This window comes from Paenibacillus sp. FSL K6-1096, from assembly GCF_037977055.1.
Lineage (GTDB): Bacteria > Bacillota > Bacilli > Paenibacillales > Paenibacillaceae > Paenibacillus_AQ.
Map to the genome: position 1 here is coordinate 2,018,500 of NZ_CP150274.1, position 57,671 is coordinate 2,076,170.

Genomic DNA, 57,671 nt, shown 5'->3' on the forward strand with positions numbered 1-57,671 from the left:
TGTTCAATCTCCTGGCCAGCCACGATACCCCGAGAGTGCTGACCCGGCTCGGCGGGGATAAGCAGCGGCTGAAGCTGGCGCTCACCTTCCTGTTCACCTTCACCGGCACGCCGTGCATCTTCTATGGGGATGAGATCGGGCTTACCGGTGAGGACGACCCGGATTGCCGCAAGTGTATGATCTGGGAGGAGGACCGCCAGGACCGTGAGCTGCTGCGCTTTTATCAGAGCCTCATTGCCTTGCGCAAGGAGCATGAGGTGCTGCGCACCGGCCGGTTCCGCTTCCTGCAGCGTTATCCGGGCAGCCTCGGCTTCGTCTACGAACGCTGGGACGAGCGCACCCGCTTCACGATCTGGATGAACAATTCTGACAAACCGCTGGCGCTTACGCAATCCTTGGATGAGGGCACTTGGCTGGATGCCTTCAGCGGCGGGCCTGTGGAGCAGGACGGGGAGCAGGTCCGCATCACGCTGGGGCCGCTGGAGTCCCGGATACTGTATTGCAGACAAGCGGGCAGCAAAGCCTGAGAACTCTATAGTACAAACACGAACAAGCCCCGGGAAGGGGCTTGTTTGGTTATAGCCGTTTGTTACACTGAACCCGGCGGCCGGAGATGGTATTCTTTTATAAGAAAAAATCGTTCTTCACACACCATACAATGTCAGGAGAATCTCTCATGCAGATCAGAACCGCAACGGAAGCGGATTATGCTTACCTCGCAAGCCGTGACCATCATGTCCTGAATTCACTTCTTCTCTCCAAAATAAACCAGCAGGAGATTTACATTCTGAGCGAGAACGGCCTGGAGATCGGCTGGCTGCGGTTCGGGTATTTCTGGGACCAGATCCCCTTCATGAATCTGCTGTGGCTGGGTGAGCCTTACCGCAGAGCCGGCTTCGGCAGGCAGGCCGTGCAGCATTGGGAGCAGGCGATGCAGGCGATGGGCCACAAGCAAGTCATGACCTCCTCAATGGCCAATGAAGATGCCCAGCATTTTTACCGGAAACTAGGCTACCGCGACTCGGGCTGCCTGCTGCCGGACAATGAGCCGCTGGAGATTTTGTTCACCAAAGTGCTGTAGCTGTTATTGATCCTTCCCCTGCTGACTCCGCAGCAAGTCCCGGAGCTCTGCCGTATACCGGGTCAGCCGCAGGCTGATCTCTGTGCGCATCACATCCCGGGTGAGTCCGAAGCGTTCCTGGTAGCCCCGGCAAAAGATTTTGTAATATACCAGGAACTCCTCCTGCTCATCGGCCACCACCCGGATATTGCGCTGCTTCAGCTCCTTCTGCAGCCGGTGGGTATCATCCATAATGCGCTGCTGAATCGCCTGGCCGGCAATTATAGAGGCCCGCTGGAGAATGCTGCCGGACAGTTCGATTTCCCGCAGGCTTTTGCTGACCATGGTGTCCAGGTAAGGGAGCAGGATGAGGTCACGCACCATCGTCCGTTCCTCGACCGTAATCATTCTTCGCACCTCTCCCCCCTGCTTCTGTTCATACTGCTGAACATGCTCTGTCATGAGCATCTTGGATTTCCAGCGTTCGTTCCCCTCCAGCTTGCTCATTTGTAATGTCCCCCGATCTGCTCGGCCCGCTCCAGGGCAACCCCCGATTCCAGCAGCGAAGAGGCGCGGATCAGGGCCTGGCTGCCATACCGGGTCTTGATCTGATCGATGGCCCGTTCCCTGCCCAGGGTACGGATACGGTCATCGAACAGGGTCAGCTGCATCACGCGGTCATCCGTCAATTCGGAGATGGTGACCGCCAGACGGCTTAGCGGCATCCCGGTCCAGTGGTCCACGAATAAGCGGTACGCCGCTGCCGCCACCTCATGGGTCAGCGCGGACGGCTCCGGCAGTGTCGTCTGCCGGCTGTACGAATTGGAGGTGTTGCCGTCCGTCTCGACTACCGCAACAGACACCACCGAGCCCATGTACCGGTATTTGCGCGCCCGCTGGCAGACCTCGATCACCAGCTCCAGCAGCACCACCTCAATCTCCTCCAGCCGGGTATACAGGTTCCAGCGCAGCGCCTTCCCGTGGCCCACGGACTTCATCTGGTGGCGTATGCCGGTAACGACCGGACTGGGATCAATCCCCCGGGCCGTCTGCCAATAATATTCCGCCTGAATATCGCTCTGCTTGCCCATGGTCATGCGCATCCGCTGCTTGAACTCCCCCAGCTCCATCCGGGCAATATCCCCGATCGTTGTAATTCCCATACGGTAGAAGTTCCGGGTCATGCGCCCGGCCACCATGAACATCTCGTGCACCGGACGCGGCCACAGCTCCGTATCCAGATTCCCGTAATCCAGCCGGAATGTTCCGCCCGGCTGCTTCTTGGCGAAGTTGTTGGCCATTTTGGCGAGGATTTTGGACGGGCCGATGCCCACCCGGGTCCAGACCCCCGTGGATAACAGGACATGCTGCTGGATGGAGTGGATCATCTCCTGCAGGTCTCCTCCGAATGCACGCAGGGAGCCAGTCACATCCAGGAACTGCTCGTCGATGCTGAACGCCTCCACCAGATCGGTATATACCTGGTAGATCTCGGAGATCAGGAGGGAGACCTTAATATAGGTCCCCATGCGCGGCCGGATCACCACAAGCTCCGGACATTTCGTCAGGGCTTCGCCCACACGCGAGGCGGTGGTGACCCCGCGGGATTTGGCCAGCGGGCAGGCCGCCAGCACAATCCCGTTCATCCGCGTGGGGTCGCCGACCGCCACAGGCTGACCCGCATATTCGGGATGGGCCGCCTTCTCGACACTGGCATAGAAGGACTGGCAGTCGGAGAGCAGAATCATCCGCTCTCTAGGCATACCGTTGCCCCCGTACCGGGCGCCAAGACAGGATATTGGCGGTCAGGAACACACGGGGCTGGCCGCTGCTCAGACAGGTGGCCCGAATCCGGCCGTCCCGCATCCCGCGCACCTCAATTTTCCGCTGCGTAATCCGGCCCGCCTTGTCGAGATATATGATTTCTATAGTTTGGCCGATGCTCATCTTCATGATTGATCGCCTCCGGGTAAAGTGAGAACATTTGTTTGTATTATATCCAAACAGATGTTCCCTAATCAATCATGAGTATATTCCTTGAATCCCATAATTATGTATCTGTGCTGCTGAAGGTGATATAATGCCCCCAGAGCAAAGTGTTTCGCTAGATGCAATCCGGCAAACAGTACTATCTCTAAAAGACCCTGAACCAATAGTAACTTCATTTTATACAATGGAATACTGTAAAAAAGGCTTTGAAATAGGATCTATTGTATTCCGTACAATGGAATGCTGAAAAAAGTCCCTTTTTCACCCAAAACCCAATATTCCACTGTATGAAATACAATAGAAGCTCATTTTTCGGTCAGCTACGCGTGTTCTATTGCAGGAAATACAATCAGCTACTATGTACTGGAGACGCAAACCTAAAAATCAAGCCAACACTAATCACGAAGAACAGAGAAGCTAAATGGAATGATCTAGTACAGCATTAGATTTAAAAGAGTGAAGTTAGGGCTCCCCTCTGCTGAAGGACTCGGTGTAACGGACGGATCGACCCATATTATGGAAGTAATTCACCTTTAACAAGTAAAGAACCCCATGGAGGAAGGAATGGCTTCGGTTCGTAGCGGACGCTCAGAGATAAATGTAGTCTATACAACTAAAACTAGGGAGCTGGAAGACTTTCCTCTTCTAACTGTAATTCGTACAACTAAATCTGCCCCAATGGGCGAAAATTCAGGTATAGAGGCATTTTAGTTGTACCCAATACAGCTAAACAAAGATTCGGCGGCACGACCGGCGATATATTTGTATAGATTGCAATTAAGCCTACCCCTTGCACTATAACCAGGGCGCAGTAAACCCTCAGCAAGCGATGGGTTAAAGTAATTCTCACACGTTTAGATCTGATGCTCTACTAGAGTATAAAAAATCCCGCCGGCCAATTCAGGCTGACGGGATTATTCGCTTTTTACCCAGTCGAAACGCCTGAGAAGGTCACAGGTCCGGTAACGCTGGCAGTATTGAGCAGAATATTGGTGCTGTTATTGGCTGCGCCCAAAGAATAGGCATGATAACCTTGCGGAACATTTAAATCCAGATACGAGATGCTAATCGGCTGTATTGCGAGTACGGAGAGTCCGCTTGCTCCTGCATTAAAAATCGGCTGGCCGTCCCGGTATAATGTAAATACTACATTCGGAACGCCCAGAGTAGTCTGAAAACCGATGGTTGCATTCAGCAATACAGCCCCATTGGTCACGGCTGCTATTCCAAACTCGGCTAACAGCAAATTTTGACCCGGCGCAAGGATTGGAATGGACAAGGTCTGAGTCCCTGTAGAGGCGGTACTCCGTCCTACATCGATAACAAGTGCCATGATCTAGCCACCTCCCTTCCTCTAATCTATTAATAGAGTATGTATGGAAAACAATTCCAGGTTGGATGAATGTCAAGGACGATTAACACATTGTTGCGGGGACAATAGGGGAGCTGAACACAATGAACCTGCCTTGCTCGGGCCAACGGGGATAGCTTATACTTCCTATGTTGTCTCTACGATGGACACTAAACTAACCGGTAAAGAGAGGTCAACCATTATGCTTCAAGGCAAAACGAGGACTGCCGTCTGGATCGGCTTAGGGCTGTACACTGTCCTCACCCTGTTTTTCCTGTTTGCCGGCTTCAACCGCTCAGCGGCTCTGCCGGAGACGGGCTTACGTTACCGCTTGGCTTTTGACGGGATTCCGTTGATATTTCCGGGCTATGGTTATTCGGAGCTTTGGGTCTTCAACCTGGGCAACTATCTGGCCTTCGTACCGTTCGGCCTCGTGATTCCGCTGCTGGTCCGCTGCCGCTTCCTGCCGTTCCTCTTGGTCTTCTTAGCGGCCATTACCGGGGTGGAGCTGATTCAGATGGTGACCCGTTTGGGTGCGTTCGATATTAACGATATCGTTATTAATACGCTCGGTGCGGCTGTCGGCTACGGCGCCCAGCGGCTGATCCGCCGCGACCGGACAACCCGAAGAGGTATACTCAAGCTTTTGTCCTCCGGAGCAGTCTTGACGCTACTCGTCTACTCCGCCGTGAGCGGTATCAATTATTATCTGGACCATGGACGCGGGGAGATCAGAGCGCTGGATCAGCTCCCTACCAAGCGTGGTGAAATACAGTGGGAACAAAGGCTTAACAGCTTCACTATGGCCCAAGAACAGATCGAACCGGCTATCAATCTGTATAGCCCTGATCATCCGGGACTCCATGAATTCTCCCTGCGTCTGGACGGACAGTATAAGGAGTTAGCCGGGAATTTCGGCGTCCCTGACAATGCTATACCTGCTAAGGGCAGCGGCACCAGCAGCGTCATCATCAGCGCCGACGGAGAAGAGCTGTACTCCCTGGATGCGAATATCGCACCGGGCGAGAATCAGCCGCTGTCTTTTCAGGTTTCGGTTGAAGGCAAACAAGAGCTGATTATTACCGTCAAAACCGATGCTGCCGACCCGCGAACCCATGCGGTCTTGTGGGACCTTACGCTCACAGAAGCCAATGCCGGACAAAAGCTGGCGGCGCGGCTTCACCGGTTGCTGGGCGGAGGATAAAATAACCGGGCCGCTCAGCCGAATAGCTCCTGCAGATACTGATCCAGAATACGAAGCGGCTCTTGCAGCGCCTGGTTAGGGAACTTATGCGTGACCTTATAGCCTATTCTTGGGGGCACGGATTCCGCCAGCTTTTGAAGTACAAAATCCCCCATCCCCACCATATGTGCGCCAATCGAAGCAGGAACGATCGTCCATTGCCTGGCATCCGTCAAAAAAGTTGTGATGAGCCCCGCAGTGTCCAGATGAACACGGGACGGGCACAGGGGGTCCCACCACTGGTCATGGCGGAATTGAAACTCCCGGTTCCAATTGATGAAGACTTCATGCTCTGCCGCCAGTTCCGCCATGTCCACCGGATCTTCAGCCTGCCGCCCCGGGACGGCCACACGCAGCACCACCATTTCTTCCGCAAAAAACGGGGTAACCGTGACACTCGGCGACACGATCTCCCGCACCACAAACGCCACATCCATCTCGCGCCGCTCAATACTGTCAAAAGCCTCCTGCGTATGCTGCGTACGAATCTGCAGCCGGATGGACGGGGTATGCTGATGAAGCATTCGATATACCGGAGGCAGAACAAAATGACTGATGCTCTCGGCAGCGCTAATCGCCAGACTTAACTGCGAACCGCTGGCCCGCAAAATTTGGGTTTCCCTCCACAGGGCATCCCACCGCTCCGCAATGCTGAAGAAGTCCTCCCCTTTGGGGGTCAGACGGATTTGGGCGGCCCCTTTTCTCCGCTCCACCAGCAGACCGCCCATTTCCTTCTCTAAGGTCTTTAACCGGTAGCTAACCGTAGCCTGTGACAAATGCAACAGCTCGGCCGCTTTGCTAATACTCCCGGTCTGGACGATCGCCAGGAACGCTTCAATCCCAGGGAAATACATACAATCCCTCCTCAAAATATAGAAGAAGTTAATATAATTCACTAAATATTTGCGTTTTACAACATTATTCTTCATGTCTAAAATTATCATTAAAAATGACAAAGGGCCAGCCGATCCGGTTTGCTTCCAAGTGAAAGGTGGTTTAGCCATGAAAATTCTCATCGTCGGCCATTTCAGCGAGAGCGCGCATTCGAAGATTACAGGGCATTTTCCGCAAGACTGGAACGTTGTAGTGGTCCCGCCCGGAGAGGAAATGCTGCAGCATATTGCCGATTGCGAAGTCCTCATCCCTGAACATATTAAAGTCGACCAACGCCTGCTGGCTAACGCCAAGCAATTACAATTAGTCCAGACGGGTGCAGGATATGATAATGTCGATGTTGCTGCCTGTACAGAGCTTGGGATTTGGGTAGCCAACGCGGCAGGTGTTAATGCACAGGCGGTGGCCGAGCACGTAATGGCCCTGATCTTATCTTATTATAAGAACATCCCGTTCCTGGACCGCTTCATGAAGAACAAGCTGGATGAGCATCAACTGGAGTATACAGGAGGTGAGCTACAGGGCAAGACGATCGGGATTATCGGTCTGGGCGCGATCGGGAACAAGGTGGCTGCATTTTGCCGCGCTTTTGATATGAAGGTGTTGGCGCATGCCAGAAGGACTGTCGTACAAGCTGACGGTTTGGTGCAAATGACGGATCTCGATACGCTTCTAAGCACATCCGACATAGTCACTGTACACGTTCCCTTAAATGAGCAAACCAAACAACTGATCAACAAGGCGGCATTTGAGAAAATGAAGGATAGTGCCCTGTTCATCAACACAGCCCGCGGCGGGATTGTGAACCAGACGGACTTAATTGAGGCGTTACAAAACGGAGAACTGGCAGGCGCCTGCCTGGATGTGTATGAATCCGAGCCGCTTCCTCTGGACAGTGAGCTGCGCAATCTGGGTAATGTGATCCTCACTCCCCATACCGCAGGCATGCCGGATGCCCGGAAATTTCATCGTAAAAGGTATGATTTCTTCATCGCTAATATCAAACGTGTCGCAAACGGCGAAGCGCCTGAGAGCAAGCTGAATCAGTTATAGACGAAAGACCCTTCAAGGCCGGATGGCTTGAGGGGTCTTTTGATGCGTTTTTCGACTAAATTTTTGATGTAAGGAAAAGGCCAATAGTCATATCCAAGGCAACTGCGACTTTCATCACTGTTTCGATGGATGGAACTGAAGAAGATGTCTCTAATCGTGCTACCTGAGCTTGAGTTATCCCGGCTCGTTCAGCAACCTGAGCTTGTGTGAGACCCAAAGACTTACGTCTGCTGGTGATCTGCACTACCAGTTTCGCCATCTCACTGATCACTTTTTTTTCATACTCAGACTTATAGTCCAGTTCTTTTTTGAAGTTACTCCACGTTTTGAATTCTTTATTATTTTTCATGCTATCACCTCCACTGTGATTGGGTAAGAGCAATTCCAAAGTTGGGTTTATCTCATTTTATACCGAGTTACAGCTACAAGGGAAAACATACATCTACAAAGCATTTTACGGATAATTTACGGGTAACAAAACACAGCAAAAGAGCCGTCCGGGTTTACTCCTGTGGCGGCTCTTTCACATGCTCCATTATATCTCCCACACCTACTCCAAAGTAATCACACAACTTGTCCAGCGTATCAGTATCCACACGTTTTGTTGTGCTGTGGTAAATTCCCGAGATAGTGTTGATAGCTAAGCCAGCTTCTCTGGCCGCCTCTCGAATGCCTATATGTTGTGCATCCATTATTTCTTTTAAGCGAAATTTTATCATTAACATCCCTCCTAAATGAAGCATACTTCAAACTTAAAAATGTATCAACTAACTAAAACGAATGTATTGACTAATTGATACACGAATGATATCTTTGTATCAGGAAGTTGATACAAAGATATCCAGAGAGGAGGTGAACAAGCCTATGAACGATTGGTGGCAAGTTCTCCAATGCATTGGTCAACTTAGCAACAGCGGTCACGCTAAACGAAGGCCACAAAGGAGACAAAAAAAGGTAGAAGAGACAAAAGAAAAAGGAACCAAACGCAGCCAGCACAGCAAACGTAAATAGGTTCCCGGAGGGTAAGGGTTAGGGCCCCTGCTCTCCATCCCATCATATCACAAACCTTTTGGATGATACAATTAGCCGACGGGCACACGCAGGAGGGTAGTTATGCGTAAAACAGTTGAGAGAAGGGTAGTTCTCAGTAGCATTCGAGATGAGGCCGGACGAGTGATGAGAAGCTTTTTAAACGGAGAAATTCTTCGCAATTCTCTTGCGGGGGCAATAGATTCTCTATTCATGCTGGAAATTCAATTTTCAGATATCATAAAGGAAAAACATGAGTTGGGTGAAATCAATTATGTCATTAAAACTCAGATGGAGAATAAAGAAAACATTTATTTAACGTTGGAGTATGTAAGAGCAATTTTAAAAAAAACAAAGGTGTTCGGTGAAATGCCTTAACTGGGTGATTAAACTCTAGACAAAAGACCCTTCAAAGCCGGAAGGCTTGAAGGGTCTTTCAATTTTTCAGATATAGAACATATAATTGTCCGCGTGGCTCTCTTCCTTGAAGTCGATCAGGTCGGATAAGGTGGTGGAGTCCAGCACGTCGGCGATGCTGTCGCGGATGCGCAGCCAGAGGTCGCGCTTGGCCGGGTCGTCTTCTTCGGTGAAGTCTACGGGCGAGATCGGGCCTTCCAGGACGCGGATAATATCTCCGGCGGTAATGGTGCTGGTCTCACGGGACAGGATATAGCCGCCGTAGGCTCCGCGGATGCTCTTCACCAGGCCGGCGTTGCGCAGCGGGGCGATGAGCTGCTCCAGATAATGCTCGGAGAGTCCGTTTTTCTCGGCGATGCTCTTAAGTGATGTAGGCCCCTCGCCGAATTTGCGGGCAAGCTCCATCATGATGGTTAATCCGTAACGTCCTTTGGTTGATATTTTCAAAGGGACACCTCTTTCGGTTTAGTTGCTGATTCTCTGCGACTGGACATGAGATATGTCATATCTACGTATTCCGATGTCTGCTCTCAGCTTATGTTATCATATCTGCGGACACATATGAAACAGCAAAGCGCAAGAATTCACGATTTTGTTCACCAGTGGTGGACAAATTGTCAAATTGGGCCGGTTTTTTGCCGTATCTTAAGGCCGCTGTGTCCTCGTTTGGGGTAGACAGGTATGTTATAATACACAATGAGCCGGGTGTTCAGTGGAAGCCCGGTATTCTGTGCATAGAGAATGGTGATCACGATGACAAAAGCTAACCAGGATATCCGTGTCGTCGTCGGTATGTCGGGCGGGGTGGATTCCTCTGTTACCGCGCTGCTGCTGAAGCAGCAGGGATACGACGTCATCGGCATCTTCATGAAAAATTGGGATGATACCGATGAATTCGGCGTATGTACGGCGGAGACCGATGCCGAGGATGTGCGCCGCGTCTGCGAGCAGATCGATATTCCTTACTATACCGTCAATTTTGAGAAGGAATACTTTGATAAAGTCTTTTCCTATTTCCTTGAAGAATATAAGGCCGGCCGGACCCCGAACCCGGATGTAATGTGCAACCGCGAGATCAAGTTCGGCGAATTCCTGAACAAGGCGCTTCAGCTTGGAGCAGATTACGTCGCTACCGGACATTACGCCCGGGTGGTGGAGGAAGACGGCATGTTCAAGCTGCTGCGCGGCGTGGATAACAATAAGGATCAGACGTATTTCCTTAATGCGCTGAACCAGTACCAGCTGTCCAAGGCCATGTTCCCGATCGGGCATCTGCCGAAGCCGGAGGTACGGCGCATTGCCGAGGAAGCCGGACTATACACTGCGAAGAAAAAAGACAGCACCGGTGTCTGCTTCATCGGGGAGCGCAATTTCCGTGAATTCCTCAGCCAGTACCTGCCTGCACAGTCAGGCAATATGGTCGATATCGCCACTGGCGAGGTCAAAGGCCGGCATGACGGCCTGATGTACTACACACTGGGCCAGCGCCAGGGGCTGGGCATCGGCGGTTCCGGCACAGGCGAGCCGTGGTTCGTGGCGGAGAAGGATCTGGAGAGCAATACCTTGTACGTTGTGCAAGGAGAGAAGCATGTCAGCCTCTACTCCACCAGCCTCATCGCCTCCGGGGTGAACTGGATTGATCCGGACACTTTAGGCGATACGCCGCTGAAGTGTACCGCCAAGTTCCGCTACCGCCAGCCGGATCAGGGCGTTACCCTGACGAAGCAGCCGGATGGTACAGTGCATGTAGCCTTTGACGTTCAGCAAAAGGCGATTACGCCGGGACAAGCCGTCGTATTCTATCTCGGCGACACCTGCCTTGGCGGCGGAACGATTGAGACGGCAGACAAGGTCGTGCCGCTGGCGCAGGCCTGACTGGTGAACAGTGGCGTGGTGCTCAGTCTAATGTGATCGGTTTTTCGCATACATTGGGCCCACGTGCCTACGCCCGGCCCATTGTATTCGCTTTTTCACATACATGCTTCCTCGTACATTCAGAAAAGAACCTTCAACACCACAGCGCGTGGAGTTGAAGGTTCTTCGTCATTGACGGGTCAGGTTACGCAGTCACGCCGGGGCTGATGCACTGGACGGCAGCCTTATTGCGGCTGAACGCCCCAGACCATAGTGCCATCCAGGTAGAGGGTGACACGGTTCCAGTCGGTGAAGGCTGTTTTAGTTGGATCGTAGGAGTAATCATCCACCTCATTGTAGCTGCTCCAATCCGTCTTGTTGACGCGCAGCTGGATCTCGCCGGTGTTCGCACCCGGTGCGAGGCTGCCCGCGCCGGCGCTGAAGGAGATCTCCAGGTAATGGTCTGCGCCCGTCACCGCCGGATTCAGCTTCACGAAGCTGCCCAGCACGTTGCTGCCGCCAAGCGTGGCGTAATCGACATTGAACTGCTGAGGCTTCTCGCCGTCAATCGTGTAGTAGTACCGGACCTTAACCTTGCTGAGATCCACCGCCGTAGTCCCGTTATTCACAATCCGCAGCTGCGGACGGAATTGCGGATCGGTGGCGTTCGTATCATTGGTACGGTATTGAACCACCAGGTTGGCGGCAACAGGTGTAGCTGTCGGTGCCACCGTTGGTGTAGGGGTAGCTGTCGGCGTCGGGGTAGCCGTTGGCGTTGCTGTCGGTGTTACCGTCGCTGTTGGTGTAGCCGTTGCTGTCGGCGTAACAGTCGGCGTTGGTGTAGCCGTTGGTGTCGGTGTTGCCGTTGGTGTCGCGGTCGGTGTAGCTGTTGCTGTCGGTGTCGGTGTCGGACCGCTGCCGCTGTTGATTAACCGGTCATATTCGGCATAGGCAGTAGCCATGTCCACCTGTGACCAGAAGCGGTGATAAGTGAACTCAGGTGCACCGTTGTCCCAGATCTTAGTTGCTGTGTTGTAGGAGGTATTATATTTGTCTTCCAGGTAACTCCACTTGGGATCGTTCTTGATGTCCGGGAGAATATCGGTGTAGCTGGCATAGACGCCGTTGCCTCCCTTGGCCGGATCAGACGGTACAGTCGAGTTGCCCGGGATGGTATTGCCCTGGCCGAAGGTACCGCTCCAGCCTGCCGGGAAATAGACCTCTTTGGTGAAGAAGCGGAAATAATCCGCACGCTTCTCCACGGTGGTGATTCCCAGGCCGTCATTATAGCCCCAGGCGGTGTCCAGCAGGGACTTGGCCAGCTGTGAAGCTGTGTTGCCAAGCGTAGTGTAGCTGCCGTGCTCCGCTTTAGTGCCTGCTGCGAAAAAGGTAAGTGCTTTAACATAGCTGCCCAGCACCCCGGCATCCTGCCCCGGATCTTTGGTGACTGCCTTCAGGCCACTGTTGCCGTTGAAGGAGCTGAACCCGCTCCAGGTATTCGGCTGGCCGGACCATTCCACATTGCCCGGAAGCCAGAACTCGCCGGGTGCGGATACAGTGGCAACCTGGGCATTGGTTCCGCCCAGAATCCGGTTGCCCTGCTGATCCAAGTAATAGCCGGCCGCATCCGATACCGGACGGCTGTCAGCAAAAACATAATCCTTAGACCAGTCAATCCAGTTCTCAATGACCCGTTTGGCCATTTTGAAGTTATCTGAGGTGGTATCCCCGCTGGAAGCCAGGATGTAGTACAGCTCAGCCATCCGCTCCATACTCCAGGACTGCATCCCGAACCAGTTGTTGGATGGCGGGTCATGGTACACAGGGGCCTCTTCGTAGGCCATGCCGTAGAAGGTGCTTTTGCCGGCTGGGTAAGCGCTGTATGAGCCGCCGTAGCTGTTGGTCGCACCGCCCGCAATCGCGCCTTCAGCGGATTGGAGCCAGTTGTAGAATTCAAGCTGGCGGGTCAGCGAGGTGGCCCAGTCCGTTCCGGCTGTGGCCGAAGCCGGGATCAAGCCGCCTGCTGCGGTAGACAGCGCATAAGCTGCCACCACGTTCTGGTATCCCTGGTGCGCATGGCTGGCGCCGATTCTCCAGGCCCAGTCTCCGCCGCTGCCCAGACCGCCGCCCCAGGCCGTATACCAAGCCAGCAGGTATTGGCTGGAATCCTTGCCGGTTCCCGGCTGCGGCGAGCCATTAGCAGCACTGCCGATCTTCTGGAAGTACTTGTCGTACATGCCGTAACGCAGGAAGTCGCCCATTTTCTTGGCTTTGTTCAGGTAGACCGGATTGTTGTAGCCCAGGTCCTTGGCCCAATACATCGCCTGCACAGCGCGTGCATCGGCGTCTGTAGCATTCGTGTAGCGCCATTGGGCTGATGGCGCGCTATTTTCCTTGGTGAACAGGCTCATGAAGCCTTCATTCGGCTTGCCGAATGTCTTGTCATCCTGTGAAGGATGGGACACGGCCTCCCAGACCGATTCCTGCACGCCGCGCTGGAAGGTATTCACATAACTCGCGATATGCGTGGGATTCAGCAGATTGCCGAAGCCGTACCAGTTGTCCACGTCCACCAGCCAGTGCATCAGATAGGTCTGGTTGTTGCCGTAGGTGGCCTTCAGCTCCGCATCCAGCGGGTCCTTGCCCGGAGTGTACTTGCCGTTCAGCTCACTTGGATACTGATCCGGCTGCGGATGCTCTGCAGCGTAGGTGGCCGGGCTGTTCGGGTTGTAGCTGCTCATGGTCGGCTGCTCCTGTACACCGTCGCCTTCGTTAATCGGAATAATGTATTTCTCCATATTGTCCCAGGCCGATTCGAGCTTGCTCCAGTCCCCGGTATTATAGCCGTACAGCACTTCAAGCCACATCCAGTAGCTGTACGCTTCGGAGGTCGTCATATGCCCATAGTTGGGGGCCTCGCTCAGCAGAGTCTCCACCGCATGGTACGGGATGCCCTCTGACGAGAAATAGCCGCTGGCCGGGTCCTTTAATTGATCATATAATTGCAGGAATCTGGTCTTCTCCACCGACGCCGCCTTGGCTGTTCCCGGATGGAAATTGATAATCCCGCTGGTGAGAGACAGGGTGAGAACGGCAGTCAGCGCGATGGAAAGCGGTTTCTTGAATGAACTCAGCTTCATCATTTCGGCATTCTTCCTCTCTGGAATGGTTTTAGGGTTCGAGGCCCCAGACTAGCGTTCCTCCGCGGTACAGGGTGACTTTGTCCCAATCCGCGAAGCTTGCTTGAGTTCCTCCGTAGGAATAGTCGTTGCTCTCATTGTAAGCTGTCCAATCTGTCTTGTTGAAGCGCACCTGAATCTCTCCGCTGTCCGCTCCCGGAGCCAAACTTCCTGCCCCTGCGGCAAAAGAAATCTCCAAATACGAATCAGCCAGCGCCGCAGGCGTACTCAGCTTCCCGAAGGTTCCGCTCACGTTGCCGCTGCCGACCTGGGCGTAGTCACAATGGAATTCCTGCGGCTTGTCCCCATCCAAGGTGTAATAATAGCGCAGCTTCAGACCGCTGAGCGGAATGGTCTCGGTTCCCGTATTCACAATCCGGAACTGGCTGCGGATCTGGGAATCCCCGGGATTCGTGTCATTGGTGCGGTACTGCACACGCAGAGCGCCGGCAGGCACCGTAATCTCGCGCGGCTTCGCGGTCACCTGGACAGACGCTGTACTCTCGCCTACACTGTTCGATGCGGTCACCACATAGTAATAGTCCACTCCGTTGGTCAGCCCGCTGTCATTGTAGACCGCCCCGGTTACCGTAGCAATCGCAGTGTACGGTCCGCCGCTGACCAGCGATCGCTTGACCGTATAACTGGAAGCGCCGCTGACCGGCGTCCAGCTCAGGGCTACGCTGGCATTGCCAGGCACAGCCTGGAGGCCGGACGGACGGGCCGGAACCTGCGGCTGGCCGGGGTTGCCGCCGCCGGAAGGCTGCTCCCCGTACACTTTGACCCCTGCATCGAATACAGGAATATACGGGTTCTTCGTGGCGGAAGAGGCATTGGCGGCTACTCCCTGGAAGGAGAAGTCATTGCTGTTGTCCCAGAAGGTCGTATTCAGCGGTCCGGCAATGCGGAACTGGACCTCCTTGCGGTAAGCGGATTGTCCGCCCGGATAGATCGGGGTGCCGGAGAAATCAATTTTGGTGTAGTAGATATGATTCGCTGCATCGTGAGGCAGCAGCTGCGAGACGGTTGCCCCCTGGTTATAGCCTCCAGCAGTAACTGTAATATCTTCGGGTCCATACCCTGCGGCAACGGCTTCACTGATGTCCAGATAGTAGTTGAACGACAGCTGGCTGCTGGAGCGGGCCGGCCAGCCCGAGCGGTTGTTCAGAATCGCGCGGATCTCCACAAAATTGCTGCCGCTGGCATTCACCGAAGTCTCGGTGAACATCTCATCCTCGCGCGTTTCAGGTGCAGGGAAGTTCGCGAGCGGCTGCTGGCCCTGCCCGTGGAGCATCATCATCCGCGCCAGGGAGCCGGTGAAGGCTGAATTGTAATCGGTTGCAACTTCGTTGGAGACATAGTCACTGATCGAGTCGGTATAGGCATCCGTCTGGGATGGCCCGCCGACCAGAGCGCCGTACAGCACATGGCGGTGGTTCGCAGGAGTGGTCTGGCTGTCGGCCCAGGAGCCGTGTGAGGTCCGGTGATGGGGATGCTTGGGCGCATTCTCACCGAAGCCGATGACGTAGCTGCTATTGCGCGGATTATCGCCGAGCATATAGTTGATCTGCCGCTCAGCGAAGGTCTGGGCGGTATTCTTTTTCACAGGATCAGTCACCCAGTCTGCATAGACAAAAGCCAGGAAGGCATGGTTCGCCGCATACCGCAGCGCACCCCATTGATCCAGATGGGCCAATCCGCCCGGCGTATACGTCACCCGGTCAGAGGTTCCATTAACCCCGGTCGTCCAGAACTGCATGTTCCGTTCCGTAGACTCAATGAACTTGGGGTCATTCGTGATCCGGGACAGCAGCAGCTGCGCACCGTAGTGCTTATCATCCCAGGATTGGGTCCATTGATAGCCCCAGTCCCCGGCCTGATTCGTGCCCCACAGATCGCTGGCGGCGACAGCCTTGTCGAGATAGCTCTGCTCGCCGGTTGCCAGATACAGCCATACCCCGCCCCAGCTTAGTTCATCGGCATAGCTGCTCCACGAGTTGTAATACTGCTTGGCATCGGTAATAACATCGGAGTAAGCTCCCCGGTACGTATCGGCGAAATTGTATAATTGCTTGGCGTGGACCAGAAGCTTGTCCGCATATACGGGATCTGAATCCTTGAAAATAATCGAAGCCGAGGCCAGAGCAGCGGCAGTCTCCGCAGCGAGATCAGAGCCCGGATGCGCCGCATCGATCTTATAGGCCGGGCGCGCCATCGGCATGACCTCCGCAGGTCCCCACCAGTTATGATCGGCTGTTCCGTTGCCCACCTGGCCCCACAGCTCATTCGGCGCAGTATGCGCTTTCACAAAATAGTCAGTGGCCCAGCGGATATTATCCAGAATCTCATCCAGCTGCCCGGATTGCACATAACCGTCCTTGTACTCATAGACCGACCAGGCCAGCATCGTAGCGGTATAGGCCATCGGAAATCCGAATTTCACGTGATCTCCCGCATCATACCACCCTCCGGTCAGATCATGGCCGACATCCGCGCCGTCCTGCAGCCCCGAGTCGCCTCTCCATTCCACGCGGTTGTTCTCCGGCAGCTCGCCGGAACGCTGGGTCTCATAGAAATAGATGGATTTCTGCAGCGCTTCTGCATAGTTGAATCCTGCCGATGCAGCTTCGCTGACCGAGGGGCGGACCGCCGTCCCCGAAACAATCGTACAGGCTAACATTAGACTTAGCGTTGCGATAAAGCCGGTCTTCCGTTTGCTTTGTTTCATCCTTTCTCATCTCCCTTCGATTTCTTGTCCGTCCATCCAGCCCTGCTGGATACACGAACAAATACCTCCCCGGTGTCCTTCACAGACCTTCAGCCGCAATCTCCCATCTACCGCCTCCTTATTACAAATTAAGGAAAACAAATCCCTATCTACACATATACCACATACAGGAATTTAATTCTATATATTTACAATTATTTTTGTGAAAAATATACGTATTCCAGCAAAAACATCCGATATCCAGCATATTTATCATCTGCGGGCTGTTCCTGTTCGTCGAATCGGCTCTAAAAGAACAAAATTAACCTAAGCGGGTAAACCACGCTGGAGCTTAGACACACTCAAAGAAAACCTCATGTTACTCCATTCTCCCGCAAATTCGCATACATCCGATCCGCGCAGGCTCATTCGGCGTAATGTGATCGGTTTTTCGACTACATTCCGCCCGCTCGCCCCCATCCGCCGCAATGTAATCGGTTTTTCGATTACATTCGGCCGGCTCGCCCCCATCCGCCGCAATGTAATCGGTTTTTCGATTACAATCCTTCCGCTCGCCCTCATACGCCCCAATGTGGTCGGTTTTTCGATTACATTCGGCCGGCTCGCCCCCATCCGCCGCAATGTAATCGGTTTTTCGATTACAATCCTTCCGCTCGCCCTCATCCGCCCCAATGTGATCGGTTTTTCGATTACATTCCGCTCACACGCCTACTAGTCCGCAATACTTGCCCGCACAAAAAGACCACCGTATCAAAAACATACGGTGGTAAGAGTTACTGCCCGCGCCGCAGCTGCTGGTTGTGGCGAATCTTCGCCTCATTGCCCTGCTCGGTGGCCTGATAGAACACCCTCCTGGAAATCGTCTTCGGCAGATAATCCTGCTTCACATAATGGCCGGGAAAGTTGTGCGGGTACTGGTAGCCCTCGTGGCCGAGCTGGGCGGCCCCTTTGTAATGCGTATCCCGCAGATGCAGCGGCACCTCGGCCGACTTCAGCTCCTCCAGGGTGCCCATGACGTTCGCGATCGCCTTCACCACCCCGTCCGACTTCGGACTCTCCACGGCGAAGAGAATCGCCTGGGCAATATTCAGCTTCGCCTCCGGCCAGCCGTTATTGCGGTAGGCCTCCAGCGCGCTGACTGCCTGGACCATCGCCTGGGGATTCGCCAGGCCGATATCCTCGCTGCTGGCGGCGATCAGGCGGCGGATGAAGGTCATCGGGTCCATCCCGAGCTTCTCCACCGCATAGAGGAACCAGAACAGGGCCGCATCGCTGGACCCGCGGATGCTCTTGTGAAAAGCGGACAGCACATCATACTGCGTAGACTCGTCCGCCTTCACAATCGGGCGGCGGATCGACTCCTCCGCCACCTCCAGCGTAATATGCACGCTGCCGTCCTTCTCCGGGGCAGTCGTCATCGCCGCCAGCTCCAGCGCGTTCAGGGCGCGGCGGATATCGCCGTTCGCCATCGCGGCGATATGCTCCAGCGCGTCCTCATCCGCCTTCAGGTCCATGAATCCGAGGCCCCGCTGCTCATCGGCCAGCGCCCGCTTCATGGCCAGCAGGCTGTGCCCGCTGCTCAGAGGCTCCAGCTGGAACAGGGTCGAGCGGCTCATTAAGGCCCCGTTCACATAGTGGAACGGGTTCTCCGTGGTCGCGCCGATGAAAATAATCGTCCCCTGCTCCACCGCCGGCAGCAGCGCATCCTGGCGGGAGCTGTTGAAGCGGTGCACCTCGTCCAGAAACAGAATCGTCTTCGAGCCATACAGCGCCTTGTTGCTCTGGGCGCGTTCAATGACCTCACGCACATCCTTCACCGAGGCCTCCACCGCATTCAGCCGTACAAATTCACCTTGAGTGTGGTGCGATATGATATGGGCCAGGGTGGTTTTGCCGCAGCCCGGAGGCCCGTACAGCAGGATCGAGGACACCTGGTCCGCCTCAATCGCTCTGCGCAGCAGCTTGCCCTTGCCTATAATATGCTCCTGCCCGATATATTCGTCGAGATTGCCGGGCCGCATCCGGTCGGCAAGCAGCCGGCCGTTCCCGTTGTCTTCTCCCAGCGAGAATAGATCCATCCCTACACTTCCTTGCTGTCATCTGAAATTTCGATAGAATAACTACACTTCTTCTATCATACCATATCTGCACCTTACCTTAAAAAGAGCATGACCTCGCCGCCACCGGCGGGAGCCATGCTCTTTGTTCTATAAATTAGAACTCATATGTTTACTAGAACTCATATCTTGGCAAAATCCCAGACTAGCTGTTCACGGCCAGCCGCATCTTGGAGATGATCTTGCGGATGCTTTCTTCCGACAGATGATATTTCTTCTGCAGCTCGTTCACCGAGCAGCCGCTGCGGTGCTTGCAGAAAATCTCTTCATTGCGGGCGGCAATCTCCTGCCGGGAGCCGCTGTTCTCGCCCCACCTTACCCGCTCTTCCGCTCTCTTCGGGATGTAGAGCAGCTCACCCTGTATGTAGCCCTGCAGCTCTTCGAGCAGCCCCGGGGGGAGCACATCCCTTCCATTGACGTAACTCACGTTTCGTTTCCTCCTTCAACAGGTGTGTTCCGATAGGTCCGATCACTGCATGATTCTTGTTAATCATTGCACCTGCCTCCTTCCTTCTCCTCATATTTGGTAAAAACCCTAAATTCATTATATTAAACCCTGCGGGCAGCGTCTACATTCATCGTTAATCTGCGGTCGGTCAGTAGTTGGTCAGTGTCATTCTATATATTGAAGTCAGCGCAATTACACCGCCGCTGCTTATACATAAGGAGGCCTTGCGGCCTCCCGTTAATCAGGTCTCCGTCTTAGACGGAAACCACCTCGTATTCTGAAAACATGTCGTCATCAGCCTCCTTCCAGAAGTAATCTTGCCCGGCCGGACACTTATTATTAAGCCACAGGCCGCCCGGGGTTACAAGTTCAAGAATAATTATAATCGTTCTCCACCTGAAAAATAACGCAGGGCTTACGTTTATGCGCAAGGAATTTGAGCGTATTTCATACCAAAAAATTTTGACGAAAAACTTATTATTCAGTCGATTAATGTCGAAATATATATTAAATTATCTAGTTACTTTGAGATATGGAAATATTTTTAACGGGTATCCATTCAGAATTTCAGGAGGAACTTCCATGACAACACCGAAAAAAACTGCCAAGCGCCTATTCCGGATTACGAAGCTCCGCACCGAACTGATGCTCCTGATCATCACAGCAATTGTGCTGCCTTCTCTGGCGCTGGTCGGCATCTCCACCCAGACCTCGGAATCGGCCTTGCGCTCCAAAATGGAAGATACCACCCGTTCCAGCATTCACCTTCTGGATAAAACACTCTCGCAGCTGGTCCTCCTGGAGAGCGCAGGCGTGAATGAGCTGGCCTATCAGATGAGCAGCGCTGACCTTTCGGCCAATCCGGCCGGACTGCGGAAGCTGATCGACAAGTTCAAGGAGGAGCATCCTGAAGTGGATATCGTGGCGCTGGGCAACGAGGAGGGCAAATATATGTTTGCGCCGGACTCCAACCCGGATAACTACGATCCGCGCGTACGCGACTGGTACATAGATGCGCTCAAAACGCCGGAGAAGACCTCGGTGATCGATCCGATTTTCTCCAAAGTCACGAACAGCTATATCCTGCCGGTGTCCAAGGCGTTCCCGGACGGTAAAGGGGCAATTACAATCAGCATCAGCATGAACGAGCTTATGGAGCTGGCCAAGAATGTGACCCTGGGTGACAGCGGTTATGTGTTCATTCTGGACGGCAACAACAAGGTGGTCTATCATCCATCCATAGAGATTGGGGCGGAAGCGGGCAGCGCAATGACAGCTGGAACCGACTCAGGCCCGGCAGGCAAAATCTCCTACAGGGATGCTTCCGCCGATACGCAAATGGACGGCTTCTACATCACCAATGAGCTGACCGGCTTCACCCTGGCGGGGGTGCTGCCGGAGAATGAATATACCAGAGCCGTCTACCCGATTGTGTACAAGTCCGCCATTGTCCTGGTAGCAGCGCTGCTGGCTGCGGCAATCATCACCTTCCTGATTATCCGCCGGATTACCGGGCCGGTTGAACGCCTGAACCGTTCCGCCAAGCGGGTCAGCGAAGGCTATCTGGATGAATCAGTCCAGACGGACCGCCGGGATGAGATCGGCGAGCTGGCCGGCAATTATAATCTTATGGTCGCTTCCCTGCGGACCATGGTGCAGGAGGTGGCCGAGACCTCCGGCCAGCTCGCCGCTGCCAGCGAACAGCTGACCGCCAGCACAGCCGAGAACAGCAAGGCGGTCGAGTATGTCACAGAGCTGGTGGAAGACTCCACCCGGGGTGTGGAGACCCAGGCCTACGCCTCTGCTGAGGTGGCGACCACGATGGAGGAGATGTCCACCGGCATCCAGAAGATTGCCTCCGCTTCCGAGGCGATTGTGAATGCAGCCCTGCTGACGGAGAAGGATGTCTCCGCAGGCAGCGCCAGCATGCAGGAGGTCGGGACGCAGATGAAGACGATCCGCGAGTCGGTGCAGCAGTCCGGCGCCCTGATCGCCAAGCTGAACGGATTAAGCGCCAGCGTCGCCGAGACCAGCACGGCGATTGCCGCCATAGCCAAGCAGACCAATCTCCTGTCGCTGAATGCCGGCATTGAAGCGGCCCGCGCCGGAGAACACGGCAAAGGCTTTGCGGTGGTAGCCGGCGAGGTGCGCAAGCTGTCCGAGGCCACGAACCTCAGCGCCGGACAGATCCAGGAGACCATCACCGAGATGGTCGGCCTGATTGCCAGCGCCTACGAGGTCATGAAGGATCAGGTGGCCCATGATGTGGAGCAGGGCATGGCGCTCACGCTGGAAGCAAGCGAAGCCTTCCGGCAGATTGAACAGTCCACCCGCCAGGTGGGCGAGCAGATCCATGAGGTCTCCGCGATCACGGAGCAGATGTCCGCCAGCAGCTCCGAAGTGACCGCATCGGTACAGGAGATGGCTAATATCGCCCGGGCGGCGCTGGATTCCTTCCAGAGCGTTACGGCAGCTACAGAAGAGCAGCTGGCTTCCATGGAGGAGATCACCTCCTCCGCTTCAGCGCTCTCCGGCATGGCTGCGGAGATGCAGGGGCAGGTGGAACGGTTCCAGTTCGATACGAAGGACAAGGCCTGATTCACTGATATACGAAAAATACAAAGAAACCTCCCGCTGGAGCTGGCTATCCCGTCTGCCAGTCCAAAAGGAGGTTTCTTTATGTGTGTATCAGGAGGCAGTCTCGTCGCCGGTCAGCTGTATATAAGGCGGAAGTGCGCCGTCATGCAGCAGCCACAGCTCATGCAGCGCACGCGTACAGCCGACATACATCAGCTTGGCATCCCAGGCTGCCGCCCCGTAATGGGTGCTGTCCGCGTCTGCCAGGATGACGGCATCGAACTCCAGCCCCTTGGACAGGTAGACCGGCAGCACCGACAAGCCGCCGCGGTATTCCGTCATGCTGCCGTCGATCAGATGAAGGTCATCGAACTGACTGCTAAGCTCAGCGTATAACTCTGAAGCTTCCCGCAGACTCCGGGTCAGCACGGCCACCGTGCGGTATTCGCGCCCGGACAGCTGGGCCAGCGCCTCGCGGATGGCGCGGAAGCGCTTGTCCTCCGCTCCCGCTGCTGCTTCCGGCTGCGCCTCGTCATAAGCGATCAGCCGCACCGGATTACCGCTGCGGAACACCGGCACAGCCAGCAGCTCACTGCCTACACCGGCAGAGAGAATGCCGTTGGCGAATTCAATGATCTCCATCGTTGAACGGTAGCTGCGGGTAAGCGCATGGTATGCAGTGTGCTCCGCGTCGAACAGTGTCTGCATCTCAGACCACTCATGTACGCCTTTATAAGCATGAATCCCCTGGGACAGGTCGCCCAGAATCGTGAAGGAATGTCCCTTCACGTACAGATCGAGTACAGCAATCTGGAACGGCGAGAAATCCTGCGCTTCATCGATAACGATGTGGTCGAAGCGTTCCGTGCCTTCACTGCCGTTCAGCAGATAATGAATATAGAGCAGCGGAGGAAGATCCTCCTCGCGCAGAATCCCCTTCTTCAGCTCCTTCACGGTCTCCTTCAGCACCGCTGGCGGGATCTCCTCCGGGGCCTCTGCCGGCCAGTCCTCCGGCACTTTCGCCGCCCGGAAGATCTGCTTGTAGATATTCAGCGGCTCGTATTTCGGCCACTTGGCGCCGTAGGCCTTCTCGCGCGCTGCGCCTTTCTTCTTGCGGTCCTTGAGTGCCGCAGCCGAAGGGCTTTTCTTCAGCTCCATCTCGATCCAGCGGTGAATCCGGGCCATTACCCGTTCCTTGCGCTTAGCCGGCGGATAAGGCGCGTATTCCTCGTTGTGCCAGCGCAGAATTACCGAGTGCTTCAGCACCGCCCCTTCCCAAGGACTGAAGTCCCCCTCAGGAACAGCGCTTGTCTCCAGCCGCTTCACGCTGGCTTCAATGACGCCCATCAGCGCGGTGGAGCCCTTGAAGCGTCCGGGGGTCTCCTCCGTGAGGACCGGCATCGCTCCGGCTGCCTCGAACCAGCGGCTCATGACCTCCGAGGCATCCTGCTCCGGCAGGGTGACATCAAGCACTCCGGCCGCCCAGTCCGGGAAGGTGCTCTGGGCGATGTTGCCGACCCCCAGCTCCGGCAGCACGTCAGAGATATAATCCAGGAACATGCGGTTCGGGGCGAAAATAATCATTTTCTCCGCCGAGACCTGTTCCTTGTACTGATACAACAAGAAGGCCAGCCGATGCAGCGCTACGGTAGTCTTGCCGCTGCCGGCCACGCCCTGGATAATCAGCGCCGTATTCTTCGCCGCCCGGATAATCTTGTCCTGCTCCTCCTGAATCGTCGAGACGATGTCCCGCAGCCGGTTATCCTTGTTCTCCCCCAGCCGGTAGACCAGGAATTCATCCGATACCGCCGGGGCATCGCTGTCCCGGTTATACGTATCCGCCACCCGCTCCAGAATCTGCTTGCGGATCACCACGTTGCGCTTCAGATAGACGAGTCCTTCAATCAGCCCCTCCGGTGCTTCATAAGAGGCCGGGTCCGTTCCTCCGGTAAACGAATAGAACAGGCTCGCCACCGGGGCCCGCCAGTCAATCACTAGCGGCCGGTCGCTTACCTGCTCGCGGTCTACGCCGATTTTGCCGATATACAGCGCCTTGCGCTCGTCCTCGTCACTGCCCTGGAAATCCAGCCGTCCGAAATACGGCTCCTGTCTCAGCTTGGCCAGATCCTTGCGCCGCTGCTCCCGCGAATCCTCCAGGACCTGCTCCGTGTAGTCGTGCCCCGTGTACACCGGTGTGTTGCGCAACCGCTCCAGAGTAGCGTCAATCTCCGTCAGGGTCGCGTTAAGCCTGTCTTCTTCCTCTTGATAGGCACTTTGAAAGTTGTCCTCCAATTTCAGTTACCTCCTAAAAGTTATGCGGGCATTCCCTTCCTGAATCACTACGAGCATAACTCGCTTCGGAAGCATGCACCTAAGTTGTGTGAGCAGTCCATCATATCACAACAGAACAGGGAACGCTATACTTTTCCTTCCAGCGGTCAGCCCATCAGCGCATGGAGCACGAAGTTGGCAACGAACAGGCCGGCGATGCCGTACAGTGCCAGAGGAACCTCCTTCCCCTTGCCTGTAGCCAGCTTCACTACGGGGTAGGTGATGAAGCCGAAGGCCATCCCGTCCACAATGCTGTAGGTGAAGGGAATCATGACCATAATGAGAAACGCCGGGAACAGCTCGGTCATATCTGCAAAATCCATCTCCCGCACACTCTGCACCATCAGCCCGCCGATAACGATCAGGATGGGCGCGATGGCACTGTCGGGCACATAAGCCAGCAGCGGGATGAACAGGAAGGTTGCGCCGAAGAGCAGGCCGGAGACCAGCGAAGTGAAGCCGGAGCGCCCGCCTGCAGCAATCCCGGCAGTGGATTCCGCCGCGGCTACCACCGGGCTGCTGCCGAACAGGCCTGCCGCAATGTTGGCGAGGGAGAGCGCCCGCAGACTGCTTTTGAAGCGTTCGGGACGTCCGGCCATCAGCGTCTGCGAAGAGATCAGGCCGATGTTCTCGAAGACCACAATCAGCAGCAGCAGGAACACGGCAATCCAGAAGACAAGGCTGATCCATCCGCTCCAGTCCATGCCGGCGAACACCCCGCCATACCCGCTGAACAGATGCCCGGAGCCGGTACTCTGCGGGGGATGAGCCGCTCCCAGCAGATAAGCCAGGGCTGTGCCCGCAATCATACTGATCAGCAGGCCGCCGCGCGTGCCACGGATGAACAGCACCAGTGCCAGCAGCAGCGTAACCACCGAGGTGATGACGGCCGGATCGCTGAAATGCCCGATGGCGACGAAGGTGGTGGCATGGGCAATGACAATCCCGCTCTTTTGCAGGCCGATGAATGTCAGGAACAGCCCGATGCCCACCGTAATCGCATGCTGCAGGTTATGCGGAATCGCATCGCTAAGAATGCGGTAGAGCGAGGTGAAGGCCACGACGGCAAAGAGTACTCCGGTTACCACCACCACGGCCAGCGCTTCCCGCCAGTCGAGCTTCATGGAATGCACCAGGGTATAAGTGAAAAAAGCATTGATCCCCATGCCGGGGACCACGATAATCGGTGTTTTGCCGCCAAACGCCATCAGCAGGCAGCCTGTTACCGCTGTCAGAAGGGTGGCAACCATTCCGGCGCGCAGCGGCATCCCCGCATCCTGCAGAATCGCCGCATTGACCATTACAATATATACTGAAGCAAAATAAGCCAGGATACCGGCCGACACTTCCCGTTTCCAGTTGTCGCCGGGCTCCATCCCCAGGCTATTCCGCCAAAACTTCGCTTTCATGTCTTAACCTCCGCTATTGAACGTAAACTTAAAGTTCATCTTGTATAATGTCCAATTCAAGCCGTAATAAAAGGGCATACAGCCGGAAGCCGGCTACACACCCTTTTATCTTCAATCCTGATTAGACTTTATTCAAATGTAATGCCGCCGGAAGCCAGCAGCTCACGTACCGTTACACTGACCATAATCAGCCCGACCACAGGCGGTACAAAAGAGTTGCTGGCCGGAGGCTGCTTCGCCTTGCGCCGGTCGGGCGCATTCGCCGGAACAATCTGCTCCGTGACATCCTCCCGCGGCTTCACCGGAGTCTCGGTAGAGAATACCACCTTAACTCCTTTCTTAATGCCTTCCTTGCGCAGCTTCGTGCGGATCACCCGGGCAATCGGGTCCACAGTCGTCTTGGAGATGTCAGCCACCTGGAAGCGGGTCGGGTCCATTTTGTTGGCCGCCCCCATGCTGGAGATCATCGGGATCTTCCGGGCCAGACATTCCTTAATCAGATGAATCTTATAGATAATTGTATCCGAAGCGTCAATGACATAGTCCAGCTTGTACTTGAACAGCTCCTCATAGGTCTCTTCGGTGTAGAACATATTAAGCGCAATAGCTTCGCACTCGGGATTAATCAGCTTGATGCGCTCGACCATCAGATCGGTTTTGTTCTGGCCGATGGTCGTTGTCAGCGCATGGAGCTGCCGGTTGATGTTGGTAATGTCCACGGAATCCTTGTCAATCAGGATAATCCGGCCGATGCCGGTCCGGGCCAGTGCCTCCACCGCCATAGCGCCGACGCCGCCGATCCCCAGCACCGCAACCGTGCTGTTCTTCAGGACCGCCAGGCCTTCGGGCCCAATCGCCAGCTCTGTACGCGAGAACTGATTCAGCATGAGGTCAGCCTCCTATGATTTATTTCTTGTCTTTCTCCGGCTTCGGCGCCAGCTTGATGTGAAGCTGCTCCAGCTGTCCGGCATCTACCGGAGACGGCGCATCCATCAGCAGGTCTGTAGCGCTTGCCGTCTTAGGGAAGGCAATGGTCTCGCGCAGATTGGTACGACCGGCCAGCAGCATAATCAGACGGTCGAAGCCGAACGCGATGCCGCCGTGTGGCGGCGTGCCGTATTCAAAGGCATCCATCAGATAGCCGAACTTCTCATAAGCCAATTCCTGCGTGAAGCCGAGCGCATTGAACATTTTCTCCTGAACGTCACGCTTGTAGATACGCTGGGAGCCGCCGCCTACCTCGTAGCCGTTCAGCACCAGGTCATACGCCTGCGCGCGGATTGCGCCCGGATCAGTATCGAACAGATGCAGGTCTTCATCCATCGGGCGTGTGAACGGGTGATGCTCCGCCACATAACGCTTCTGGTCTTCATCGTACCCGAGCAGCGGGAACTCAGTCACCCAGGCGAATTTGAATACACTGTCGTCGATCAGACCGAGCTGACGGCCGATCTTCAGGCGCAGTGCGCCAAGCACATCCGCAACTACCTTCTTCGTGTCAGCGGAGAACAACAGCAGGTCGCCTTCTTCAGCGCCGGTACGCTCTCTCACGGCTGCGATCTCCTCTTCGGAGAAGAACTTCACGATCGGCCCCTTGAATTCGCCGTCTTTGACCTGAATCCAGGCCAGTCCCTTCGCGCCGTAACGGGCCGCATACGGTCCGAGATCGTCAATCTCCTTACGGGTCCAAGTGCCGCAGCCCTTGGCGTTGAGGCATTTCACCTCTCCGCCCTTCTCAATCACGGAAGCGAATACCTTCACGCCGCTCCCGGCAACGATATCGTTCATCTCTACCAGCTCCAGACCAAAGCGCAGGTCCGGCTTGTCCGAGCCGTATTTGCCCATCGCTTCAGCATAGGTCAGCCGCTGGAACGGTGCGGATACCTCTACCCCAACCGTCTCCTTCAGCAGGCGCTGCATCAGCTTCTCCATCATCGCCAGCAGCTCATCCTGCGGCATGAACGAGGTCTCGATGTCGAACTGGGTGAATTCCGGCTGGCGGTCAGCGCGCAGGTCCTCGTCGCGGAAGCAGCGGGCCATCTGGTAATAACGCTCGATGCCGCCGACCATCAGCAGCTGCTTGTAGATCTGCGGCGACTGCGGCAGCGCGAAGAATTCGCCTTCATGCACACGGCTCGGCACGAGATAGTCACGGGCGCCTTCCGGCGAGCTTTTGGTCAGAATAGGAGTCTCTACATCAATGAAGCCCTCGCCATCCAGGAAGTCACGGAAAATCTTCGCCGCCTTGGAACGGAGCAGCAGCGTCTTGTGCATCTCCGGACGGCGCAGATCGAGGTAGCGGTACTTCATACGCAGGGATTCGTCCACCTCTACCCCGTCTTCGATGAAGAATGGCGGTGTCTTGGCCGCATTCAGTACTTCGATATCCGTAATCTGCACTTCAATCTCACCGGTCGGCAGGTTGCGGTTAACGGTCTCCTCATCGCGCTTCACCACCGTACCGCTCACGGCCAGCACGTATTCACTGCGCACCTTATCGGCAATCTGCAGCGCTTCGCCGGAATAGTCCGGGTTGAAGACAATCTGTACAATCCCTGTCCGGTCGCGCAGGTCAATGAACAGCACGCCTCCAAGGTCACGGCGGGTCTGTACCCAGCCGTTCAGTGTTACTTTCTCGCCGATGCTCGCTGTCGTTAATTGTCCGCAGTTATGACTTCTGGTCATCTTTTATCCTACCCCTTCATGATTAAAATTACCTATACTCGCTTAATTCTGAATCAGTGCCTGCGCCAGCTCTTCCAGCTTCACGGTCCGCTGCTCGCCGGTCTCCATCGACTTCAGCGCGATCACGCCGCCATTGAGCTCGTCCTCGCCGAGAATCGCTGTATACCGGGCTGCCATGCGGTCCGCCGACTTCATCTGCGCCTTCATCTTCCGTCCGAGGTAATCGCGCTCGGCAGAGAATCCAAGGCTGCGCAGGTGGAACAGCTGCTTCGTAATCTCCAGATCGGCAGCCTCGCCCAGTGCGATGAAGTAGACGTCCAGCGGCTTCGCCGCTTCCAGCTCCACGCCCTGATTCTCCAGAATCAGCAGAATCCGCTCCAGGCCAATCCCGAAGCCGATCCCCGGCTGATCCGGTCCGCCGATCTCTTCCACAAGACCGTTATACCGGCCGCCGCCGCCCACCGTATCGATGGAGCCGATGCCTGCTGCTTTATACTCAAACGCTGTATGCGTGTAATAATCTAGGCCGCGTACCAGACGGGGATTCACGCTGTACTCTACCCCCATCACATCGAGATGCCCCTTCACCTTGGCAAAATGCTCGGTGCACTCCTCATCCAGACTGTCCAGAATGGACGGTGCCCCGCCGAACTTGTCCTGATCGACCTTGCAGTCCAGCACGCGCAGCGGGTTGCGCTCCATCCGCCGCTGGCAGTCACTGCACAGGCTCTCTCTCATCGGTCTCAGGAAATTCAGCAGCTTCTCGCGGTAGGCTGCCCGGCTCGGCGCGTTGCCGACGGAATTCAGCTCCACCCGTACATCCTTCAGCCCCAGATCAATATAGAACTGATACCCCAGCGAGATGACTTCCGCATCAATAGCCGGGTCTACAGCACCAAACGCCTCAATCCCGAACTGGTGGAACTGGCGGTATCGGCCCGCCTGCGGACGCTCATAACGGAACATCGGCCCGATATAATACAGCTTGCTGACATCCGGCTCCCCGTAGAGCTTGTTCTGGACATAGGCGCGCACAACGCCGGCAGTCCCTTCAGGACGCAGCGCCAGATCGCGGTCGCCCTTGTCCTTGAAGGTGTACATCTCTCCTTCTACAATGTCCGTCGTTTCGCCTACTCCGCGCTCGAACAGCCCGGTATGCTCGAACATCGGTGTGCGGATCTCCCGGTAATTGAAGCGGCGGCAGAGCTCTCTCGCCTTGGCCTCTACGACCTGCCACTTCTCCACTGCACCCGGAAGCACATCCTGCGTACCGGTAGGTTTCTCGAATCTTTCTTTAGCCACAGCCTATCCCTCCTGAAAATAACCCCTTAGCACAGCAAAAAATCCCCCGCGCCTGTTCAACTTGCAAACAGGGACGAGGGATTATACTAACCGATAATTCACCCGTGGTACCACCCACATTCCGGACTTCAGCAGCTGCTGCTTCAGATCCGCTCTAAGCGGTTAACGCCCGCCTACGCGCAACCGGCTACTGACTGTAGGCCAACAATCAGCCTGCTTTCGCCGTGCGTTCTCGGGGAGGTCATTCATCCGTTCATCAACAGAATCCTTACAGCCATGCGGATCAGCGTCTGTTCCGTCCTAAACTGGACAGCTACGCGATCTGCGGGATTCCTCTCTGGGGTTGTGGGCTACGGATTACTTGGTCCCGTCATCAAATACAATATAACTTACCGTATACTGTTAGATTCTACTGAACCACTGCGCTAAAGTCAAGGATTGAATTAATTACGCTGTGACCAAGTTCGGCACAGTTCGGCACAGTTCGGCCTAGTTCGGCCCACCGGACCACGGTAACCACTGTGCCACTGCCACCCAGCGATCGTTAAGCTTAAAGGACTGAGATTCCGCTATTGGGCCAAAAATGTCATATTCACGCATTAACCGGACCCTGATTCAGTTATACACCCACATATGCCTCACGATCTGCTCAAATCAACATAATAACGGAATGTCAGTCCTCCTCTGCCCTCATGGTAAGGATTTTGGGACAAATAGGCGCTTCACAGTCCGCTTCACTCTGCTTGTGCTGGCACTCCCTCTTGCTCCAAAACCCTCATAACAAAAAAGTGACCTGCAGCCGATTGCTGCAGGTCCATCGTCATATATTATAAAAAAGGGGGTCATGCTTCTATTATAAACACGCTATATTAAGGAAACATGTATGTAGTATTACAGTTACATTACAGAAAAGAAAGCGTTTCATAAAGTTGTCCAGAACACAAGCTAATCCAATCTACACAATAGGTTACACCATCTCTTAATCCTTGTCTACAAGTAGAAGCGGCTATTTCAAGTGGAAACGGCTATGCCGTCCTTATTAAGGACGGCACCCGTTTCAGCGAGAAATATAAGGATAAGTTATCGTGTGGAACATATAAATTCTTATATTTAAAAAAAGCTCCAGCCTCCCAAGCGGAAGACTGGAGCTCTACATTATATTTCTAGATCAAGCAGGCTGCTGCTTAATCAAAGACCTCAACATACGCCTGCTTGCGGCGCAGGGCATTCACAACATCATTGAACTGGTTCTCCGCTACCTTGAGATCCATCACATAGTTCAGATGCTCCAGGTCGCTGTTCTTCAGCTCATCGCCGTCACGAACCTCGCCTTCTAAATCCGCTTCCTCCGCACGTACCTCATCCGGACGGTCCGGACCGTCGATATCCGCGATGGCAGGAACAATCGCCGCTCCTGTAGCCGGGGTGGAAGCGCCTCCTGCCGCGTATACGCCTCCAGCGCCGGTTGTAGCCGTGTTATAGGGAGCCAGCGGGATCAGGATATTGCGCCGGTTCCGTCCTCCGTTATCCAGAGGAGCCGTTAAGGCGGATACCTCCACTCCTTCTACACCGTAAGGAATTAATGCTGTCTTGGCACCTTCTGCTGCATCTTCCGTACTGAAATAGGCTTGGATTCTCTTAGTCATTGTTAATCCCTCCCATAAGGTTTGTGTAAACGCTTGTATTACAACACCTTAAGCAGCTCACGCACAAATGCGGGCTCATCCTTGGGTGTGCGTGATGTAATATAATTGCCGTCCACGACAACCTCTTCATCCTTGAACTCCGCCCCGGCATTGATCAGGTCATCCTTCAGCGGCGGATAGGAGGTGAGTGTGCGGCCTTTCAGCAGATCGGCGCTGATCAGGATCTGCGGCCCGTGACAGATGGCGGCAATCGGCTTGCCTGCGCCGTCCGCCTCTTGGACAAACTGCAGAATGTCAGGGCTTAGACGAAGATTCTCCGGAGAAGAGCCGCCCGGTATGACCACAGCATCATAGTCTCCGGCCTTGACCTCACTGATCGCCTTATCGGCTGTATAGGATACGCTTCCTTGTTTGCCGTGCAGGGTCTCATGCTTCTTCAGACCGATAATCTCTGCCTGATGCCCTGCCTGCAGCACCTCTTCATAAGGAACCTTCATTTCCGAGTCTTCAAAATCATTTGCGAGCAGAAATGCTACTTTACTCATGAGATGATGATCTCCTCTCTGTGCTATTCTGTTCTCGTGATTCTATTACCCGCATTCCTCCGCTTTATAACCAGCTCTGCCCGTTCCATGCAAAAAAACAACAAACCCGGAGCGCCTCCGCACCTTAAGTACGGGGCATAAGGCTGCGGCGCATTGCCTGAAGTCCCTGCAGCTCCTGCTGTCCTTCAACCGCTTTGGCTGTGGCTGCCGCTTCCGTCCCTGAACCTGCCATATGGCCCTGCAATGTGTTCCATATCCATGCTTTTGGTGATTGTCTCATACGCTGAACTCCCCGCAACTTGTGAATAATGGTTACTTCCATAGTCTAACCATCCAGCGTTGCTGCTATCCCGACGCAAAATAACCCCACAAAGTGGAGCTTTAGCGCAGGTGGTGACTCAGGTACTTTGCGGGGACCCCAAAACATATAAATTCTTATCATCCAAAAAGGACCCTACAAATATGTAGAGTCCTTCATCGTCAAGCCAATATCGTTAGCCCCGGCTGTCCAGCAGCAGGGTGACCGGGCCCCAGTTGGTCAGGGCGACATCCATCATCGCGCCGAACACACCAGTCTCCACCTGCAGACCGCCGGCCCGCAGCTGCTGGTTGAAATAGTCGTAGAGCCGCTCTGCCTCCGCCGGAGCCGCCGCAGCCATGAAGTTGGGACGTCTGCCCTTGCGGCAGTCCCCGTACAGCGTGAACTGGGAGACCGACAGAATGGCCCCGCCGGCCTCTGTGACGCTGTGGTTCATTTTACCGGCAGCATCCTCAAAAATCCTTAGTCCCGCCACCTTCTCCGCCAGATACTTGGCATCCTTCTCGGTATCCTCATGGGTGATGCCGACCAGCAGCATCAGCCCTTCTCCTATAGCGCCGGTCACGGTCCCGTCTACGGTCACACTCGCGCTCTTGCAGCGCTGTACAACCACTCTCATCTCATCGTTCAGCTCCTTGCCCTAACACCTATTGCATAATACGGTTCACGGTATATACATCCTTGACCCGCTTCACTTTATCGACCACAGACTGCAGATGATCCGTATTGCGGATCAGAATCGTCATATGGATCATGGCCATCTTGTTCTTGTCGGAGCGTCCGGTCACCGCCGATATATTCGTCTTACTCTCCGACACCGCCTGCAGCACCTCATTCAGGAGGCCGTTGCGGTCATGGCCGGTAATCTCAATATCGACACTGTAATTGGACTCCATGCTGCCTTCCCATTCCACTTCGATCACACGTGCAGCCTCTTCCCCTTCGCCCTCGGACGGAATATTCGGGCAATCCTCACGGTGCACCGATACGCCGCGTCCGCGGGTGACATAGCCGACAATGTCATCGCCTGGAACAGGATTACAACATCGCGCGAAGCGTACGAGCAGATTGTCGATGCCCTTGACACGCACTCCGTTGGTTGGCTGGTTACGCTTCTCCCCGGTAGATTTGATCTCCTTCATCTGGGAGGTCAGCTCCAGGTGGCCTGCGGCCTCCTCCTGCTCCTTACGCAGCTTCTCCGTCAGCTTGGAGGCAATCTGGGCGGCGGTAATCCCGCCGAAGCCGACAGCGGACAGCATATCCTCCACATCGTTGAAGGCGAACTTCTTCGCCGCCTCCGACAATTTATCCTCTGTCAGCCAGTCGGAGACCTCCACGTTCAAGCGCTTCAGCTCGCGTTCGATCGCCTCGCGGCCCTTCTCCACGTTCTCCTCGCGCTTCTCCTTCTTGAACCATTGCTTGATCTTACTGCGCGCATGGGAGGATTGGGCAATCTTCAGCCAGTCGCGGCTCGGCCCGTACGAGTTCTTCGAGGTTAGAATCTCCACGATATCCCCGGTCTTCAGCTTATGGTCCAGCGGCACAATCCGCCCGTTCACCTTGGCGCCGATCGTCCGGTTGCCGACCTCGGTATGAATGCGGAACGCGAAGTCCAGCGGCACAGAGCCGGCTGGCAGCTCCACCACCTCGCCCTTTGGCGTGAAGACGAAGACCAGATCGGAGAAGAAATCCATCTTCAGCGATTCTACGAATTCCTCCGCATCCTTGGCTTCATGCTGAAGCTCCAGAATCTCGCGGAAGAACGGCATCCGGTTCTCCGGGTTCACGTTATTGCTGTTGCCTTCCTTATATGCCCAGTGGGCGGCAATCCCGAATTCAGCGGTACGGTGCATCTCCCATGTCCGGATCTGGACCTCGGTCGGCTCCCCGCCCGGGCCTACCACTGTTGTATGCAATGACTGGTACATATTGGCCTTGGGCATAGCAATATAATCCTTGAACCGGCCGGGCATCGGCTTCCAAAGAGTATGAATAATGCCGAGTGTGGCATAACAATCCTTGATGTTGTCCACGATAATGCGGATGGCCAGCAGATCATAGATTTCGTTGAACTGCTTGTTCTTCGTGTTCATCTTGTTATAGACACTATAGATATGCTTCGGGCGTCCTGACAGGTCGCCTTCAATGCCCATTTCGTCCAGCTTGGCGCGGATGCGGCTGATGACACTGTCGATGAACTGCTCGCGTTCGGCCCGCTTCTTGTGTACAAGATTGGCAATGCGGTAGTACTGCTGCGGATTCAGGTAACGGAGGGCAATGTCCTCCATCTCCCATTTGATGGCAGAGATCCCGAGCCGGTCGGCAATGGGACAGAAAATCTCCAGCGTCTCATAGGAAATCCGGCGCTGGCTCTCTTCCGATTGGTATTTGAGCGTGCGCATGTTGTGCAGCCGGTCTGCCAGCTTGATCACAATGACCCGGATGTCCTGGGCCATAGCGATGAACATTTTGCGGTAATTCTCGTTCTGTTGCTCTTCCTTCGAGCGGAAGCGGATGCGTTCCAGCTTGGTCAGGCCGTCCACCAGCATCGCGCAGGTATCGCCGAATTTCTCGCGGATCTGCTCCAGGGACACGGTCGTATCCTCCACCACATCATGCAGCAGCGCTGCAATAATGGAGATGACATCCATCTGCATATTGACGACAATATCTGCAACCGCCAGCGGGTGCAGAATATACGGCTCCCCCGATTTGCGGATCTGCCCATGATGTGCCTGGTCGGCAAATTCGTAAGCCTCACGGATGCGGAGAAGATCTTTTTCTTTTATATAGGCGCCAGCCTTTTCGGTTAATTGCTCTATGCCCATTCTCGTCGTATCCGTTTCCCTTCTATAATAAAATGAACCCGCAAGGATGCAGAATTTGCAGGTTCCATATATCCCGGCGGAAGTAACACTCAGGTTAAAGTTGTCTATAATTATGACGCTTGCGAGGGATTCCGTCAACACTTGGCATAGCGTGGGATTCCTGTCAGCGAAAGGGCCAAGAAAAGACAATTTTGTGGCGCAGGCAAAAATGTTGTTGTAAAAATCCGCCGATCTATTTAATCTAGTAAAGGCGGTTTGGAAGTAGACAGAATTACAAATGTCAAGCGAACCACAAATTCAGATCAGAAAGAGAAGTGAACTCCATTGCAACGCGAAATTCAAGTTAATGAGAGACTCCCTTGGGGCCCGGGCTTCCTCCTGAGTCTTCAGCATCTGTTCGCCATGTTCGGCAGCACGGTGCTGGTTCCTAACCTGTTCGGGGTAGACCCCGGCATGATCCTGCTGATGAATGGTATCGGCACCCTGCTATATATTCTGATCTGCCGCGGCAAAATCCCTGCTTATTTGGGTTCCAGCTTTGCCTTTATCTCCCCGGTGCTTCTGGTACTCAATGACCATGCCGGCGATCATGAGCGCGGATATTCGCTTGCACTTGGCGCTTTTATTGTTACTGGTGTTATTTTTATTCTTGTCGCTTTAATTGTACGTTATGCCGGCACCGGCTGGATTGACGTCGTATTCCCTCCGGCGGTTATGGGTGCAATCGTAGCTACCATCGGACTGGAGCTTGTTCCTGTTGCGGCACGCATGGCCGGGCTGATCGCTCCTGAAGGCGTGGCTGCGGCGGACTGGACGCCTGACGGCAAAGCCATTACCCTGTCGCTTGTCACGCTTGGCGTAACGGTTCTCGGCTCCGTGTTATTCCGCGGCTTCCCCAAAATCATCCACATCCTCATCGGTATCGTTACCGGTTACGTACTCGCTTATATCCTGGGTCAGGTGAATACAAGCGCCATCTCGGAAGCAAGCTTCCTCTCCCATCCGACCATTATTACCCCCTCCTTCAGCTGGCAGGTTATCTTGACGATCATTCCCGTATCGCTGGTTGTTATTGTTGAGCATATCGGCCATTTGCTGGTAACCAGTAATATTGTCGGCAAGGATCTGACCAAAGATCCGGGGCTGGACCGCTCGCTGATGGGTAACGGGATCTCTACAGTACTCTCGGGCTTCGTCGGTTCTACACCTAATACAACCTACGGTGAAAATATCGGCGTTATGGCGCTGACCAAAGTGTACTCGGTATATGTCATCGCCGGAGCTGCTGTTATCGCAATCGTGCTGTCCTTCTCCGGGACCTTCTCCTCGGTCATTGCCAATATTCCTACGCCGGTCATGGGCGGTGTCTCCCTGCTGCTGTTCGGCGTGATTGCGGCTTCGGGTCTGCGGATCTTCGTAGAGCAGAAGGTGGATTTCTCCAAGGCAACCAACATGATTCTGGCTACGCTTGTCCTCGTGGTAGGCATCAGCGGCATCTCCCTCAAGCTTGGCGGCGTTGAGCTGAAAGGGATGGCGTTGGCAACGCTTGTCGGGATGGTGCTCGCCCTGCTCTTCAAGCTGATTGAGGTCCTGGGCTTATCCAATGAACAGGAAGCGGAGAAGTCCGCTCACTAGAACCATTCAATTCAGATTCAGCTGCAAAAAAGCGGACTGCTGTCTTCATTCGACAGCAGTCCGCTTTATATTTCCCGGGAAAAGTTATTCCGGCGGTATTAATCCTCGTAAGTGAGCAGCGTAACAACCTCAATGTCTGACAGCTTGCTCCGGCCGGCCAGAGCCGTCAATTCAATCAGGAACGCAGCGCCAACCACTTCGCCGCCGAGCTGCTGCACCAGATTAACCGAGGTAGCAATCGTACCGCCGGTCGCGAGCAGATCATCTGCAATCAGCACCTTCTGACCCGGTTTGATCGCATCGGTATGCATAGCAAGAGTATCCTTGCCGTATTCCAGCGCATAACCTGCTTCAATCGTCTCGTAAGGCAGCTTGCCGCTCTTACGGATCGGCACGAAGCCAACGCCCAGCGCGTATGCCAGCGGTGCACCCACAACGAAGCCGCGCGCCTCCGGTCCGGCAATCACATCAATCTCCAGATGGGCTACCAGCTTCTTCAGCTCGTCGATGGCGCTGCGGTAGGACTCCCCGTCCATCAGCAGTGTAGTAATATCCTTGAAGCTGATTCCAGCCTGGGGAAAATCGGGGATCACTCGAATCTTGTCTTTGAAATCCAACGTCATCATCTCCTAAAAGTTTGTGAGCTTAGCCTCACTGAAATAACTCCGAACACACTTACTCAAACTACAGTATAACCTGCTAACTTCTGTACTCCAAGCTGTCTATGAGGCGCCCAAGCGGCGTGACAGCATGAACTCCTGCAGCTCGCTGCGGCTGCCTTCCATGAAATACTGCTCCATTTCGGCGGTCTTGCCCAGTCTGATGAAATGCTCTGACGCCGTAAGACTCTTGGCCGCCGGCTGAGGCACGAACGTAATCTTCCCGCCGCTGCGGTCAATGAAATCAAGCTCAGCGAACACATCAAGCATCCGGTTCAGCATACGCGCACCCAATGCGGACTGGCGGCTCAGCCGCCGCAGCACTTCAGGCTCAGGCGTAGGAGTAGCCGCTATCGAAGCAATCCATTTATATAATGTTGCGAAATGCTCGCGTGTCGGAATCTGCAGCCGGTCGCGCCCGTCACGGATGGAATGCAGCAGAGCAATATTCTCCGCTCCGGGAAAAGCAGTGAATAATGCCTCCAGCTGCTCGGGAGACTCCGGCATATCCAGCAGACAGAGCAGCGTGACCTCCGCTGCCCCTCCCCCGCCTTCCGGCTGGTGAAGCGGAGTAATCCCTCCGCCTTCCTCGTACACCCAGAGAGACATCCCCTTCAGCTCACGCAGCGGGCTTGTCCGGCTGTTCTGGAACACCGCAGCGCTCCTCCCGGGCTTGCCGCTATAGGTCTGAAGCAGCGCTTCCAGCTGCACAGCCTGCTTGACGGCATCGGCTGTGCCGCGCAGGTCGAACAGCTGTGCCTTCGGCACCGCAAGATCCTGCAGCATCAGCTGAGGCTTGCGGGAGCCGTTCCATTCATTGACCGACAGCTCCGCGAGTACATCCACCTCTGTACCTGCGGGCAGCAGGTCAGCCAGCGGGCCCTTACCGAAGGCGACTGCTTCAATCTGCAGCCGGCCCTGCTGGAGTACAAGCTTCAGATGCTTGCTCTCCTGGCCCATCCTGCGGGTCTCCTTCACAGCAGCTCCGCGCAGAATGAACCGCGGCAGCGGATTGGCCATGCCGAACGGAGCCAGCCGTTCCAGTTCAAGCGCGGCCTGCAGCGTCAGATCGGCGATGGACACCTCGCCGTCCGCAGCCGTAACGGCTATGAAGTCCTCCGGCGTCAGGACAGCTGCCGCATAGGCATTCAGCGCCTCATCGAAGGCCTCCAGCTTCTCCTGCGGCAGGCTCATGCCCGCAGCAGCCGGGTGGCCGCCGAAGTGGTCCATCAGCTCAGCGCAGGAGGATAAGGCTGCATAGATGTCCAGTCCCGGAATAGACCGGGCCGAGCCCTTGCACATTCCGGTATCCGGGTGAATATCCAGAATAATGACCGGACGGTAATAACGTTCCAGCAGCTTGGAGGCGACAATCCCGACTACGCCCACATTCCAGCCCTGTTCAGCCAGCACAATAATGTCCGGCAGCCCGGTGCGGCTGATCCGCTCCTCCAGCTTGGCCGTTGCCTCCTGAACGATTCTCTCCACCACCTGCTGGCGTTCCTTGTTCAGCAGGTCCAGCTCGGCAGCAAGCTGCTCCGCCTCCTCCGCCGCATCTGTCGTAAGCAGCGTTACCGCACGGCCTGCATGATCAAGCCTTCCGCTGGCATTAATACGCGGTGCCATACCGAAGGCAATATTGACAGCGCTGACAGTATTCATCGTAATTCCGCTGACTGCAAGCAAGGCCCGGACTCCAGGGAACATAGAATGCCTCATACTGCTCAGGCCTCTGCGCACCAGACTGCGGTTCTCCCCAACCAGCGGCATCAGATCAGCTACAGTGCCGATTGCGGCAATCTCGCACCATTCCTCGGGAACTCCGTTGCCCAGCAGGGCCTCAGCCAGCTTATAGGCCACTCCGACACCGGCCAGCCCCTTGAACGGATACGGGCAATGCGGCAGCTTCGGGTTGATCAGCGCATAAGCCTCGGGCAGCAGCTCGGGCGGCTCATGATGATCGGTAACAATAACATCGATTCCAAGCGTAGAAGCATAGGCAATCTGATGATAGGCGCTGATACCAGTATCTACAGTAATCACCAGGGATACACCCTGCTGCAGCGCCCAGTCCAGCGCATGATTATGTAGTCCGTAACCTTCATTGGACCGGTGCGGGATATAAATGTCAAACGACGCGCCCAGATGGCGCAGAAGATAGATCATCAGCGCTGTGCTGGACACACCGTCCGCATCATAGTCCCCATATACCAGGATATGTTCTTCCTCTTCCAGCGCCTTGCGTATCCGCGGCACAGCCTCGGCCATTCCGCTAAGCAGGAAGGGATCATGTCTATCTTCCGCTCCGCCATCCATGAATTCCAGCGCCTTGCCGGCGGTATCCATGCCTCTTTGCACCAGCAGCGAGGACAGGAGCGGAGAAATAGAAAGGCTCCGGGCCAATTCCCGAATCCTGCCGGGATCAGCTGCCGGAGATTGCCATGTTGTTTTGGAATGAAGCACGCCAGCACACCTTTCTCTCTTGCAGACTACTGGAGCAGCGTGGGAATATCGTTGTCCACAAGCTCATGATTGCTTTTGTACGGATAACCCGGGTCATACGGCACAACCTCCATATGAACCTCCCCGACATGCACAAACCGGTGCTGGAGCAGCTTCCGGGCGCATTCCGAGATATCCTGGGCTTCCAGCACGCTGATCCGCGGATTCACACTGATCTTCACATGCAGATTCACATAACTGCCTTCCTCCAGCGCCCGGAGCTGCTCAATACGGATAACCCCGTGCACACGCTGAACCGTCTCTATGAAGCTGGCCGCTTCCTCGGATGGAAGCTCCTGCAGCTTCTTGCTGTAGACAGAAGATGTAATTAAGGAATAGCCTTTGCGGAGAATCAGACCACCGGTGAGCAGTGCGGCAACCGGGTCCAGATAGACCAGAGGATGCCAGTTCATATACCCTCCCGTCATGGCCAGGGCAATTCCGATGAATACGGTAATTGATGTATACAGGCTGAACCGGTGGCTGTCAGCATAAGCTGCATGGCTGCCGTCGCCCTTCTTCTTGAAATAACGGTACTGGTATTGGAATACGGCCTCTTTAAATACAATGCACAGCAGGACAGCGGCAAGCGCCGATTGCCCGGGTGCGGATAAATGGCCTCTGGTCAGATCACGAATCGCCGAGAAGACAACCTGCAGCCCGCCCATCAGAATCAGCACAGAGAACAGAATGGCCGCCAGCGGCTCATTGTTCCCTTGCTTAGCCTGGCTGCGTATAGAACCAGCCTTGCCATTCTGCTTCGGATGCCACGGAATAACCCCTGCCAGCCTGGCGGCGGCATCTGATGCGGAATAGATGGCGTCCCCCATCAACGCCTTGCTGCCCGACAGATAACCGACACCGCCTTTGGCTACTGCCAGTGCTATATCGCTAAGGATTCCGGTCCAGATAACCGTTTCCTTCCGGGGTGATTGTTTGTCATTCATAACGAGGCCCTCCTTGCCACTAGCAGGTAAACTCATGATGATGATTAAGCTTTGATATCCTGATCCAAAGATTCCGAAAAGCCGCGTCGCTACTGACGCGGCTGATGGAACAACCGGGTGTTAGGCTTTGGCCGGGCTCTTCGCCGCTGGCTTTTGGCTCTTCTTCAGTAGCAGCCAGAGCGGGCTTGCAATGAAGATCGACGAATAGGCTCCGAAGAGCAGGCCGATAACCATCGCCAGCGAGAACATCCGGATGGACTCGCCGCCCATAATCAGCAGGAAGAACGCGGCAATAAATACAGTAAAGGCGGTATACAGGGAACGCATGAGCGTCTGCATGACACTTTGGTTAACCAGATGCTTCAGATCCTCATACGTCTTCTGTTTGCCGAAGCGCAGATTCTCACGGATCCGGTCAAAGATAACGATCGTATCATTGATGGAGTAACCGATAATGGTCAGCACCGCGACAATGAAGGTGATGTCTACTTCCAGGCGGAAGATGGAGAAGACAGCCACGACCATGAATGCGTCATGAAGCAGCGCCACAATGGATGCCAGCGCAAAACGCCATTCAAAGCGGATGCTTACATAGATAATAATCCCGATACTGGACAGCAGCACCGAATAGATCGCATTGCGGGCCAGTTCCTTCGCCATTTCGGTATCCACCGTATTGATCTCGAAGGAGGCCTTGTCATCCAGCTTGTTGATCGACTGCTTGAGCGCCTCGCTCTGTGTATCATTTAGCTCCTGGTCGTAGCGGATATTGACCCGCTTGTCGCCGACAGTAACCGTCGGCTCATGCTCTACACCCGCATCCTTCAGCGCCGGCTGAAGCTGCTCCAGCGTAAGGCTCTTGGACAGAGCTACGTCCACATTGGACCCGGCCTTGAAGTCAACGCTGTAATTCAGGCCGAAGGTCGCCAGGAAGACCAGTCCTGCCACAGTCAGGGCAATGGAGAAAATATAGAAATACTTGCTTAAATGTACGAAATCAATCTCTTTCTTAAAGCGCACTGATGTCACCCTCCTTTACCCCAAATTGCTTCGGCTTCTTGAGTGCTCCGGCTTTAACCAGCACAGTCAGCAGCCAATGGGCAAAATAAAGGTTTGTCACGATACTGAGCACAATTTCCACGATCAGAATCAGCGCGAAGCCTTTTACCGCACCTGTACCGAAGGCGAACATAACCGCTGCTACGATAATCGTGGTGATATTCGCATCCATAACAGTACGGAAGGAGGTCTTGTTCCCTGCTTTGACAGAGGACATAATGCCCTTGCCGCTGCGCATTTCTTCTCTAATCCGTTCGTTGGTAATGATGTTGGCATCGACCGCCATCCCGATCCCGAGAATGAACGCGGCCACACCAGGCAGGGTTAGCGTAAAGTCAGCCAGTACAAAGACGAGAATCAGCAGCCAGGTGTGCAGGATCAGCGCGAAGCTGGCCAGTACGCCCGGAAGCCGGTACATGGCAATCATGAAGATCAGAATAATAACAGACCCGACAATACCGGCTCTGACGGTCTCTTCCAGGGACTGCTTACCGAGTGTAGCGCCTACGCTCTGGGAGTACTTCTCTGTCAGCTTCAGCGGCAGGGCACCCAGGTTAATCGTATCTGCAATCTCACGGGCTTCATCTAATGTGTATCCCCCGGAGATGGATGCTTTACCATCCGTAAGAACTGCTCTCACATAAGGAGGGTCGGACAGCAATGTATCATCCAGATAAATGGCAAGCTGTTTACCCAGCAGCCGCTTGGTTATTTCTGCGAATTTATCCTTGTTTTTGATGGAGATGCTGATTTCGGGGCGGTTCAGATTATCGCGTTGCACCTCTGCCGCACCTTCAACAAAATCACTGCCCACAAGTTCGATCTTGCTGAATGTTCCAGGCGCATCGCCTTCAGCGGCACTGCGGAACGTCAGTACTGCCGGCTCTTTCATTTTCTTGCGGACCTCAGCTTCGTCGGTAACGCCCGCAATCTTCAGACGGATGCGGTCGGTCCCTTCGGTGGTTACCTCAGGCTCGCTTGTTCCGAGTGCATTAGCGCGTTTCTCCAGACTCTCTGCCGTTTTCTGCAGTGAAGCCCGGGTCAGAGTGCCTCCCGTATCCATTGGCTCTGCGTGGTACAGAATCTCGAATCCGCCCTTAAGGTCAAGACCCAGACGGACCCGCTCCAGCAGCCCGGGAGTTGTAAATACCATGACGCCGGTTAGAACGACCACGGTAAGGATAAAGCTCAACATTCTCTTCATGCTCTAGCTAGTTCCCCTTTCATTACTCAATATTCCTATTATAGCTACGTGCGAAATGACCGTCAATTCAGGCGGAATGACGGCGCAGGCTTCACACAAAGAAACGGCCGGTCTGCTGCAGGCGAGAGATCCTCCGTTTGATAGGACAGGTTATTCAGACTCCTTCCTTACTTTACTGCTTCGCGTACCCGTTTGCAAAAAGAAAATTCGTCTTCAGGCACAGCAGTTCTCAATTCAGTCCCCTGTAGGCGGCAATGGTCAGATAATTCATATAACTGCTTGATTTCAGCGAATAAATATCATTGACAAGCCGGTGCAGGGGAGGCATTCCCTCCTTGCCGTAATTCCGGCTGACACACTCCCAAATATCCTTACCGGTCACATATTCATAGCCGAGGAGACGGAATTCCTCCGCTTTGCTGATGCACATGGCCTCGATTTCTTCACTAAGCTCGTCATATGTCCATGGCTGCGATTCCACGTGTAAGCACCTCCAAAGATTCCTCATTTATGTATGCTCAGTGGTACGTATTCGACCCTGCCTTCCCGCTTTCCTGCTTACCGCCAAAAACTTGTCCTGGGAATGCTTGTCATGGAGTCCACCTGTACCTGCATATCCTTATACAAGCCTTCCTCGGCAGAACGACGGCTTAGGCGCAGTGTCATTTCATTCAGGGAAGAAGGAATGCCCTTTGAGGAAACAGAGCTTTATTCAAGGAACCATCATTCTGCTGTGCGCCGGTATCATTAACCGGATGCTTGGCTTCATTCCCCGGATTGCCCTGCCGCGGATCATCGGCGCTGAAGGGGTGGGGCTGTATCAGCTGGGATATCCTTTTTTCATTGTGCTGATCACAGTCATTACCGGCGGACTGCCGCTCGCTGTAGCCAAGCTGGTGGCTGAAGCTGAGGGGGAGAACCGTCCGGAGCAGTCCCGGAGAATCCTGCATACCAGTCTTGCCCTCAGTCTGACGCTGGGGGTTCTGTTCACCTTCATCGCCCTGTTCAGCGCGTCATGGGTCTCCAGTGTGCTTCTGACGGACCGGCGTGTCTATTATACCTTTGTCAGCATGACGCCTATGATCGCCATCGTTGCCGTCTCCTCCATCTACAGGGGGTATTTCCAGGGCCGGCAGAACATGATTCCCTCCGCGTTCTCCTCTGTACTGGAATCCATCATCCGTATCTTCTTCATGCTGTGGTTCTCCTGGCTGCTGCTTCCGAAGGGGCTGGCCTTTGCGGCTGCGGGTGCAATGCTGGGGGTCACGGTCGGGGAGATCGCGGGAATGCTTGCGCTGCTGGGGCAGTATTATTTTAGCGTGCAAAAAGACAGGGCGCTGCCGTCCGGAGACGAGTCCCCGGAGACAACCCCTGTGCTGAAACGGCTGGCCGGCATCGCCGTCCCGGTTACCGCCGGACGCCTGATCGGCTCCTTCTCTTATCTGCTGGAATCCATTATTACGGTGCGCAGTCTGGCGCTGGCCGGTATCGCCGCTGCTGCCGCAACGGCACAATATGGTTCGCTTCAAGGTATGGTCATCCCGCTGCTGCTCCTGCCGGGTGTGCTCAGCTCCTCCCTGGCCGTCTCCCTCGTCCCTTCCCTTTCAGAGGCAGCTGCGCGTGATGATATGCCCACCATTCATAAAAGAATGCACCAGGCCCTGCGCCTCGCCATGGTTACCGGTGCCCCGTTTGCTGCCGTTATGTATATTCTTGCCGTACCGCTCTGTACGTTGATGTACGGCAATGCAGCGGATACGGCGCCTATGCTGCGGATGATGGCTCCGTTTGCTGTATTCCTCTATGTCCAGGCCCCGCTGCAGGCCGCCCTACAGGCGATGGACCGTCCGGGCCGGGCGCTGATCAATACGCTGATTGGAGCGGTTGTCAAAATCCTGCTGATCCTCCTGCTGGCCTCACGGCCGGAATACGGAATTCTGGGCGCCATCATCGCCATCATGGTCAACAGCCTTCTGGTCACCCTGCTGCATGGATTTAGCGTGGTCCGCCTGACCGCAATGTCCTTAAGATGGTCCGATCCGCTCAAAATTATAGCGGCTACAATCATCATGGCTGCTGCCATGTCCTATGTCTACACCTCTGTTTCCGTGTCTTCATCCCAGTGGATACAGTTTCTGGCTGCCGCCGCTTGCGGGATGGGAGTCTATCTGGGCATCTGCCTCTTGTCCGGCCTGATCTCGGCGCGGGATCTGGAGCGTGTTCCCTTTTTCAAGCGCTGGCGGAGTTAAAACCATCAGCCGTTATTCGGATGAATCGGCGCAATATAGAGCTCTCCCTTATGGTCCACCGAGCACAGAAAAACATCGCGGAAATCGGAAACGCCCTTCTGGCGGATCTGGTTCCTGAGCCAGAAGCGGTTCTTGCCGATCATCTCCAGATTGCCGTCCTGTACCTTCCCGTCCATGATCAGCGGAATCGGCAAGCCCTCATAGCGTATTTTATGCTTGGGCAGCTGCACAGAACCGGAATCCTCCTGGTCCTTAGAGTCCTTGGAATTATTAGAATCACTGGAATCATTAGAATCGGCAGAGTTCTTTTGGTTCCCTGTCTTCTTCTGGTTGTCTTTGTTCTTCTGCTTCTGCTCCGCGCTGACGCTGCTGTTCCCGGACTGGTTGGATGAGGTAACTCCCTTGTTTTTCTCAATGACCGTCAGCTGGCCGCTGGTCTCCAGGATAGCAAATTCCACATCAGCGGGACTGACAATATTCTGCCCGCGCAGTTGCAGCAGGAGATCATCGATATTATAGCGCTGCCTGCGCATCTCCCCGCGGTGCAGCTTCCCGTCTGAGATGAGAATACTCGGCTTGCCGTCCACCAACAGGCGCAGCTTCCGGCTCTTCAGACTGAGCTGGGCCACAATAACCTGGATCAGCACCAGGGTAGCCATAGGAACGATTCCGTCATAGAGGGGCCGCTCAATATCTTCAATGACAAACACGCCAATCTCTGCAATCATGATGGAAATCGTAAGATCAAAGATGGACAGCTTGCCGATCTCGCGCTTGCCCATGATCCTCATGCTCATGAAGATGAAGAGATACATCAGGACGGTTAGAAAGATGTGGGCTGTAATATGCTGAAACAACATACTCTCTCCTTCCGCTTCTCACCCGGCGGCTGGCCCTCCAGGCGGATTAATGTACACCTATTCTGGCCTGCCTGCCAAGGGAACATTCGGAAACCGGCTGTTTAATTAATGGTAAAAAAGCCATATCGGCCATTCCGGTACTATTGGGGCAAGCCTCCCCATACAATAATTAGTATCCGGTTAACAAACTTTTAGGGGGTTTTACCATGTCTGTGATCAGGCGCCTATTCTCGTGGAAAATAACTAGTCCGGTATTATCAGGTCTAATCCGCTCCTTCCTGTGGATGATGCTGGGTGCATTCGTCCTCTCCCTCCTGCTCTGGGGCAGCAGCCTTAAGGAAGCGGATCTTGCGATGTACACCTACATCGTTCATGGCGTTGCTGCCGCTTTTGGCGGATTGACCGCAGGGAGCAGGGCTTCCAGCAGAGGATGGTACCAGGGAGCCCTGACTGGCCTGTTCTACGGCTTGATTGTCCTGCTGATCGGATTCCTCGCGCTGGACAGCTCGCCTGCGGGGATGGACTTCCTGTGGGTGCTGGCGGCTGCCGGCATTAGCGCACTCGGCGGGATGTTTGGGGTGAATTTACAGAAATCCTAAATCGTATCATTCTGAAAAGTTGAAACCTTACCTTGAAAATATGTTACACTGGGTGTATCTGACTTCATATGAGCGTTTATCAAGGAGGCTTCGAGTGCTTTGCTTTACCAGTCGATGAATCTTGTAGTTGTCTATACCGTTGCCATTGTTGTGATTCTTATCTGGCTCGGTTCCCTGCGCAATCCGCTGTTGGCTTTGGTTGAAATCGGGAGAGAGCTCCTGCGGTCCTATAAATTCACCCTTGTCCTTGTAGGGATGTTCAGCATTCTTGCCCTGAATAAATATGAGCTGCAGATTGAAGAGAGGATGCATCTGAATTCGGATTACACGGCGTTTGTGTTTGGCCTGGAGGGGCATTTTGTCCGGATGGTTCAAGAGCTGTTCTATACGCCCTGGCTGACGCCAATCATTGTCTTCTTCTATATCTTCATGCTGCAGGCCGTATTAGCTGCCTCACTGGGAGTTTACCTGCTGGATAAGAACCGCCTGATGCTGTATGCCACCTGTTACACGGTTATTATAACCTACGCTGTGGCTATTCCATTCTATCTGTATTTTCCGGTCAACGAGGTCTGGTCTTATGCGCCGGCAGGGGTAAGATTTGTCATGCTGGATATTTTTCCGAAGTTTGAGCAGGAATACCGGCCGCTGTCCGGCCTGAATAACTGCTTCCCGAGCCTCCATACGGCAATCTCTGTGTCCATGGCTCTGCTGGCCTACCGTTCCGGGAACCGGCGCTGGAAGATCATTACCACCGTCTCCGCGGTGATTATCGTATTTGGCATCTTCTATCTTGGCATCCACTGGCTGACCGATATGATCGGCGGCACCATCCTGGCTATTGTGTCCGTAACAGCCAGTGTCCAGCTGGCTAAGCTCACCTTGCGCGGCGGCGAAGAACGGCTCCGGGTCAGAAGCCGGGTAACCAACTCGCGCTAAGAGCAATTGGCCCGGTTGCCTTAGCGGGTGCCAATGTAATCGGTTTTTCGATTACATTTGGCCCGATTGCCTTCGCGGGTGCCAATGTGATCGGTTTTTCGATTACATTTGGCCCGATTGCCTTCGCAGGTGCCAATGTGATCGGTTTTTCGATTACATTTGGCCCGATTGCCTTCGCAGGTGCCAATGTGATCGGTTTTTCGATTACATTTGGCCCAGTTGCCTTCACGGCTGCCATTGTAATCGGTTTTTCGATTACACTTATTCGTAAAAAGTACTCACGGGCAGACGTAAACAGATCATGTGTGCCTCCAATCACGTACACAACGAAAAATCGGCGTTCTCTCCGGGAGAGAACGCCGATTTCTATGTCCAGCTTAAGCTTAAACCTTGTCTTCCGCTTCCACAACCGAATGGCTGATCGAGCCGCGGTCAAAGGTCAGCTTGGTTACATCATTCACCCGCAGGATGACGATGTCATCCGAAAGCTCCATAATCGTTCCGTGCAGTCCCCCGATAGTAACGACCTTATCGCCTTTCTTGAGCGCTTTCAGCATGCCGTTGCGCGCCTTGGTCTTCTTCTGCTGCGGACGAATCAGCAGGAAGTAGAAAACAACAAACATAAGAACAAAAGGCCCTACCAGACCCAAGATGCTGCCACCGCCGCCTTGGGCTGCTGCCAACTGAAACTGTGCCATATCATTCCCCCCTTTCAGAAATACGTAAACACTCCACCGAAGTACAGTCTTAGAAGCCTTTCAGATTGTCATGTAATCCGTATTGTGCAAAAAACTCATCGCGAAAATCAAGCAGCCGGTCTTCCATGATGGCTTCGCGCACCTTGCGCATCAGCTCCAGCAGGAAGTGTAGGTTATGGTATGTCGTCAGCCGCAGGCCGAAAGTTTCATCAGCCTTAATCAGATGACGCAGATAAGCGCGGGAATAATTCCGGCAGGTATAGCAGTCACACTCCGGATCTAGCGGCCCGAAATCACGGGCATACTGCGCGTTGCGTACAACGAGTCTTCCTTGACTGGTCATCGTTGTTCCATTACGGGCAATGCGGGTTGGCAGAACACAGTCGAACATGTCTATTCCTCGGATTGAACCTTCCAGCAGCGCATCCGGTGAACCCACGCCCATCAAATAGCGCGGCTTCCCTTGCGGCAGCAGCGGAACCGTATAATCCAGCACTTCATACATAAGCTGCTTGGACTCTCCGACACTGAGTCCACCAATAGCATACCCCGGGAAATCCATGGAAGTCAAATCAGCCGCGCTCTGGCGGCGGAGATCCTCATACATGCCTCCCTGGACGATGGCGAACAGCCCCTGGTCATGCGGACGGGCATGGCTCTTCAGGCAGCGTTCCGCCCAGCGGGTGGTGCGTTCAAGTGATTTCTTCACATATTCATATTCTGCCGGATATGGCGGACATTCATCGAAGGCCATCATGATATCGGAGCCGAGCGCATTCTGGACCTCCATGGCCACCTCCGGTGACAGGAACTTCTTGTCTCCGTTCAGGTGGGAGCGGAAATGCACGCCCTCTTCGGTAATCTTGCGCATGTCGCTTAGGGAGAATACCTGGAAGCCGCCGCTGTCGGTGAGGATCGGCCGGTCCCAGTTCATGAACTTGTGCAGGCCGCCCGCTTCACCGACAATCTCATGTCCCGGGCGGAGGAACAGATGATAGGTATTGCTCAGAATAATCTGCGCATTCATTTGCTTCAGCTCTTCAGGGCTCATCGTTTTGACGGTGGCCTGTGTGCCTACCGGCATGAACGTCGGTGTCTCGATGATACCGTGGGGGGTGTGGACTCTTCCGAGCCGTGCCCCGGACTGCTTGCAGGTCTTAATATGTTCGTACGTAATTGCTGCCATTTCGTTTAACCCTTCCTCTTGCTTTAATAAATGAACATTGCATCGCCGAAGCTGAAGAACCGGTAACGCTGCCTGATCGCTTCTTCATAGGCGGCGAGGATCAGCTCCCGGCCGGCCAGAGCGCTCACCAGCATAACCAAGGTTGACTTGGGCAGATGGAAATTGGTAATCAGCGCATTGACGACAGTGAATTCATAACCCGGATAGATGAAAATATCCGTCCAGCCACTGCAGGCTTCAATCGGTCCGCCCTGGCTCTCCCTGCCGACCGTCTCAAGCGTGCGGCAGGAGGTGGTGCCGACGGCAATGATTCTCCCGCCCCGCGCTCTGGCTTCATTCAGGATATCCGCCGTCTCCTGCGAAATCTCATAATATTCTGCGTGCATGACATGCTCTTCAACCGTCTCCACCGACATGGGGCGGAAGGTGCCTAGACCGACATGAAGCGTAATATATGCGATCTTCACCCCGACCGCGGCTATCTGCTCCAGCAGCTCCTTGGTGAAATGCAGCCCTGCGGTCGGTGCCGCCGCCGAGCCTTCATGCTTGGCATAGACGGTCTGATACCGCTCGCGGTCGTCCAGCGTCTCCTTAATATAAGGCGGCAGCGGCATCGAGCCGAGCCTGTCCAGAATCTCCTGGAAGATTCCTTGATAGATGAAGCGGAGCGTCCGTCCGCCCATATCAGCCTCATCCTCGATAACGGCCTTCAGCTCTTCACTGAAGATAATGACCGCTCCGGTCTTCAGCTTCTTGCCGGGCTTCACCAGCGCTTCCCAGCGGTCCCCTTCGAGATTCTTCAGCAGCAGGACCTCAGCCTTCGCGCCGGTGTCTTCCTTCACGCCGAACAGTCTGGCCGGAATCACCCGGGTATCATTCAGCACCAGTGTATCCCCGGGGCGGAACTGCCCCAGTATATCTATGAAATGCCCGTGGCCCAGCTGCCCGCTCTCCTTGTTAACCAGCAGCAGCCTGGAGGCCGTGCGGTCAGCAAGCGGAGTCTGGGCAATCAGCTCCTCCGGCAGATGGAAATCATAACTGTCTACATTCATAATGGGATCTTCATTCCTTAATTATAGTAACGTTACTGAAATAGTGTTGCAATATTTGCTTATAATCATACCCTTTGTCTGCCATTCCCTTTACGCCCCATTGGGACATACCGAGACCGTGCCCATACCCCCAGCCGATGAAATAGAAGCCCGGAGTGCCGGTTACCACTCTGGTGGCCTGGTCCGCCCCCATCACAACCGTTCCGCTGCCGGTGGACGATACCTGGCCCGTAGCAGACAGGACACCGGCTGACGCCGTACTGCCTATAGATGCCGTAGCGCCGTCAGCGCCTAGTACAGTATAACTTCCGGCCGGTACAATATCAAACAACGTACTGGGCAATCCGCCGAAGGAGGAGCGGAACAGATCCGGATACTTGACTTGTAAAATCTGCCCGTTCGCCTTCACCTCTACGGCTCTTCCCGACGGCCCGCGCCGGGTAACCTCCAGGGTGGTGATGGTGGAGGGCAGCGTGCCGCTGGTTTTGCCGGCCAGACTCTTCAGCAGGTCGGCTGAAGAATAGGGTCCCTTAATCCAGCTATAGCTGCCGGATTCAAAGACCTGGTTCAGCACCACAGCATTCTGGCCGGGGTTCAGCTTGCCTGTAGGAGCAGCACTGCTGTCTACAACCGGCAGCGGCCGGATATTCACATCCTTGACAGTGGCCGTAGCCAGCGGAAGCCCGGCCGCCGTCTTGCTTCCCGTCAGCTTAATATTATCTTCCCGGGCATAGCCGGAGACCCCATTGTCCAGCAGCATATAATACCACTTCTTGGCGGAGCCTACCGCGGCCGCATCCTCGGCGCTGGGCACGCTTGCGAAGTTGCTGCCGCCGCTGTTCCATACCTCCGACGGATCAGCTGTAACCCCGCCACTGTTCGAAGAGAATACCGCCTCAACGGTCTTGCCGCCGCTCTTCAGCACTTCACCGGCAGTCGCATCGACCGCCTTGATAATCGACGGAGCCTCAGCGCCGATTCCGTTGTAGACCTGGCTGAGCGTCGTATCGACCACATTCGCCACCTCGAACCGGTTGCCCTGGGACAGCGCATAGCTCCGCGCAGCTACAGCCTGCGCCTTCAGCGCTTCTTCCGGCCAGCTTGAGGAGACCTCTCCCCCTACTACCGCATACAGGTATTGCTCCACCGGAACCACGTTAATAACGGACAATGAGCCGTTCAGATTGCCTAATTCCAGATCACCGCGGTAGACCCGCTTCGATCTCTCCGTCAGCATAATCCCCTTCTCATTGCCGGATACCATGAACTTGGCGTTGCTTCCGGTCAGCATATAATGAAAGACCTGGACTTCACTGTTCAGATCAAAGCCTGCATCCATGCGGATAATAACCGCAGGCGTGCCTTGCGCCACAGGCGTCAATGCCAGCTGCGGCAGCTGCGCGGCTGCTGTGGCCGAGATATCCGCAAGCTCGCTGTCGCTTGAAGCCTCGCCTACCCAGACCTCCGTCCGCGCACTGCCCCCCTCGCCGGACACGAAGACCGGCCAGGCATCAAGTCCTGCACCGGTCAACGTATTAACCGCCGCCTGAGCCTCCTCCAGGGTCGGGTAAGTACCTGCGGACAGGCGCTTCGTCCCGGCTACAGCAGGGGTCTGCCCGTCCGGAAGCGCAAGCCCGGCCTTCATGACCGAGCTCAGGCCGTTCCTGGCCGCACTCTCGCTGGCATATCCTCCGGTATACAACTGGTATACCTTGGAGCCGCTCCGGGTTGCCATGAAGATCTGCGGCTTAAGAGACGCCGCCTGCAGCTTCTTCGCCCCATCCGCTGCGGTCTGCCAGCTTGGGGTCTCCATTACCTTCACCCGGAAGCCGTCCAGGCTGACTCTTACCCGGTTCTGGGCGGGGACCGACAACAGAGGGGCCCCACCCGCAGCAGACAACAGGCTGAAGCTCTGCTCGGACTGCAGCGTAACGAGCGGTACAGTAGACTTATATTTGCTGCCGATATCGGCGTACAGCGCAACCCGGATCGTCCCGCCGCCCTCGGCGCGGATGCTGCCTGCCGGAGCCAGCAGACTTCCTGCGGCAATCAGCGCAGCAAGCGCTCCCCGGCCCAGCAGCCCTATTCCAGTCTCTTTCCACTTGGCAAGATTCATTATAAGCCTCCTAGAAGTTTGAACGATATGAAAGTTAAAAGTACTTAGAATTTCTATCATCGAATTGTTGCACGAACTGCAACTTGGCCACCCCGAACGGGTAACTGTACGAAAGAGTGTTGCAAAAAATGCAAGAAATTCAGCGCCAAACTGTCTTAAACAGATGAAATGCTGCAAATCGTGCAACATTCTGGTATATAGACTGAATTATCATTAACAAAGTTGCAAAATGTGCAGCATTTCTCAGAATTGAAGCCACAGCCACAGTTACAGTTGCAGTCACAGTGACAGCTGCCAGCTAGCCCATAGACTCAGCTCTGCTGCGGCGGAAGCGGCAGCCCCAGATGATGATACGCCGCAGGCGTAACCACGCGCCCGCGCGGTGTCCGCTGCAGAAAGCCGATCTGCAGCAGATAAGGCTCATAGACATCCTCGATCGTCTGGCTCTCTTCGCCGATCGTTGCTGCGATCGTATCCAGCCCCACCGGACCGCCCCGGAAGGAGCTGATCATGGACTGCAGCATCTTGTGGTCGATGCTGTCCAGGCCCCGGGGGTCCACCTGGAGCATCTTCAGCGATTCTGCGGCGATCTCCGGTGTGATAATTCCGTCCCCCCGGACCTGCGCATAGTCGCGCACCCGCTTCAGCAGGCGGTTGGCGATCCGCGGTGTCCCGCGGGCCCGCAGCGCAATCTCTTCCGCAGCGTCACCTACAATCTCAATGCCGAGCAGCTCGGCATTGCGGGACACGATGAAGCTCAGCTCATCGATCTTGTAATACTCCAGCCGGCTGACCACGCCGAAGCGGTCGCGCAGCGGGGCAGACAGCAAGCCCGCGCGTGTCGTCGCCCCGATCAGCGTGAAGGGCGGCAGGTCCAGCCGCACCGAGCGGGCGCTCGGGCCCTTGCCGATCATGATGTCCAGCGCGAAATCCTCCATCGCCGGATACATGACCTCCTCCACCGTGCGGTGCAGGCGGTGAATCTCGTCAATGAACAGTACATCGCCTTCCTGCAGATTGGTCAGCAGCGCCGCCAGATCGCCGGGACGCTCAATGGCCGGCCCGGAGGTCGTACGCAGATTCACGCCCAGCTCATTGGCGATGATATTGGCCAGCGTCGTCTTGCCGAGGCCCGGAGGTCCGTACAGCAGCACATGGTCCAGCGCCTCGCTGCGCAGCTTGGCCGCTTCAATATAGATCTTCAGGTTCTCCTTCACCTGACCCTGGCCGATATATTCCCCCAGATACCGGGGGCGCAGGCTTAACTCCACCGCCTGCTCATCCATCATCAGATTGGCCGAGATAATCCGGTCATCCATTCTTCCTCACTCCGTTCTAGGGGACCTATTTGGCAATATACAGCAGCCCCAGCGCCTTCTTCATCAGCACATCCACCGGACCGGTATCCGTGCCCTCCTGCTTCATCTTCAGCCATACGCGGTCAAGCTCCGCATCGGTATATCCGAGCGCCTTCAGGGCATCCCTGGCCTCTTCCCACGGAAGAGCCTCCGCCTTGGCCTCTGCTTCAGCCGCAACCGCGAACAAGCCTGTCTGCAGAGCCGCCCCGCCGAAGCCGTCAAGCTTGTCCTTCAGATCAAGAATCATCCGCTGCGCCGTCTTCTTGCCGATGCCCGGAAGCTTCGTCAGGAAGGTGATATTCTCCTGGTAGATGGCGGCGATCAGCTGATCCGGCGTACCTCCGGTCAATATACCCAAGGCTACACGCGGCCCGATGCCGTTCACCTCAATCAGCCTGCGGAACAGCTTCTGCTCCTCACGGGTCGGGAACCCGAACAGCAGCGTGGCATCCTCGCGGGTCTGATAATGGATATACACAGTTACCGGACCCTCCGTCTTGGCAAAAGCATACGGGTTCGGGCAGAATACCCGGTACCCTATGCCCTGGACATCCACCACGATATATTCCGTCTCCAGATGCGCAACCGGCCCTCTAAGATAATCTATCATTTTCGCAATACCTCATTTAATTTGGAATTAAGACTCACGGAATGGGCATGGCATACCGCCACCGCCAGCGCATCCGCCACATCATCGGGCTTCGGAACGGCTGACAGCTTGAGCAGCAGCTTGACCATCTCCTGAACCTGCTTCTTCTCCGCCTTGCCGTAACCCACCACCGCCTGCTTCACCATCATCGGGGTGTATTCCGCAACCGGAAGCCCGCGCTGCACGGCAGCCAGAATCAGCACGCCGCGCGCCTGCGCCACCGGCAGAGCTGTAGTCACATTGCGGCTGAAGAACAGCTTCTCCACCGCCACCGCATCCGGCTTATACTTGTCGAGCAGCTGTACCATGCCTTCATAGACATGCAGCAGGCGCTCCTCCTCCGGGGTATGCGCCTCCGTCTGGATCGAGCCGTATTGAACCGGCGTTAATTTGTTCCCAATCTTATCTACGAAGCCGAAGCCGACAATCGCCAGCCCCGGGTCAATGCCCAAGATGCGCAAGATCCTTCCCTCTCCTCTGTGCCAGGGCTGAATGCAGCGGCACCCTATTGGATTCATCCGTCCGCCCTGAAGCGAACATATGTATTCCTTCCACCCATTATAGCAAAAAAAATTCCCCGGGAGACAAAAACTTTGTCCCGGGGAAACGGAAATCCGAAGGCTTGCGCAATTCTACCCTGCTCTTAATGAGGCTGCATTACCTGTTCTGCGGAATCCCGCGCATAATCGCTGAAGGTGGACAGCACGCTGTTATACTCCTCCAGATCCTGGACCCGGATGCCCTGATGCAGCTGCTCCCAGATTCCTTCGGGGAGAGAGGACTTCAGGGAGCCCATGTCCATCTGAAAAAAAGTCTTCATGACCCGCTCAGCCTCGGGCGGTCCCTGGAACAACGTCAGATTACCCTGTTCGTCCACACCGAAGTAAGCTTCCTTCTTGGTAAGCGGCGACAGATCGTTGACGCTGCGCTCCAGCCACAGATCGCCCTCACGGGTAATCCGGCCGCTCCAACGGGCATGACCGGCAATCAGCTCCTTAAGCCGCGCAGGGCTTTGTACTCCGGGCAGGGTCTGCACTTCCTCGCCCGAGACATAGACCGTCTTCAGGTGCACTATACGGCTGACAGGCTCACGGCTGACTGCCTGAAGCAGTTCACGGCTGTTCATCAGCCCGGCTTCCTGGTCTTCGCTGGTGTCAGGAGAATATACAGCGGCTACTGCCGCCATGCTGCCGCCGGGTCCGGGGCTTCTCTCTACAGCATCGCTGAGCGCACCGGACCCTGCCCAGGCCGAATGATCCAGGAGCGAGCTGATCTCTCCGGGAACCTGCATCCCGCACCAGGCCATCAGGGCCAGCACCAGGCAGGCCGCCCCCACCCAGGGGGCCCGCTTCCAGCGTCTCCACCGACGCCACAGTTGTTTCTTCAAGCGAAAAGCGTTCACGTTAATCCCTTCATTCTGGTTTTTTCCTATTGTGACCTGTGAAGGGAGTCTTTATGCATGCCTGTATTCACTCTGTGCCCAGCGGATTCTCAATCGCTCCCAGGAACAGCACTACCCCGGTCTGGGCATCCCGGATCAGGAACAGAAACGGCCGGTTCACCGTCATCTCAAAAGGCTGATCCGCAGGAGGAGCCGATCCGGCCCGCACATCAATTACGGTCGAAGCCGCCGCCTCCGTTCCCTGTTCATTCACACTAATGAAGGTCTTGTGGAGAACCTTATCAAAGTACACCGGCTGATCCAGATCGACCATCCGGGAGAAATCACCACGCTGCTGGTCGAAGGCAAGCTTCACACCCAGCGCCTGCAAGGCCTTGGATAGTTCTGTGCCGTAGCTGGCCGTGAACCGCGGCAGCCGCAGCGTTCCACGGCTGCTGTCGAAATCCTGATCCAGCGACAGGCTCCCCTGCTCCAGTTGACCTACAAGTTCCTTGAGCGAGGATTGCTCGCCCGGAAGGAACACCACCATCTCCATCTGACCTTCCCCGTAGGTAAGCTTCACCGCCTGCCAGTGCTCCCCCTCCGCATACGGAATGAATCCCCCGCGCTCCATCATCATCGCCTGAACCTTCTGGCCATCCGGCAGGTGGAAGTTCCCCGGTACCGTAGCGCGATCCGGAAAAACGTCCCGCCAGCTGCCCTTGAAATAAAGTGCGTTGACCAGGACGGCAACCGCCTGCGGTCCGGGCGGCTCCGCAAGCATTTCTGTAATCTTGTCTCCAGTGTGATCGGCGGCCCACCCGTTGATCTGCTTCACGGACTTCGCTGCGGCCAGATCCGTGGTCTTAATCTGTGCATCATAGAATTCCTTGCCGGTCTTCAGATAGTCCTTACGCAGCGGCAGCCCCTTCATGCCCCAGACCGAATTCGCCAGCTTCAGCTCCACTCCCGGTCCTCCATCCTGCAGCAGCTTCAAGAGCGCCAGATGACCGGCGTTCAGCTCCGGCCGCTCTTCAGGCGCATAGCCCAACAGGCCGCCCAGCTCCTCCGCTGTATCACCGGCACTGCCGTTATAAGCGAGGGCCAGAGCGGCGGCAACACTGTAAGGGGAGACGGTCAGATTGCCGCCGCCCTCCTTCCATAACTGGCCGAACAGCTTCACCCCCAGCCGGTTACTGCTCTCAGCCAGACCCGAATCAAGCATTGCTGCAGCAGCTTGTCTCTCCGAGTAGCTCATGCCCGAACCTCCTTCACTGCAGCCGCCCAATAACAGCACGGCTATTATAAGTAGCGATAATCTTTTGCCCATGCCTGTACCCCCTCCCAGACTTCATCCGTAGCCTCTCTACCCACTGACGCCGCGGATTGGGAAAAGTTGCAAATTCATAGCAACAGCAATACAATTTTACTGTTCATCTAATAGAAGGCTTATCTTTCTATGCCATCATTTGTTATACTCTATATTAATGAAAAAGTTAAAAACTAAAACAAAGGGGATAACCTTGATGATTATTCAGCCAAAAACACGCGGCTTCATCTGTACAACAGCCCAC

51 protein-coding genes (2 of these 51 only partly in view) are annotated in these 57,671 nt (G+C 55.1%); 13 read left to right on the plus strand and 38 right to left on the minus strand.

Going from position 1 to position 57,671, the window contains the following annotated elements:
- Both MHI24_RS08835 and MHI24_RS08840 read left to right on the plus strand, forming a co-directional pair.
- Nucleotides 1-527, plus strand: the final stretch of a protein-coding gene (locus MHI24_RS08835) for an alpha-glycosidase (RefSeq protein ID WP_340025268.1). The gene continues 1,285 nt to the left of window position 1, outside the view; only the last 527 of its 1,812 coding nucleotides appear in the window; its start codon lies off the left edge, out of view; it ends in the stop codon at nucleotides 525-527.
- 149 nt (nucleotides 528-676) lie between these two features.
- Complete coding sequence (locus MHI24_RS08840) at nucleotides 677-1,081, plus strand: GNAT family N-acetyltransferase (protein ID WP_340025269.1); 405 nt, start codon at nucleotides 677-679, stop codon at nucleotides 1,079-1,081.
- A 3-nt stretch (nucleotides 1,082-1,084) separates the two neighbouring features.
- Here MHI24_RS08840 and MHI24_RS08845 read toward each other — a convergent pair whose 3' ends face one another.
- From MHI24_RS08845 to MHI24_RS08860, 4 genes are all read right to left on the minus strand, one after another.
- Nucleotides 1,085-1,567 (minus strand): hypothetical protein, encoded by a 483-nt coding sequence (locus tag MHI24_RS08845; RefSeq protein ID WP_340025270.1) that lies wholly within the window; start codon nucleotides 1,565-1,567, stop codon nucleotides 1,085-1,087.
- Nucleotides 1,564-2,823 carry a DNA polymerase IV gene (locus tag MHI24_RS08850; RefSeq protein WP_340025271.1) on the minus strand — a complete coding sequence of 420 codons (1,260 nt, stop codon included), beginning with the start codon at nucleotides 2,821-2,823 and terminating at the stop codon, nucleotides 1,564-1,566. The genes MHI24_RS08845 and MHI24_RS08850 overlap by 4 nt, the downstream gene beginning before the upstream one ends.
- Entirely contained in the window at nucleotides 2,816-3,013 is a 198-nt protein-coding gene (locus MHI24_RS08855; protein WP_340025272.1) for a hypothetical protein, read from the minus strand. The genes MHI24_RS08850 and MHI24_RS08855 overlap by 8 nt, the downstream gene beginning before the upstream one ends.
- A gap of 961 nt (nucleotides 3,014-3,974) precedes the next feature.
- Nucleotides 3,975-4,382 carry a hypothetical protein gene (locus MHI24_RS08860; RefSeq protein ID WP_340025273.1) on the minus strand — a complete coding sequence of 136 codons (408 nt, stop codon included), beginning with the start codon at nucleotides 4,380-4,382 and terminating at the stop codon, nucleotides 3,975-3,977.
- Between the two features lie 220 nt (nucleotides 4,383-4,602).
- Between MHI24_RS08860 and MHI24_RS08865 the strand changes: the two genes are divergently transcribed.
- Nucleotides 4,603-5,604 (plus strand): VanZ family protein, encoded by a 1,002-nt coding sequence (locus MHI24_RS08865; protein WP_340025274.1) that lies wholly within the window; start codon nucleotides 4,603-4,605, stop codon nucleotides 5,602-5,604.
- Nucleotides 5,605-5,618: 14 nt separating this feature from the next.
- On the opposite strand, the gene MHI24_RS08870 is transcribed toward MHI24_RS08865, so the two are convergent.
- A complete protein-coding gene (locus MHI24_RS08870; RefSeq protein WP_340025275.1) occupies nucleotides 5,619-6,497 on the minus strand; it encodes a LysR family transcriptional regulator in 879 nt (292 codons plus the stop codon).
- A 73-nt stretch (nucleotides 6,498-6,570) separates the two neighbouring features.
- Between MHI24_RS08870 and MHI24_RS08875 the strand changes: the two genes are divergently transcribed.
- Nucleotides 6,571-7,590, plus strand: a complete 1,020-nt coding sequence (locus tag MHI24_RS08875; RefSeq protein ID WP_340025276.1) for an NAD(P)-dependent oxidoreductase — start codon at nucleotides 6,571-6,573, stop codon at nucleotides 7,588-7,590.
- 55 nt (nucleotides 7,591-7,645) lie between these two features.
- Here the strand turns inward: MHI24_RS08875 and MHI24_RS08880 are convergent, their stop codons facing one another.
- Together MHI24_RS08880 and MHI24_RS08885 are read right to left on the minus strand one after the other, a co-directional pair.
- Nucleotides 7,646-7,939 carry a helix-turn-helix transcriptional regulator gene (locus MHI24_RS08880; protein ID WP_340025277.1) on the minus strand — a complete coding sequence of 98 codons (294 nt, stop codon included), beginning with the start codon at nucleotides 7,937-7,939 and terminating at the stop codon, nucleotides 7,646-7,648.
- A gap of 154 nt (nucleotides 7,940-8,093) precedes the next feature.
- Nucleotides 8,094-8,309: a helix-turn-helix transcriptional regulator gene (locus tag MHI24_RS08885; protein ID WP_340025278.1), complete on the minus strand. Its 216-nt coding sequence runs from the start codon at nucleotides 8,307-8,309 to the stop codon at nucleotides 8,094-8,096.
- Between the two features lie 145 nt (nucleotides 8,310-8,454).
- On the opposite strand from MHI24_RS08885, the gene MHI24_RS08890 reads away from it, so the two are divergent.
- Together MHI24_RS08890 and MHI24_RS08895 are read left to right on the plus strand one after the other, a co-directional pair.
- Complete coding sequence (locus tag MHI24_RS08890; RefSeq protein WP_340025279.1) at nucleotides 8,455-8,601, plus strand: hypothetical protein; 147 nt, start codon at nucleotides 8,455-8,457, stop codon at nucleotides 8,599-8,601.
- Nucleotides 8,602-8,703: 102 nt separating this feature from the next.
- Nucleotides 8,704-8,997: a hypothetical protein gene (locus MHI24_RS08895; RefSeq protein ID WP_340025280.1), complete on the plus strand. Its 294-nt coding sequence runs from the start codon at nucleotides 8,704-8,706 to the stop codon at nucleotides 8,995-8,997.
- A gap of 66 nt (nucleotides 8,998-9,063) precedes the next feature.
- On the opposite strand, the gene MHI24_RS08900 is transcribed toward MHI24_RS08895, so the two are convergent.
- Nucleotides 9,064-9,483: an Rrf2 family transcriptional regulator gene (locus MHI24_RS08900; protein ID WP_340025281.1), complete on the minus strand. Its 420-nt coding sequence runs from the start codon at nucleotides 9,481-9,483 to the stop codon at nucleotides 9,064-9,066.
- 306 nt (nucleotides 9,484-9,789) lie between these two features.
- Between MHI24_RS08900 and mnmA the strand changes: the two genes are divergently transcribed.
- Entirely contained in the window at nucleotides 9,790-10,911 is a 1,122-nt protein-coding gene (gene mnmA, locus MHI24_RS08905; RefSeq protein WP_340025282.1) for a tRNA 2-thiouridine(34) synthase MnmA, read from the plus strand.
- A 224-nt stretch (nucleotides 10,912-11,135) separates the two neighbouring features.
- On the opposite strand, the gene MHI24_RS08910 is transcribed toward mnmA, so the two are convergent.
- The 4 genes from MHI24_RS08910 to MHI24_RS08925 all read right to left on the minus strand — a co-directional run bounded on the left by MHI24_RS08910 (nucleotide 11,136) and on the right by MHI24_RS08925 (nucleotide 19,341).
- Nucleotides 11,136-14,030 carry a glycoside hydrolase family 48 protein gene (locus MHI24_RS08910; RefSeq protein ID WP_340026641.1) on the minus strand — a complete coding sequence of 965 codons (2,895 nt, stop codon included), beginning with the start codon at nucleotides 14,028-14,030 and terminating at the stop codon, nucleotides 11,136-11,138.
- Between the two features lie 31 nt (nucleotides 14,031-14,061).
- A complete protein-coding gene (locus MHI24_RS08915) occupies nucleotides 14,062-16,797 on the minus strand; it encodes a glycoside hydrolase family 9 protein (RefSeq protein WP_340025283.1) in 2,736 nt (911 codons plus the stop codon).
- A 773-nt stretch (nucleotides 16,798-17,570) separates the two neighbouring features.
- Nucleotides 17,571-18,875 (minus strand): replication-associated recombination protein A, encoded by a 1,305-nt coding sequence (locus MHI24_RS08920; protein ID WP_340025284.1) that lies wholly within the window; start codon nucleotides 18,873-18,875, stop codon nucleotides 17,571-17,573.
- Between the two features lie 184 nt (nucleotides 18,876-19,059).
- Nucleotides 19,060-19,341, minus strand: coding sequence for a CD3324 family protein (locus MHI24_RS08925; RefSeq protein ID WP_340025285.1), 282 nt, complete (start codon nucleotides 19,339-19,341; stop codon nucleotides 19,060-19,062).
- A gap of 603 nt (nucleotides 19,342-19,944) precedes the next feature.
- Here MHI24_RS08925 and MHI24_RS08930 point away from each other — a divergent pair.
- The gene (locus MHI24_RS08930) at nucleotides 19,945-21,960 is read left to right on the plus strand and encodes a methyl-accepting chemotaxis protein (protein WP_340025286.1); all 2,016 of its coding nucleotides are present in this window, start codon (nucleotides 19,945-19,947) and stop codon (nucleotides 21,958-21,960) included.
- Nucleotides 21,961-22,050: 90 nt separating this feature from the next.
- On the opposite strand, the gene MHI24_RS08935 is transcribed toward MHI24_RS08930, so the two are convergent.
- The 10 genes from MHI24_RS08935 to MHI24_RS08980 form a co-directional block, all read right to left on the minus strand.
- Nucleotides 22,051-24,231 (minus strand): UvrD-helicase domain-containing protein, encoded by a 2,181-nt coding sequence (locus MHI24_RS08935; protein WP_340025287.1) that lies wholly within the window; start codon nucleotides 24,229-24,231, stop codon nucleotides 22,051-22,053.
- 146 nt (nucleotides 24,232-24,377) lie between these two features.
- Entirely contained in the window at nucleotides 24,378-25,679 is a 1,302-nt protein-coding gene (locus MHI24_RS08940) for an NCS2 family permease (protein WP_340025288.1), read from the minus strand.
- Between the two features lie 128 nt (nucleotides 25,680-25,807).
- Complete coding sequence (locus tag MHI24_RS08945) at nucleotides 25,808-26,566, minus strand: tRNA threonylcarbamoyladenosine dehydratase (protein ID WP_340025289.1); 759 nt, start codon at nucleotides 26,564-26,566, stop codon at nucleotides 25,808-25,810.
- A gap of 19 nt (nucleotides 26,567-26,585) precedes the next feature.
- On the minus strand, nucleotides 26,586-28,364 hold the full coding sequence (aspS, locus tag MHI24_RS08950) for an aspartate--tRNA ligase (RefSeq protein WP_340025290.1): 1,779 nt from the start codon (nucleotides 28,362-28,364) through the stop codon (nucleotides 26,586-26,588).
- Nucleotides 28,365-28,406: 42 nt separating this feature from the next.
- Nucleotides 28,407-29,666, minus strand: coding sequence for a histidine--tRNA ligase (hisS, locus tag MHI24_RS08955; protein WP_340025291.1), 1,260 nt, complete (start codon nucleotides 29,664-29,666; stop codon nucleotides 28,407-28,409).
- 1,184 nt (nucleotides 29,667-30,850) lie between these two features.
- Nucleotides 30,851-31,312 (minus strand): hypothetical protein, encoded by a 462-nt coding sequence (locus MHI24_RS08960; protein ID WP_340025292.1) that lies wholly within the window; start codon nucleotides 31,310-31,312, stop codon nucleotides 30,851-30,853.
- A gap of 38 nt (nucleotides 31,313-31,350) precedes the next feature.
- Nucleotides 31,351-31,857 carry a type 1 glutamine amidotransferase domain-containing protein gene (locus MHI24_RS08965; protein ID WP_340025293.1) on the minus strand — a complete coding sequence of 169 codons (507 nt, stop codon included), beginning with the start codon at nucleotides 31,855-31,857 and terminating at the stop codon, nucleotides 31,351-31,353.
- A 124-nt stretch (nucleotides 31,858-31,981) separates the two neighbouring features.
- On the minus strand, nucleotides 31,982-32,137 hold the full coding sequence (locus MHI24_RS08970) for a hypothetical protein (RefSeq protein ID WP_340025294.1): 156 nt from the start codon (nucleotides 32,135-32,137) through the stop codon (nucleotides 31,982-31,984).
- 214 nt (nucleotides 32,138-32,351) lie between these two features.
- Nucleotides 32,352-32,795, minus strand: a complete 444-nt coding sequence (dtd, locus tag MHI24_RS08975) for a D-aminoacyl-tRNA deacylase (RefSeq protein ID WP_340025295.1) — start codon at nucleotides 32,793-32,795, stop codon at nucleotides 32,352-32,354.
- A gap of 28 nt (nucleotides 32,796-32,823) precedes the next feature.
- Entirely contained in the window at nucleotides 32,824-35,004 is a 2,181-nt protein-coding gene (locus MHI24_RS08980) for a bifunctional (p)ppGpp synthetase/guanosine-3',5'-bis(diphosphate) 3'-pyrophosphohydrolase (protein WP_340025296.1), read from the minus strand.
- 324 nt (nucleotides 35,005-35,328) lie between these two features.
- Between MHI24_RS08980 and uraA the strand changes: the two genes are divergently transcribed.
- On the plus strand, nucleotides 35,329-36,639 hold the full coding sequence (uraA, locus tag MHI24_RS08985; protein WP_340025297.1) for a uracil permease: 1,311 nt from the start codon (nucleotides 35,329-35,331) through the stop codon (nucleotides 36,637-36,639).
- Between the two features lie 98 nt (nucleotides 36,640-36,737).
- On the opposite strand, the gene MHI24_RS08990 is transcribed toward uraA, so the two are convergent.
- The 6 genes from MHI24_RS08990 to MHI24_RS09015 all read right to left on the minus strand — a co-directional run bounded on the left by MHI24_RS08990 (nucleotide 36,738) and on the right by MHI24_RS09015 (nucleotide 43,491).
- Nucleotides 36,738-37,256, minus strand: a complete 519-nt coding sequence (locus MHI24_RS08990; RefSeq protein ID WP_340025298.1) for an adenine phosphoribosyltransferase — start codon at nucleotides 37,254-37,256, stop codon at nucleotides 36,738-36,740.
- 105 nt (nucleotides 37,257-37,361) lie between these two features.
- Nucleotides 37,362-39,761 carry a single-stranded-DNA-specific exonuclease RecJ gene (gene recJ / locus MHI24_RS08995; protein WP_340025299.1) on the minus strand — a complete coding sequence of 800 codons (2,400 nt, stop codon included), beginning with the start codon at nucleotides 39,759-39,761 and terminating at the stop codon, nucleotides 37,362-37,364.
- Between the two features lie 26 nt (nucleotides 39,762-39,787).
- On the minus strand, nucleotides 39,788-40,747 hold the full coding sequence (locus MHI24_RS09000; RefSeq protein WP_340025300.1) for a cation diffusion facilitator family transporter: 960 nt from the start codon (nucleotides 40,745-40,747) through the stop codon (nucleotides 39,788-39,790).
- Between the two features lie 120 nt (nucleotides 40,748-40,867).
- Nucleotides 40,868-41,767: a protein translocase subunit SecF gene (secF, locus tag MHI24_RS09005; RefSeq protein WP_340025301.1), complete on the minus strand. Its 900-nt coding sequence runs from the start codon at nucleotides 41,765-41,767 to the stop codon at nucleotides 40,868-40,870.
- On the minus strand, nucleotides 41,757-43,010 hold the full coding sequence (gene secD / locus MHI24_RS09010) for a protein translocase subunit SecD (RefSeq protein ID WP_340025302.1): 1,254 nt from the start codon (nucleotides 43,008-43,010) through the stop codon (nucleotides 41,757-41,759). The genes secF and secD overlap by 11 nt, the downstream gene beginning before the upstream one ends.
- Before the next feature lie 229 nt (nucleotides 43,011-43,239).
- Complete coding sequence (locus tag MHI24_RS09015) at nucleotides 43,240-43,491, minus strand: post-transcriptional regulator (RefSeq protein ID WP_340025303.1); 252 nt, start codon at nucleotides 43,489-43,491, stop codon at nucleotides 43,240-43,242.
- Nucleotides 43,492-43,702: 211 nt separating this feature from the next.
- Between MHI24_RS09015 and spoVB the strand changes: the two genes are divergently transcribed.
- A complete protein-coding gene (gene spoVB / locus MHI24_RS09020) occupies nucleotides 43,703-45,259 on the plus strand; it encodes a stage V sporulation protein B (protein WP_340025304.1) in 1,557 nt (518 codons plus the stop codon).
- 5 nt (nucleotides 45,260-45,264) lie between these two features.
- On the opposite strand, the gene MHI24_RS09025 is transcribed toward spoVB, so the two are convergent.
- The gene (locus MHI24_RS09025) at nucleotides 45,265-46,119 is read right to left on the minus strand and encodes a DUF421 domain-containing protein (RefSeq protein WP_340025305.1); all 855 of its coding nucleotides are present in this window, start codon (nucleotides 46,117-46,119) and stop codon (nucleotides 45,265-45,267) included.
- A 206-nt stretch (nucleotides 46,120-46,325) separates the two neighbouring features.
- Here MHI24_RS09025 and MHI24_RS09030 point away from each other — a divergent pair, with 206 nt between their 5' ends.
- Nucleotides 46,326-46,718 (plus strand): TIGR04086 family membrane protein, encoded by a 393-nt coding sequence (locus tag MHI24_RS09030; protein WP_340025306.1) that lies wholly within the window; start codon nucleotides 46,326-46,328, stop codon nucleotides 46,716-46,718.
- Nucleotides 46,719-46,817: 99 nt separating this feature from the next.
- Nucleotides 46,818-47,657, plus strand: coding sequence for a phosphatase PAP2 family protein (locus MHI24_RS09035; protein WP_340025308.1), 840 nt, complete (start codon nucleotides 46,818-46,820; stop codon nucleotides 47,655-47,657).
- Nucleotides 47,658-48,040: 383 nt separating this feature from the next.
- Here the strand turns inward: MHI24_RS09035 and yajC are convergent, their stop codons facing one another.
- The 9 genes from yajC to MHI24_RS09080 all read right to left on the minus strand — a co-directional run bounded on the left by yajC (nucleotide 48,041) and on the right by MHI24_RS09080 (nucleotide 57,355).
- Nucleotides 48,041-48,355: a preprotein translocase subunit YajC gene (yajC, locus tag MHI24_RS09040; RefSeq protein WP_340025309.1), complete on the minus strand. Its 315-nt coding sequence runs from the start codon at nucleotides 48,353-48,355 to the stop codon at nucleotides 48,041-48,043.
- Nucleotides 48,356-48,404: 49 nt separating this feature from the next.
- Entirely contained in the window at nucleotides 48,405-49,541 is a 1,137-nt protein-coding gene (tgt, locus tag MHI24_RS09045; protein ID WP_238653410.1) for a tRNA guanosine(34) transglycosylase Tgt, read from the minus strand.
- A gap of 23 nt (nucleotides 49,542-49,564) precedes the next feature.
- On the minus strand, nucleotides 49,565-50,593 hold the full coding sequence (gene queA / locus MHI24_RS09050) for a tRNA preQ1(34) S-adenosylmethionine ribosyltransferase-isomerase QueA (RefSeq protein ID WP_340025310.1): 1,029 nt from the start codon (nucleotides 50,591-50,593) through the stop codon (nucleotides 49,565-49,567).
- A 10-nt stretch (nucleotides 50,594-50,603) separates the two neighbouring features.
- Nucleotides 50,604-52,709, minus strand: a complete 2,106-nt coding sequence (locus MHI24_RS09055; RefSeq protein ID WP_340025311.1) for a SpoIID/LytB domain-containing protein — start codon at nucleotides 52,707-52,709, stop codon at nucleotides 50,604-50,606.
- Nucleotides 52,710-53,020: 311 nt separating this feature from the next.
- On the minus strand, nucleotides 53,021-54,028 hold the full coding sequence (gene ruvB, locus MHI24_RS09060; protein WP_238653407.1) for a Holliday junction branch migration DNA helicase RuvB: 1,008 nt from the start codon (nucleotides 54,026-54,028) through the stop codon (nucleotides 53,021-53,023).
- A gap of 25 nt (nucleotides 54,029-54,053) precedes the next feature.
- The gene (ruvA, locus tag MHI24_RS09065) at nucleotides 54,054-54,677 is read right to left on the minus strand and encodes a Holliday junction branch migration protein RuvA (protein WP_238653406.1); all 624 of its coding nucleotides are present in this window, start codon (nucleotides 54,675-54,677) and stop codon (nucleotides 54,054-54,056) included.
- A complete protein-coding gene (ruvC, locus tag MHI24_RS09070) occupies nucleotides 54,674-55,177 on the minus strand; it encodes a crossover junction endodeoxyribonuclease RuvC (protein WP_340025312.1) in 504 nt (167 codons plus the stop codon). The genes ruvA and ruvC overlap by 4 nt, the downstream gene beginning before the upstream one ends.
- Nucleotides 55,178-55,359: 182 nt before the next feature.
- Nucleotides 55,360-56,118 carry a BofC C-terminal domain-containing protein gene (locus MHI24_RS09075; RefSeq protein WP_340025313.1) on the minus strand — a complete coding sequence of 253 codons (759 nt, stop codon included), beginning with the start codon at nucleotides 56,116-56,118 and terminating at the stop codon, nucleotides 55,360-55,362.
- A 67-nt stretch (nucleotides 56,119-56,185) separates the two neighbouring features.
- Entirely contained in the window at nucleotides 56,186-57,355 is a 1,170-nt protein-coding gene (locus MHI24_RS09080; RefSeq protein WP_340025314.1) for a serpin family protein, read from the minus strand.
- A 268-nt stretch (nucleotides 57,356-57,623) separates the two neighbouring features.
- Here MHI24_RS09080 and fabV point away from each other — a divergent pair, with 268 nt between their 5' ends.
- On the plus strand, nucleotides 57,624-57,671 hold the start of the coding sequence (fabV, locus tag MHI24_RS09085) for an enoyl-ACP reductase FabV (RefSeq protein WP_340025315.1). 1,143 nt of this gene lie beyond the right edge of the window; 48 of the gene's 1,191 nt are visible here — the first part of the coding sequence; its start codon is at nucleotides 57,624-57,626; its stop codon lies off the right edge, out of view.

What these genes read in the sequence shown, in the direction of transcription:
- MHI24_RS08875 (WP_340025276.1), top strand. Translation starts at nt 6,571, where the DNA reads ATGTCTAAAATTATCATTAAAAATGACAAAGGGCCAGCCGATCCGGTT.
- yajC (WP_340025309.1), bottom strand. Translation starts at nt 48,355, where the DNA reads ATGGCACAGTTTCAGTTGGCAGCAGCCCAAGGCGGCGGTGGCAGCATC.
- ruvA (WP_238653406.1), bottom strand. Translation starts at nt 54,677, where the DNA reads ATGATAGATTATCTTAGAGGGCCGGTTGCGCATCTGGAGACGGAATAT.
- MHI24_RS08920 (WP_340025284.1), bottom strand. Translation starts at nt 18,875, where the DNA reads ATGGATCTATTCTCGCTGGGAGAAGACAACGGGAACGGCCGGCTGCTT.
- MHI24_RS08855 (WP_340025272.1), bottom strand. Translation starts at nt 3,013, where the DNA reads ATGAAGATGAGCATCGGCCAAACTATAGAAATCATATATCTCGACAAG.
- MHI24_RS08945 (WP_340025289.1), bottom strand. Translation starts at nt 26,566, where the DNA reads ATGCTGAATCAGTTCTCGCGTACAGAGCTGGCGATTGGGCCCGAAGGC.
- mnmA (WP_340025282.1), top strand. Translation starts at nt 9,790, where the DNA reads ATGACAAAAGCTAACCAGGATATCCGTGTCGTCGTCGGTATGTCGGGC.
- MHI24_RS09080 (WP_340025314.1), bottom strand. Translation starts at nt 57,355, where the DNA reads ATGAGCTACTCGGAGAGACAAGCTGCTGCAGCAATGCTTGATTCGGGT.
- MHI24_RS08890 (WP_340025279.1), top strand. Translation starts at nt 8,455, where the DNA reads ATGAACGATTGGTGGCAAGTTCTCCAATGCATTGGTCAACTTAGCAAC.
- MHI24_RS09025 (WP_340025305.1), bottom strand. Translation starts at nt 46,119, where the DNA reads ATGTTGTTTCAGCATATTACAGCCCACATCTTTCTAACCGTCCTGATG.
- MHI24_RS08980 (WP_340025296.1), bottom strand. Translation starts at nt 35,004, where the DNA reads ATGGGCATAGAGCAATTAACCGAAAAGGCTGGCGCCTATATAAAAGAA.
- MHI24_RS08910 (WP_340026641.1), bottom strand. Translation starts at nt 14,030, where the DNA reads ATGAAGCTGAGTTCATTCAAGAAACCGCTTTCCATCGCGCTGACTGCC.
- MHI24_RS08965 (WP_340025293.1), bottom strand. Translation starts at nt 31,857, where the DNA reads ATGAGTAAAGTAGCATTTCTGCTCGCAAATGATTTTGAAGACTCGGAA.
- MHI24_RS08860 (WP_340025273.1), bottom strand. Translation starts at nt 4,382, where the DNA reads ATGGCACTTGTTATCGATGTAGGACGGAGTACCGCCTCTACAGGGACT.
- MHI24_RS08840 (WP_340025269.1), top strand. Translation starts at nt 677, where the DNA reads ATGCAGATCAGAACCGCAACGGAAGCGGATTATGCTTACCTCGCAAGC.
- MHI24_RS08895 (WP_340025280.1), top strand. Translation starts at nt 8,704, where the DNA reads ATGCGTAAAACAGTTGAGAGAAGGGTAGTTCTCAGTAGCATTCGAGAT.
- MHI24_RS09000 (WP_340025300.1), bottom strand. Translation starts at nt 40,747, where the DNA reads ATGAATGACAAACAATCACCCCGGAAGGAAACGGTTATCTGGACCGGA.
- MHI24_RS08970 (WP_340025294.1), bottom strand. Translation starts at nt 32,137, where the DNA reads ATGAGACAATCACCAAAAGCATGGATATGGAACACATTGCAGGGCCAT.
- MHI24_RS08930 (WP_340025286.1), top strand. Translation starts at nt 19,945, where the DNA reads ATGACAACACCGAAAAAAACTGCCAAGCGCCTATTCCGGATTACGAAG.
- MHI24_RS08870 (WP_340025275.1), bottom strand. Translation starts at nt 6,497, where the DNA reads ATGTATTTCCCTGGGATTGAAGCGTTCCTGGCGATCGTCCAGACCGGG.
- MHI24_RS08885 (WP_340025278.1), bottom strand. Translation starts at nt 8,309, where the DNA reads ATGATAAAATTTCGCTTAAAAGAAATAATGGATGCACAACATATAGGC.
- MHI24_RS08915 (WP_340025283.1), bottom strand. Translation starts at nt 16,797, where the DNA reads ATGAAACAAAGCAAACGGAAGACCGGCTTTATCGCAACGCTAAGTCTA.
- MHI24_RS08865 (WP_340025274.1), top strand. Translation starts at nt 4,603, where the DNA reads ATGCTTCAAGGCAAAACGAGGACTGCCGTCTGGATCGGCTTAGGGCTG.
- MHI24_RS08850 (WP_340025271.1), bottom strand. Translation starts at nt 2,823, where the DNA reads ATGCCTAGAGAGCGGATGATTCTGCTCTCCGACTGCCAGTCCTTCTAT.
- queA (WP_340025310.1), bottom strand. Translation starts at nt 50,593, where the DNA reads ATGAATGTAGACAGTTATGATTTCCATCTGCCGGAGGAGCTGATTGCC.
- MHI24_RS09055 (WP_340025311.1), bottom strand. Translation starts at nt 52,709, where the DNA reads ATGAATCTTGCCAAGTGGAAAGAGACTGGAATAGGGCTGCTGGGCCGG.
- MHI24_RS08880 (WP_340025277.1), bottom strand. Translation starts at nt 7,939, where the DNA reads ATGAAAAATAATAAAGAATTCAAAACGTGGAGTAACTTCAAAAAAGAA.
- MHI24_RS08845 (WP_340025270.1), bottom strand. Translation starts at nt 1,567, where the DNA reads ATGAGCAAGCTGGAGGGGAACGAACGCTGGAAATCCAAGATGCTCATG.
- secD (WP_340025302.1), bottom strand. Translation starts at nt 43,010, where the DNA reads ATGAAGAGAATGTTGAGCTTTATCCTTACCGTGGTCGTTCTAACCGGC.
- MHI24_RS09030 (WP_340025306.1), top strand. Translation starts at nt 46,326, where the DNA reads ATGTCTGTGATCAGGCGCCTATTCTCGTGGAAAATAACTAGTCCGGTA.
- ruvB (WP_238653407.1), bottom strand. Translation starts at nt 54,028, where the DNA reads ATGGATGACCGGATTATCTCGGCCAATCTGATGATGGATGAGCAGGCG.
- MHI24_RS08960 (WP_340025292.1), bottom strand. Translation starts at nt 31,312, where the DNA reads ATGACTAAGAGAATCCAAGCCTATTTCAGTACGGAAGATGCAGCAGAA.
- aspS (WP_340025290.1), bottom strand. Translation starts at nt 28,364, where the DNA reads ATGACCAGAAGTCATAACTGCGGACAATTAACGACAGCGAGCATCGGC.
- dtd (WP_340025295.1), bottom strand. Translation starts at nt 32,795, where the DNA reads ATGAGAGTGGTTGTACAGCGCTGCAAGAGCGCGAGTGTGACCGTAGAC.
- MHI24_RS08940 (WP_340025288.1), bottom strand. Translation starts at nt 25,679, where the DNA reads ATGAAAGCGAAGTTTTGGCGGAATAGCCTGGGGATGGAGCCCGGCGAC.
- tgt (WP_238653410.1), bottom strand. Translation starts at nt 49,541, where the DNA reads ATGGCAGCAATTACGTACGAACATATTAAGACCTGCAAGCAGTCCGGG.